Genomic DNA, 54,997 nt, shown 5'->3' on the forward strand with positions numbered 1-54,997 from the left:
GGACTGGGCCGAGGTGTCTTCCTCGCGGGTTCTCCCGTGCAGTCTATATGTCGGCCGAGGCCTCGATTTCTCAAGGTGGTAGCACTTTGATATGAGCTTGCCGGGCAGCTGTCAGAAAAGCAACGTCAATCCCCGGACGCATCCTGCATCACCGCCTATGAAGACGGGAAGTCATTGATTTAAATAAATTTCTACAAAGGGGTTGACGGCTTCTCAAGGCATCCATAGAATGCGCGCCACTTGCAGCGTAAAGCACACAGCGAAACGCGGCAGGGAGTGAATGTTGTAGCGTGTCCCCTTCGTCTAGTGGCCTAGGACACCGCCCTTTCACGGCGGTAACAGGGGTTCGAGTCCCCTAGGGGACGCCAATGCGGGAATAGCTCAGTTGGTAGAGCACGACCTTGCCAAGGTCGGGGTCGCGAGTTCGAGTCTCGTTTCCCGCTCCAGTTTCTCCGGCACTGCTTCGGCAGGGCAGGAAAAGAAAATCCAGGCTGAATCGCGAGGTTCATGATCTGGTGCGCTGAAAAGCGTTGGGTTTGTCCCCTTCGTCTAGTGGCCTAGGACACCGCCCTTTCACGGCGGTAACAGGGGTTCGAGTCCCCTAGGGGACGCCATTTGCGGGAATAGCTCAGTTGGTAGAGCACGACCTTGCCAAGGTCGGGGTCGCGAGTTCGAGTCTCGTTTCCCGCTCCAGTTTAAACGGCGTCGTTCTTGACGGTGCAGGTGGTGAAGGTCTAAATGGCGCTTCACGCCGAATGCGGTAAAGCTTCACCCTGCGGGAATAGCTCAGTTGGTAGAGCACGACCTTGCCAAGGTCGGGGTCGCGAGTTCGAGTCTCGTTTCCCGCTCCAAATCGAAAACGTCGCTCATTTGAGCGACGTTTTTTTTTTGCTCGCGATTTGGGTTATAAGACCTGTGTCGAGGGGGTGGCTGACTATTCATGTGGAAGGATTTTCATGAAAGATAATCAGGTCTTTAGGTATCTCGTAAGCCTGCTTAGTGGGGTCTATGCAGTCGCGGCGGCAATTTTCCATAAGCTCTGCAAATTTCTGGCAAGTGGCGTAGGCGCATTCCTTGTTGCCCTGAGTGGGGTTGCTGGAGCTGCATTGGTTTCGATCTATAGCAGTACCATCGTCAAACAGATTGATTATGTATTGTTTTCAGGGGAAGAAACTTCTTTAGATGAGCTGACTGTAGCGTCAGCAGTGTCATTAGCAGCCGTCATACTGATCATGTTGCGTGAATTTGGCTTGGCAGAGTCTGCTCGGCGGCGCGAGCGGCAATTGGATCTGCAGCATGCTCAGATGGGAGAGCAATTGACGAGCATGCCGCCAAAGTCGTTTTTGAGTTTATACGCTGAGGCAGTAAAAAATACAGGTTTGTTGCGAAGTATAAGTAAGGTTCAGCTTAAAGAAAGAAAAGCTGATGGAGAGGTTCTTATAAAGCGCATGCGGGTAATCATGAACACCATACTGAGCCTCGCTCGCTCATGGGATGGTGTATCCCGGGAGAATCAGGCAATTGTATATCGATCTAATTTTATGATCGCGCTCACCTCCTCTAGCCTGAAGAAGGGAGGGAGTGGAGAGGGTGGGATTCCAGATATTTTAAAAACTTCCAAGTTTTTTCTACATGATCAGAATTACTCATCCTTGATAGAGCGCTGTGATGGCGTGTTATTATTGGTTGATAACCAATTGTCCACTTCATCTCTGGTAGCGGATGATGGGCCGGATCAAGATATTCAGCCTATTTGCTTCCCTTATTCGCTACGCAGGCCAGGAGTTCGGGCGAGCATGGCTAATCACCCTAACATTCCTGGTGCTCCGGAGGCTGCTGCCAGCGGATCTGCACAATATTTGGGGCAAACGGGAAGAATAATACAGGGTTGGCTTGAGTCGGTCGATGATACCAATCCCCATATAACGCGAGATTACAAGGATCGTGTTGGCAGCTATTATCTCAATCGTGATGAGGCGCAATCTCTGCTCGCTATTCCAATTAAGTATGATGACCGCCTGTTGGGGGTTTTAAATATTTACAGAAATGACTCTCGAATACTGTTCAATGAGAATCGCAGTGATCAATTTGTAACATTGTTGGAGCCGATTTGCTATCAATTGGCAAAAATGCTAACGTTGATTGTATCGGAGTCCTCTGGTAAGGAGGAAGCTAAATGAAGCTTCATGAAATATTTGCCTACACGGCTGATGAAGTGGCTGAGCAGCTTGATAATGAATTTGTCAAGATTTCGCAGGTTGATGAATTGGCTCGAAAAATGTCAGATTTGTCATGGAAGACCTTGCAAGGCGAAGATGCAGGCATAGAGATTGTCCACGTCCAAGTCGTGGGTCGAGCGTTGCATCGAGATTGACACCTTAAAAAAAGCCGCTCGTGTGAGCGGCTTTTTTTTGCGCGGATTATTGCTCTGACGGTGTGCCGGGATTGCCAAGTGCTTGTTTTTCCATGTTCCAGTTGAACGGCTCACCATTCTGCTCTGCTTCATAGCGGCGCTCTTCCAGGCGCTGGTACAGGTCGAGCTCTTCGTCGGGCATGAAGTGCAGGCAGTCGCCGCCGAAGAACCACAGCAGGTCGCGTGGTACCAGGTGGGCGATCTGCGGATAGCGCTGGATTACCTGGCAGATCAGATCCTGGCCCAGGTACTGGCTTTCCAGCGGGTCCTGCGGCAGCAGGGTCAGCAGCTCGTCGAAGCGCTCGAGGAACAGGGCGTGGCTTTCCTCCGGCACCTGTTCGGCTTCACCCAGTGCGGCCAGGATGGTGCGCAGGTGGTTGAGCAGTTGCAGGTGGTATTCCAGGTGGGGGTTGGCCATGGGGCGCTCCTCGGTGTGGTTGAAACGGGCGCGGAGTATACGCCGGTTCAAGCGAGGGTGGGGCCTCTTGTAGGAGCCAGCTTGCTGGCGAACCGGCCCGTGCGCTTGGCTTGAGGGTGGTTCGCCAGCAAGGCTGGCTCCTACAGGGAGCGGTTATCGGATCGAGCCGGGTGTCGGGCGCAATTGCTCCTTGTCGAAGGCATCGACATCGATCACCGTCCGTCGGGCTTTTTCGGCGTCATGCAGGCGCTGTGCTTCGGAAGGCTGCAGGATCCCAGCTTCCAGGGCCGCATCGATCGGCGATTGACCCGGCGTTGGTCGCACCTTGCCTTCCTTGATGCCCTGGTGCAGCGTTTTGTGCAGTGGCGCGACTTCGGCCAGCAGGTCGCTGGCCTGTTGCAACGCTGCGACTGGATCTCCATCAGTTTCAGGCCTGTAGCAACCCGCCAGCAGCTCTTCCAGGGCCGGATCACCCTTGTGCCTGCCAATCAGCCCGGCCACCTCGGCATCCAACTCATCGCTTGGTCCCGTGTGGCGGCGACCGAAGGGGAATACCAGCACCCGCAAGGCGCAGCCGATGAAGCGGTTGGGGAAGTTGTCGAGCAGCGCGTCCAGCGCCTTCTCGGCCTGGCCGAGGCTTTCTTCAAGCGCCCAGCGCAGCAGTGGCCGCATGTGCTCGGGCGAGCCCAGGTCGTGGTAGCGCTTGAGCGCGGCGCTGGACAGGTAGAGGTAGCTCAGTACATCGCCCAGGCGCGCACTGAGGCGCTCGCGGCGCTTGAGTGCGCCGCCTAGCAGCATCATCGACAGGTCGGCCAGCAGGGCAAAGGCAGCCGCCTGGCGGTTGAGGGCGCGGAAGTAGCCCTGGCTCAAGGCATCGCCCGGGACTTTCTCGAAATGACCCAACCCCAGGCCCAGCACCAGGGTGCTGGCGGCGTTGCCGGCGGCGAAGAGGATGTGCTGCATCAGCAGGTCGTCGAACTCCTTCAGGGCCTGCTCGTGATCCTCGCGCCCGGCCAGGGACATTTCCCTGAGCACGAACGGGTGGCAGCGGATAGCACCCTGGCCGAAGATCATCAGGTTGCGCGACAGGATATTGGCCCCCTCGACGGTGATGAAGATCGGCGCCACCTGCCAGTTGCGGCCCAGGTAGTTGTTCGGGCCCATGATGATGCCCTTGCCGCCGTGCACGTCCATGGCGTGCTGGATGCACTCGCGGCCGCGCTCGGTGAGGTGGTACTTGAGGATTGCCGACAGCACCGAGGGCTTTTCGCCCAGGTCGACGGCCTTGGCGGTGAGCAGGCGGGCGCTGTCCATCAGCCAGGCGTTGCCGCCGATGCGCGCCAGGGATTCCTGGATGCCCTCGAACGCGGCCAGGGGCACGTTGAACTGTTCGCGGATGCTGGCGTACTGGCCGGTCACCAGGCTGGTGTACTTGGCCGCGCCCGTGCCGACGGCGGGCAGGGAGATCGAGCGGCCCACCGACAGGCAGTTCATCAGCATCATCCAGCCCTTGCCGAGCATCGGCTGGCCGCCGATCAGCGCGTCCAGCGGTACGAACACGTCCTTGCCGCTGTTGGGGCCGTTCATGAACGCGGCGCCCATGGGCAGGTGGCGCTTGCCGATCTCGACGCCTGGAGTGTCGGTGGGGATCAGTGCCAGGCTGATGCCCAGATCGACCTCTTCGCCGAGCAGATGGTCCGGGTCGTAGGCCTTGAAGGCCAGGCCCAGCAAGGTGGCCACGGGGCCCAGGGTGATGTAGCGCTTCTCCCAGTTCAGGCGCAGGCCGATGACTTCTTCACCCTGCCATTGGCCTTTGCAGACGATCCCTGTGTCGGGCATGGCGCCGGCGTCGGAACCGGCCAGGGGGCCGGTGAGGGCGAAGCAGGGGATTTCTTCGCCACGGGCCAGGCGCGGCAGGTAGTGGTTGCGCTGCGTGTCGGTGCCGTAGTGCAGCAGCAGTTCGGCCGGGCCCAGCGAGTTGGGCACCATTACCGTGGAAGCCAGGTCGCCGGAGCGGGTGGCCAGTTTCATGGCCACCTGCGAATGGGCGTAGGCGGAGAAGCCTTTGCCGCCGTACTCTTTCGGGATGATCAGGGCAAAGAAACCGTGCTGCTTGATGTGCTCCCAGGCTTGGGGTGGCAGGTCGAGGTCCTGGCCGATCTGCCAGTCGCTGACCATGGCACACAAGGCTTCGGTAGGGCCGTCGATGAAGGCCTGTTCCTCTTCGGTGAGCTTGGGTGCGGGGTAGTCGAGCAGGGTGTTCCAGTCCGGGCGGCCGCTGAACAGGTGGCCGTCCCACCACACGGTGCCGGCGTCGATGGCTTCGCGCTCGGTCTGCGACATGGGCGGCAGGGTGCGCTGGAACCAGTTGAACACCGGGGCGGTGAACACCTTGCGCCGCCACTCGGGCAGGGCGACGAAGGCGACCTTGATGGCGATGATCACCCAGATGAGGGTCAGCAGCCAGCCGGGGGCATGGCTGAAGAGCCCCATCAGCACTGTGTAGGCGGCCATCGCCGCGAGAATCTGCAACGGCGCCAGGCGCCGGTGCGTGAGGTACGCGGCGCCGAGCACCAGAACCAGCAACCACAACAGCAACATAATCCTTTCTCCTTGGACACGGGGCGTATGGCCGACCCACAGAGCTTAGACGCGCCGGGGCGGATGGCCTGCCTGGCAGATGACACGGCGGGGCGCTTGTAGGGGCGGATTCATCCGCGATGCATGCGCCGCGGTGCATGGCATCGGACGTGCCGGTGATCGCGGATGAATCCGCTCCTACAAGGGCCGTCTGCTGATCAGGCAGCTTTGTTCATCCCCAGTTCCATGTCATCGATCAACGCCTTGGCCATGGCGCTTAAAATCCGCGCCGAACTACCGGTGAACAGGTCTCAGGATAGAACCCCGCTTTCACTGGCACCGCCGAACGCTTGGGGTAGACTGTCCCCTCCCGCATTCATAAGGACGTTGCCATGCTGAAGATCTGGGGCCGCAAGAACTCGAGCAATGTGCGCAAGGCGCTGTGGATTGCCCATGAACTGGGCCTGGACTTCGAGTCCATCGACGCCGGCGGCGCCTTCGGGGTGGTCAACGAACCCCACTACCGCGCCCTCAACCCCAACGGCCTGGTGCCCATGCTCGAAGACGGCGACCTGGTGCTGTGGGAGTCCAACACCATCGTGCGCTACCTCTGCGCTGAATACGGCCAGCCGCAAGGCTGGTACCTCGACGACCCACGCCAGCGCGCCCTGGCCGACAAGTGGATGGACTGGACCACCTCATCCTTCGCCGGCCCGTTCCGCCCTCTGTTCTGGGGCCTGCTGCGCACCCCCGAGGAGCAGCGCGACTGGGTGGCGATCAACGCCGCGCACAAGCAGTGCGCCGAACTGTTGTCGATCGCCGACGAAACCTTGGCCAAGCAACCCTACCTCTCCGGCGAGCAGATCGGCATGGGCGACATCCCCCTGGGCAGTTTCGCCTACGCCTGGTTCGAAATGCCCATCGAGCGCCCGGCCATGTACCACCTTGAAGCCTGGTACGAGCGCCTGAAACAACGTCCGGCCTACCAGGCGGCGGTGATGACCGCGCTGACGTGAGGCCACTTCGATAGTCATTATCAATAGATGTGACTGTACTTGTGTGGCCAGCCCTTGCACCATGGCCGCACTCACTGCGCCAGTGACTTGACCTGGCGTGCCCTGAACCCTTTTCTCGGTACCTGACCCGCCATGAGTTCCGCCCTGTCCATTCGACAGCTGACCAAGACCTACGGCAACGGTTTCCAGGCCCTCAAGGGCATCGACCTGGACGTTTCCGAAGGCGACTTCTTCGCCTTGCTCGGCCCCAACGGCGCTGGCAAGTCCACCACCATCGGCATCCTCTCGACCCTGGTGAACAAGACCAGCGGCACGGTCAACGTGTTCGGCCACGACCTGGACCGCGAACCGTCCGCGCTCAAGCGCTGCCTGGGCGTGGTGCCCCAGGAGTTCAACTTCAACCAGTTCGAGAAGACCTTCGACATCGTCGTCACCCAGGCCGGCTACTACGGCATCCCGCCCAAGCTGGCCAAGGAGCGTGCCGAGCAATACCTGACGCAACTGGGGCTATGGGACAAGCGAGACGTGCAGTCGCGCTCGCTGTCCGGCGGCATGAAGCGCCGCTTGATGATCGCCCGGGCGCTGATCCACGAGCCGCGCCTGCTGATCCTCGACGAGCCGACCGCGGGGGTGGATATCGAACTGCGCCGTTCGATGTGGAGCTTCCTCACCGAGCTCAACCAGAAAGGCATCACCATCATCCTCACCACCCACTATCTGGAAGAGGCCGAGCAGCTGTGCCGCAACATCGGCATCATCGACCACGGCACCATCGTCGAGAACACCAGCATGCGCCAGCTGCTGGGCAAGCTGCATGTCGAGACCTTCGTGCTCGACCTCAAGCACGACCTGCCGGCGGCACCTGAGCTGCACGGCTACCCGTGCCGGCTGATCACCCCGCACACGCTTGAGGTGCAGGTGGAGAAGGATATCGGCATCACCGCGCTGTTCGGCCAGCTGGCCCTGAAGAACATCGAGGTGCAGAGCCTGCGCAACAAGACCAATCGACTCGAGGAGCTGTTCGTGTCCCTGGTGGAAAAGAACCTGTCGAAGGTGGCCGTATGAGTGTGGAACTGCGCACCAACTGGGTCGCCCTGAACACCATCGTTTACCGCGAAGTGCGGCGCTTCCTGCGTATCTGGCCACAGACCCTGCTGCCCCCGGCGATCACCATGGTCCTGTACTTCGTGATCTTCGGTAACCTGATCGGCCGGCAGATCGGCGACATGGGTGGCTTCACCTATATGGAGTACATCGTGCCGGGGCTGATCATGATGTCGGTGATCACCAACTCCTATGGCAACGTGGTGTCGAGCTTCTTCGGTAGCAAGTTCCAGCGCTCCATCGAGGAGCTGATGGTGTCGCCGGTGTCGCCGCACACCATCCTGGTCGGCTATGTGCTGGGCGGTGTGCTGCGCGGGTTGGCGGTGGGGGTGATCGTGACCATCCTGTCGCTGTTCTTCACCCACCTGCAGGTGCATCACCTGGGCGTGACCATCGTCGTGGTACTGCTGACCGCGACCATCTTCTCGCTGCTGGGCTTCGTCAACGCGGTGTTCGCGCGCAACTTCGACGATATCTCGATTATCCCGACCTTCGTGCTGACGCCGCTGACCTACCTCGGTGGGGTGTTCTACTCGATCAACCTGCTGCCGCCGTTCTGGCAGACCGTGTCGCTGGCCAACCCGGTGCTGCACATGGTCAACTCGTTCCGCTACGGCATCCTAGGGGTGTCGGATATCAGCATTGGTACGGCGATCAGCTTCATGCTGGTGGCCACCGCGCTGCTCTATGTGCTGTGCGTCCGCTTGCTGGTCAGCGGTCGCGGCATGCGTGCGTGAGCAGCGACACTGGCGCCGGCGCCACTGCCGGCCCACCCACCAGCGCCAGTAGCCCATGGTGGTGAAGTAGGCGAGCACGCCGAGCACCACCCCGCACACCACCGAGCCCAGCAGGAACGGTTGCCAGATCGTCGCCAGCTGGTCGGTCACCCAGTCGACGGTGATTTCCTCGGGCAACGTGCGTGGTGGTACCTGCATCAGCCAGGCACCGGTCATATAGGTGACGAAGAATACCGGGGGCATGGTCAGCGGGTTGGTCAGCCACACCAGGCTGACCGCGATCGGCAGGTTGCCGCGCACCGGGATCGCCAGGGCGGCGGCCAGCAGCATCTGCATGGGGATGGGGATCAACGCGGCAAACAGGCCGACGCCCATGGCCCGCGCCACCGAGTGGCGGTTCAGGTGCCAGAGGTTGGGGTCGTGCAGCAGTTTGCCGAAGAAGCGTAACGACTTGTGTTCCCGGATGCTGGTCGGGTCCGGCATGTAGCGTTTGAACAGACGGCGCGGCATGTGGGCTCCCGGCAGGGTTGAAGGGCGTCAGTATGCCTTTATTCAAGCGCAGCCTCGTTCAGAGTTTGTGACAATTGTTGAGCAAGCATTTCCCCCCGATCAGCTAAGCCTCAGAGGCCATTTCGCTTCTGGAGCTCTATCTCATGCGCACAGGGATGCTTGCGCTGGTGCTCGGGTTGTTGTGCCTGCGCTTTTTACCTGCTCTGCCATCGGTCGGATGGCTGCTGGTCCTGTTGATATTTGCCTTGGTCTGCCTGCCCACGCGCTAGTGGTTGCTGGGGTGTTTCGTGCTGGGCGCCTGTTATGCCGGCTGGTCGGCGCAGCGGGCGCTGGATGATCGCTTGCCCGTTGAATTGGATGGCCGGACGTTGTGGCTGGAAGGGAGGGTGGTGGGTTTACCCGCCCGTGGCCAACGCAGCGTGCGTTTCGAGCTGGAGCAGCCCAGGTCGCGTCGGGCGCAGTTACCGCAACGTGTGCAGTTGAGCTGGTTCGAAGGGCCGCAGCTGCTGGCGGGCGAGCGTTGGCGGCTGGCAGTCAACCTGCGCCAGCCCAGTGGGTTGCTCAACCCTCACGGACCGGATCGCGAGGCCATGCTGCTGGCGCGGCGGGTTGGCGCAACGGGTACCGTCAAGGCGGGCGAGCGGCTTGGCGAGGCGGTGGTCGACTGGCGCGATGGCCTGCGTCAACGCTTGCTGGCGGTGGAGGCGCACGGGCGCGAGGCGGCCCTCGCAGCCCTGGTGCTGGGCGATGGCGCGGGGCTGGCCCGGCAGGACTGGCAGGTTTTGCAGGCCACCGGCACGGTGCACCTGCTGGTGATTTCAGGGCAGCACATCGGGTTGCTGGCCGGGCTGGTGTATGGCCTGGTGGCGGGGCTGGCACGGCTGGGCTGGTGGCCACACCGGTGGCCATGGTTGCCTTGGGCGTGTGGCCTGGCCATGGCGGCGGCGTTGGCCTACGGCTGGCTGGCGGGGTTTGGCGTGCCGGTGCAGCGGGCCTGCCTGATGCTGGCGGTGGTGTTGCTGTGGCGCTTGCGCTTCCGCCATTTGGGCGTCGCCACGCCGCTGTTGCTGGCGCTACTCGGCGTGCTGCTGGTCGAACCGCTGGCCAGCCTATTGCCGGGTTTCTGGCTTTCGTTCGCCGCCGTCGCCGTGCTGGTGCTGTGTTTTTCCGCCCGGCTAGGTGCATGGCGCCCCTGGCAAGCCTGGACCCGTGCCCAGTGGGTGATTGCCGTCGGCCTGTTGCCGGTGCTGCTGGCGCTGGGGTTGCCGGTCAGCCTGACGGCGCCGCTGGCCAATCTGCTGGCGGTGCCGTGGATCAGCCTGGGGGTGCTGCCGCTGGCATTGCTGGGGACGGTGCTTTTACCGATGCCGGGTGTGGGGGAGGGGATGTTGTGGTTGGCGGGCCTGTCGCTGGACGGTTTGTTTGTATCGTTGGCGCTGGTTGCCGAGCAGCAGCCAGCCTGGATGCCTGAGCCCTTGCCCGTGTGGGCCTGGCTGCTGGTGTGCCTGGGGGCCGTTCTTGTGCTTTTGCCCCGCGGTGTGCCACTGCGCATGCCGGGCGCGGTCATGCTGCTGGCGATATGGGCGCCGCGAGAGCAGGTGCCCCACGGGCAGGTGGAAGTCTGGCAACTGGACGTCGGCCAGGGCCTGGCGGTGTTGCTGCGCACTCGCCATCACAGTTTGCTGTATGACGCGGGGCCCGCGCGGGGCGACAGCGACCTGGGCGAAAGCGTGGTGCTGCCTGCCTTGCGCAAGCTTGGGGTGAAAAAGCTCGATGTGATGCTGATCAGTCATGGTCATGCCGACCATGCCGGCGGCGCGGCGGCTGTTCGTCGCGGGTTGCCGGTGAGCCGGGTGCTGGCGGGGGAGGTCACCGGGCTGGATGAGGCGCAGCTCTGTGACAGTGGCGAGCGCTGGAACTGGGATGGCGTGGCCTTTTCGCTCTGGCACTGGCCGCAAGGCCAGTCCAGCAACGAGCGCTCTTGTGTGTTGCAGGTGGAGGCCAATGGCGAACGGTTGTTGCTGGCCGGCGATATGGAAAGTGGCGCGGAGCGGGCCTGGCTGGCAGCTCACGATGAGCATCGGATCGACTGGCTGCAGGCGCCGCACCATGGCAGCCGTACGTCGTCCACTGAGCTGTTCGTCAAGGCCACCGCGCCACGCGGGGTGCTGATTTCCCGTGGGCGGCACAATGGGTTTGGGCATCCCCATGCACAGGTGATCGAGCGGTATCGGCGGCATGGGGTGGTGGTGCATGACACGGCGGTCGAGGGGGCGTTGCGGGTGCGGCTGGGCAGCCATGGCGGGGTGGAGGGAGTGCGGGCGCAACGGCGGTTTTGGCGGGATTAGGAAAATTGTTGGGGAGAGGTGCATGTCATGAGATTTTCCTTGATGCGCAAATCGAGCGCCGCCCGCGCGGCGCTCGATATCCGCCACCCCGCATCTTCCGGGCCTGGTGATTTCCCTGACCTCCGGCAGATGAGCCCTCGGCTTGCCTATGGTAGAGTGGCGGCCTTTTTCCGAGGGGATGCTTACTGTGTGGGAATTGGTCAAGTCCGGTGGTTGGATGATGCTGCCGATCATCCTGAGTTCCATCGCCGCCATGGCGATCGTCGTCGAGCGCCTGTGGACCTTGCGCGCCAGCCGTGTCACCCCGCCGCACCTGCTGGGCCAGGTGTGGATGTGGATCAAGGACAAGCAACTCACCAGTGACAAGCTCAAGGCCCTGCGCGCCGACTCGCCGCTGGGTGAAATCCTGGCTGCGGGCCTGGCCAACTCGCGCCACGGCCGCGAGATCATGAAGGAGTGCATCGAGGAGGCCGCCTCGCGAGTCATCCACGAGCTGGAGCGTTACATCAGCACCCTCGGCACCATCGCCGCCATGGCGCCGCTGCTGGGCCTGCTGGGCACCGTGCTGGGCATGATCGACATCTTCAGCGCCTTCATGGGCTCGCAGATGACCGCCAACGCCGCAGTGCTGGCCGGTGGTATCTCCAAGGCCCTGGTCACCACTGCGGCTGGCCTGATGGTCGGTATCCCGGCAGTGTTCTTCCATCGCTTCCTGCTGCGCCGCATCGATGAGCTGGTGGTGGGCATGGAGCAGGAGGCGATCAAACTGGTCGAGGTGCTGCAGGGCGACCGCGAAGTGGAAGTGGCCGGAGGCAAGGCGTGAAGTTCCGGCGCAATCGCCAGCGCGAGAATGTCGACATCAACCTGGCGTCGTTGATCGATGTGGTGTTCGTGCTGCTGCTGTTCTTCGTGGTCACCACCACCTTCACCCGCGAGACGCAACTGCGCGTCGAGCTGCCTGAGGCCGCCAGCGCCGAACAGGCGCCGGCCGACCAGGGCAAGCTGGTGGAGATCACCATCAGCGCCGATGGCGTGTATTCGGTGAACAACCACCTGCTTCCGAAGAGCGACCTGGACACCCTGACCGAGGCCATCGAGAAGGAGTCCGGCGGTGACATCACCCTGCCGCTGGCCATCAGCGCCGACGGCAAGACCCCGCACCAGGCTGTGATCACCGCAATGGACGCGGCCGGCAAGCTCGGCTTCAGCAAGTTGCGCATGACCACCGTCGAGGCCACGCAGGGCAAGCCCTGATGGCCTTCGCCGACCGCCTGCTGGCCGCCTGGTACGCCGGGCATCCCGCGTTGGCCCTGCTGCGTCCGCTGGAGGCGTTGTACCGCCGCGTGGTGACGCGCAAGCGCGCGCGTTTTCTTAGCGGTGAAAGCGCCAGCTACCGTGCGCCGGTACCCGTGATCGTCGTCGGCAACATCACCGTCGGCGGCACCGGTAAGACCCCGATGATCCTCTGGCTGATCGAGCACTGTCGTCGGCAGGGGCTCAAGGTCGGCGTGGTTAGCCGAGGCTACGGCGCCAAGCCGCCGCAACACCCCTGGCATGTCCAGGCCGACCAACCTGCCGAACAGGCCGGTGACGAGCCCTTGCTGATCGTCCAGCGCACCGGCGTGCCACTGGTCATCGACCCCGACCGCTCCCGCGCCGTGCAGGCCTTGCTGGCCAGCGATGCCCCCGACCTGATCCTGTGCGACGACGGCATGCAGCACTATCGCCTGGCTCGTGACCTGGAGCTGGTGCTGATCGATGCCGTCCGTGGCCTGGGCAACCGTCGCTGCCTGCCGGCCGGCCCGCTGCGCGAGCCCGCCGAGCGGCTGGGTGAGGCCGACGCGGTGCTGTTCAACGGCGCCGAGGCTGATCGAGACGATGGTTTCTCGTTCCGCCTGCAGCCGTCCGCGCTGATCAACCTGCGCAGCGGCGAACGCCGCGCGCTCGACCTGTTTCCCGCTGGCCAGGCATTGCACGCCGTGGCCGGCATCGGTAACCCGCAACGTTTCTTCAACACCCTGCTGGGGCTAAACTGGCAGCCGGTGCCGCACCCCTTCGCCGATCATGCGCCCTACAGCCGCGAGGTGCTGTCGTTCAGCCCGCCGCTGCCGCTGGTGATGACCGAGAAGGACGCGGTGAAATGCCGGCCGTTCGCCGCCGACGACTGGTGGTACCTGGCGGTCGATGCCGTGCCTTCAGCAGCGTTCAGCGCCTGGTTCGACGGCCAGCTCGATCGCCTGCTGCCTGGCCGCCCCCGGCCCTGAGCCTTTTTCAATTTCCGTCTCAAGGAAGCTTCCATGGACACCAAACTGCTCGACATCCTGGCCTGCCCGATCACCAAGGGCCCGCTCAAGCTCAGCGCCGACAAGACCGAGCTGATCAGCAAGGGCGCGGGCCTGGCCTACCCGATCCGCGACGGCATCCCGGTGATGCTGGAAAGCGAGGCGCGCACCCTGACCGACGAAGAGCGCCTGGACAAATGAGCCTGGACTTCACCGTGGTGATTCCGGCCCGGCTGCGCTCCACGCGCCTGCCGGGCAAGCCGTTGCTGCCGATCGCCGGCAAGCCGATGGTCCAGCATGTGTGGGAGCAGGCGCGTAGAAGTGGTGCCAGCCGCGTGGTCATCGCCACGGATGACGCCAGCATCGTGGAAGCCTGCCGGGCGTTCGGCGCTGAAGTGCTGCTGACCCGCGCCGATCATGAGTCGGGTACTGATCGCCTGGCCGAGGTCGCCGCCCAGCTGGGGCTGGCGCCCGACGCCATCGTGGTCAACGTGCAGGGTGACGAGCCACTGATTCCGCCGGTGATCATCGATCAGGTGGCCGCCAACCTGGCGGACCATCCGGAAGCCGGCATTGCCACCCTGGCCGAGCCGATCCATGAGCCGGAAACCATTTTCAACCCCAACGCGGTGAAGGTAGTCAGCGACAAGCATGGCCTGGCGCTGACCTTCAGTCGCGCACCACTGCCCTGGGCCCGGGACGCCTTCGCCAAGGACCGCAGCCAGTTGCCTGTCGGTGTGCCGTATCGTCGCCATATCGGCATGTATGCCTACCGCGTGGGCTTCCTCCAGGACTTCGTGGCCTGGGGCCCGTGCTGGTTGGAGCAGACCGAGTCGCTGGAGCAATTGCGTGCCCTGTGGCACGGCGTGCGCATCCATGTCGCCGATGCCATCGAGGCGCCGGCCGTGGGTGTCGATACCCCTGAAGACCTGGAGCGCGTGCGGCGCTTGCTGGAGGCCTGATGCGCGTCCTGTTCGTCTGCCTCGGCAATATCTGCCGTTCGCCCACCGCCGAGGGCGTGTTGCGCCATCAACTGGAAGTTGCGGGGCTGGCTGATGTCGTCCAGGTGGCGTCCGCCGGCACTGGCGACTGGCATGTGGGCAAGGCCCCCGACAGCCGTACTCGCAAGGCCGCTCTTGCACGTGGCTATGACCTGTCGTGCCAGCGCGCCCAGCAGGTCAAGGCCGAGCACTTTGCGCAATTCGACTTGGTCCTGGCAATGGACAAGAGCAACCTGCGCAACCTGCAAGCATTGCGCCCGCACAACGCCAAGGGCGAGCTCGACCTGTTCCTGCGCCGCTATGGCGCGGCCCTGGACGAAGTACCGGACCCTTACTACGGCGGTGCCGAAGGCTTCGAGCAGGTCCTGGACCTGATCGAGGCGGCTTGTCGCGAGCTGGTCGTGGAAATCAAGGGGCGGTTATGACAGTGCACTGGCAAGAGCAGGTATCGCTCAAGCCCTACAACACCTTCGGTATCGATGTGCGAGCGCGTCACTTCACCCAGGCGCACGACGATGGCGAGGTTCGCCAGGCGCTGGCCCAGGCAACTGAACGTCAGGTGCCGGTGCTGGTGATCGGTGGCGGCAGCAATCTGCTGCTGACCCGAGATATCGATGCCCTTGTGCTGCACATGGCCAGCCGTGGCCGGCGCCTGCTCAGCGACGATGGCGAGCGGGTAGTGGTGGAGGCCGAGGCCGGCGAGCCCTGGCATCCGTTCGTGCAATGGAGCCTGGAGCAAGGCTTGTGTGGCCTGGAGAACCTCAGTCTGATTCCCGGCACCGTCGGCGCCGCGCCGATGCAGAACGTCGGGGCCTATGGCGTGGAGATCAAGGACGTGTTCGCCGGGCTGACCGCTCTGGATCGCGAGACGGGCGAATTGCGTGATTTCTCGCTGCAGGAGTGCGCATTCGGCTATCGCGACAGCGTGTTCAAGCGTAACCCGGGGCGTTGGCTGATCCTGCGTGTACGCTTTGCCTTGCGCCGTACGTTGCAGGCCCATCTGGACTATGGTCCGGTGCGTCAGCGTCTGGCGGAGCAGGGCGTTGAACAGCCGACAGCCCAGGCGATCAGCGACGCTATCTGCAGTATTCGTCGGGAGAAGCTGCCGGATCCGGCCGAGCTGGGGAACGCCGGTAGCTTCTTCAAGAACCCCGTGGTGCCGGCGGCATTGGTCGAGCGTATCCGCGCCGGGCATCCTGGCGTAGTGGCTTATCCACAGGCCGATGGCCAGGTGAAGCTGGCGGCAGGCTGGTTGATCGAGCAGGCGGGGTGGAAGGGGCATCGCGAGGGCGATGCAGGTGTGCACCGGCTGCAATCGCTGGTGCTGGTGAATTACGGTCAGGCGAGCGGGGCGCAGATGCATGCGCTGGCGCAGAAGATCCAGGCGGATATCCTCGAGCGGTTCGGGGTGGCGCTGGAGATGGAGCCGAACCTGTACTGACCCTATCGCCGGTATCGCATCGCCTGGTTTGCCGGCAAGGCCGGCTCCTACAGGGCTCGTGGCCTGCCCCGGTCGGCGAACCAGGCTGAAGATCTACGTAATGTCAGCGGCAAAGAAAAAGCCCCGCCAGTTCGCACTGGCGGGGCTTTTTCATTCAGCCGTTGCTATCAACCGTGATGAGGCTTGTGCTCGTCAGCGGTTTCCAGGGCTTCTGCCGGTGCGGCCTGGGCGGCAGCCAGGGCTGCAGCCGCCTCGGCTTCACGCTTGCGGCGGCGTACTTCACGCGGGTCGTTCGGCGCACGGCCGTTCGGCAGCATGATGGTGGACGGCTCGACCGGAGCGGCTGCCTCTTCGACCGGCGCCTGTTCGGCGACAACCGGCGCAGGCTCGGCTGCTGCGGCTTCGACCACTTCAGCTTGCACTTCGGCAGGCTTGGCCTCGACGTGCGGAGCAGGTTGCTCGGCAACCGGAGCCTCGACAGCTTCGACGACCGACGCTTTTTCGATTTCGCCAGCTTCCACTACCGGGGCTTGCTCGACCGGTGCCGATTCGACGGCCGCTTCAACGATGGCGACAGGCTGCTCGACGGCTGCCTCGACCACCGGCTGGGGTGCCACTTCAACCACGGGCTCGATGCTCGGCTCTACAACAACGGCCGGCTCGCTGACAGGCTGTTCCACCACGGGGGCGATGCTGACCTGCTCGGCGACGACCTCGGTGATTTCCACCTGGGTCTCGGCTACGGCGGCGTTGGCGCGTTCGGCCTGCTGGTTGGCTTCGGCTTCGGCGTCAGTGCTGATGTTGCTGGTGGCAACGGCGGCAGTGACGGCGATGCCGGCGGCCAGTTCGGCACCCAGCTCGCTGGCCTGGTGCTGCTGTGGCTGCTGCTCTTCGCTGCCGTCTTCGTCGCCTTCGATCAGCTCGCCATTGGCGTTGCGCTGACGTTCACGACGGTTGCTGCGGCGACGCTGGCCACGGGAGCGGCGGCGCGGACGCTCGCCATCGGCGCCTTCCTGCTCGTCCAGCAGCAGTTCTTCGTTCGGCAGTTGCTCTTCGGTCAGCTCGGCGGCCTGTTCGGCTACCTGCTCGTCAGGACGCAGTTGGCGCTCTTCACGTGGCGGACGAGGCTGACGCTCTTCACGAGGTGCGCGTTCTTCACGTGGGGCACGTTCTTCACGAGGCGCACGCTCTTCGCGTGGGGCGCGTTCTTCACGAGGTGCGCGCTCTTCGCGTGGAGCGCGTTCTTCACGCGGTGCGCGCTCTTCACGTGGAGCACGCTCTTCACGTGGTGTGCGTTCTTCGCGAGGCGCACGCTCTTCACGCGGTGCGCGTTCTTCACGTGGCTGACGCTCTTCACGGGCTACCGGTGCGGCATCCAGTGGCTCGCGCAGTTCGCGTACACGCTCTTCGCGGTTGCCGCGACGGTCTTCACGAGGCTGGCGTGGCTGGCGCTCTTCACGCGGCGCACGCTCTTCACGTGGGGCGCGTTCTTCGCGAGGTTGACGCTCTTCACGTGGGGCACGCTCGTTGCGCTCTTCACGCGGCTTGCGCTCTTCATCGCGACGACCGCCACGGTTGCGGCTCTGCTGGCGACCGTTGCGACGCTCCTCGTTGCGCGACGAGCGCTCGGTGGCCGGCTTCTCGGTGTTCACGGCCGGTGCGGCGGCAGGTTCTTCCTTGCCGGCGAACAGGCTGACCAGCGACTTGACCAGGCCCTTGAACAGGCTCGGCTCCGGGGCGCTCTGTACGGGCGCGGCCGGTGCGGCTGGCTCTTCAGCGACGGCTGGTGCCGGGGCGTTGGCGCGTGCCGGTGCGGTCTTGACCGCGGCTTCCTGGCGAACCAGGGTGCGGGTGGCGGTCGGCTGCGGGGCTTCTTCCGCTTCGGTCGAGGCGATCTCGTAGCTGGACTGGCTGCTCAGCACGTCCGGGTTGTCGTCGCGCAGGCGCTGGACTTCGAAGTGCGGGGTTTCCAGGTGATCGTTCGGCAGGATGATGATGCGCGCACGGGTGCGCAGTTCGATCTTGGTGATCGAGTTGCGCTTCTCGTTGAGCAGGAAGGCAGCCACCGGAATCGGTACCTGGGCACGCACTTCGGCGGTGCGGTCCTTCAGGGCTTCTTCTTCGATCAGGCGCAGGATGGCCAGGGACAGCGACTCGACGTCACGGATGATGCCGGTGCCGGAGCAGCGCGGGCAGACGATGCCACTGCTTTCACCCAGCGATGGGCGCAGGCGCTGGCGGGACATCTCCAGCAGGCCGAAGCGCGAAATGCGGCCAACTTGCACGCGGGCGCGGTCGGCTTCCAGGCATTCACGCACACGCTCTTCGACGGCGCGCTGGTTCTTGGCCGGGGTCATGTCGATGAAGTCGATGACGATCAGGCCGCCGATGTCGCGCAGGCGCAGCTGGCGGGCGATTTCCTCGGCCGCTTCCAGGTTGGTCTGCAGCGCGGTTTCCTCGATGTCGCTGCCTTTGGTGGCGCGCGCCGAGTTGATGTCGATGGAGACCAGGGCTTCGGTCGGGTCGATGACGATCGAGCCGCCAGACGGCAGGTCGACCACACGCTGGAAGGCGGTCTCGATCTGGCTTTCGATCTGGAAGCGGTTGAACAGCGGCACGCTGTCTTCGTACAGCTTGACCTTGCTGGCGTACTGCGGCATCACCTGGCGGATGAAGGTCAGGGCTTCTTCCTGGGCGTCGATGCTGTCGATCAGCACTTCGCCGATGTCCTGGCGCAGGTAGTCGCGGATGGCGCGGATGATGACGTTGCTTTCCTGGTAGATCAGGAACGGCGCGACGCGGTCTTGCGAGGCTTCCTTGATGGCGGTCCACAGCTGCAGCAGGTAGTCGAGGTCCCACTGCATTTCTTCGCTGCTGCGGCCAAGGCCCGCGGTGCGCACGATCAGGCCCATGTCGCCCGGAACGGTCAGGCCGTTCAGCGCTTCACGCAGTTCGTTGCGCTCTTCGCCTTCGATGCGGCGGGAGATGCCGCCGGCGCGCGGGTTGTTGGGCATCAGCACCAGGTAGCGGCCGGCCAGGCTGATGAAGGTGGTCAGGGCGGCGCCTTTGTTGCCGCGCTCTTCCTTCTCGACCTGGACGATGACTTCCTGGCCTTCGCTCAGTACTTCCTTGATGTTGACCCGGCCTTCGGGGGGCTTCTTGAAGTATTCGCGGGAGATTTCCTTCAGCGGCAGGAAGCCGTGACGTTCGGAGCCGAAGTCGACGAAGGCGGCTTCAAGGCTGGGCTCGATCCGGGTGATCTTGCCTTTGTAGATGTTGGCCTTCTTCTGCTCACGGGCGCCGGACTCGATGTCCAGGTCGTAGAGGCGTTGGCCGTCCACCAGGGCTACACGCAACTCTTCGGGTTGAGTCGCGTTAATCAGCATTCTTTTCATGTTGTACCGTCGGTTTCCGGGCTGCCGGAAACGGCGTTCGGCACACGCGATTTTTCATGATCGGTGCCAAGGTGCGCAAAGGGTGGCGGGCCACCCCCGTGTCTGGCGACGTTCGGCACCAGCCGGTTGCCCAGCCTGCCGTGGTCGCGACGACGCGTCCTGTTTTGCGGTGCCAAAAGACCTGTCGAGCTTTTCGAATGTCATCCGAATCAATCGAACGGGCCTGGTGCACTCAGTCAGGAGGAGGAATCAACCGATCGTCCGTGGACGCCGCAAGGGCGTCTGTTCAGGACCTTGTCCGTCCGTCGCCCGATCACTGGGGCGGTGGGGGACGCAGTGCCACACGGTCCGAGGGCTGTGCATCTCCACCCTGCACGTATCCCTGAAAATTCGGTGCTGCCGCGCGCTGAATCCGCAACGGGTTGCATTTTTCGCCAGCCCGGATGCCGGGCTGGCGCCATAACATATCCAAGGCAGGTATTTCCGAAGCATTCGCCCAAATGCGCGGAAACGACGGTGGCGGGCAGAGGTACGGCGAAAAAGAAGCGGGTAAGCAGGTGAAACACCGCACTTGTCGTTTTTTTTCGGTCTTCTCTACACAGCGCTGGTGGCGATTCCAGGCAATTCGTTAAACTGGCGAACGCGCCGTAGGACGGCCTCGCGTCCTCGGGAACTGCGATGGTCAGGGCCGGCGAAGAGCCTGGTGCCGCTGGCCTGCCGCTTTTGGCGGCGTTCGCGACTATAGCAGCAATGATTAAGTGCTTCAATTCCATAAAAAATTGTTATGATCCCGCCATGACGACCAATACCCCTCCGACTTCCGGCGTTCAGCTGATCGAAGTCGCGCCGGAGCTTGCCGGCCAACGCATCGACAATTTCCTCATCACGGCCCTCAAGGGCGTGCCCAAGACGCTGGTCTACCGCATCCTGCGCAAGGGTGAGGTTCGGGTCAACAAGGGCCGGATCAAGCCTGAGTACAAGCTCCAGGCGGGAGATATCGTGCGAGTGCCGCCCGTCCGCCTGCCCGAGCGCGACGAGCCGGCGCCGGTGGCCCAAGGGCTGCTGCAGCGCCTGGAAGCCGCGATTGTCTACGAGGACAAGGCGTTGATCGTGATGAACAAGCCGGCCGGCATCGCCGTGCACGGTGGCAGCGGCCTGAGCTTTGGTGTGATCGAGGCGCTGCGCCAGCTACGCCCGGACGCGAAAGAGCTGGAGCTGGTGCACCGCCTGGACCGCGACACCTCGGGCCTGCTGATGATCGCCAAGAAGCGCAGCATGTTGCGCCACCTGCATGCCGCGCTGCGTGGCGATGGTGTCGACAAGCGCTACATGGCGCTGGTGCGTGGGCACTGGCCAACCTCGAAGAAGCAAGTCAATGCGCCGTTGCAAAAGAGCAATCTGCGTTCTGGCGAGCGCATGGTCGAGGTGAATGACGAAGGCAAGGAGGCGCTGACGATGTTCCGTGTGCTGCGCCGCTTCGGTGAGTTCGCCACCATTGTCGAGGCGCGCCCGATCACCGGTCGCACCCACCAGATCCGTGTGCATACGTTGCATGCCGGGCACATGATTGCTGGCGACAGCAAGTATGGCGACGAAGACTTCAGTCGTGAAATCCGCGAGCTGGGTGGCAAGCGCCTGTTCCTGCACGCCTACCAGCTCACCGTGCCGCTGCCTGATGGCGGCGAGCTCAAGCTCGAGGCGCCGGTCGACGAGGTATGGGCCAAGACCGTGGAGCGCCTGAGCGCGACCTGACTCGGATGAAAAAACACTACGAACTGCTGATCTTCGATTGGGACGGTACCCTGGCCGACTCCATTGGGCGCATTGTCGAGGCCATGAACCTGGCCGCGGCGCGCGCCGGCGAAGCGCCGAGCAGTGACGAGGCGATCAAGGGCATCATAGGGTTGGCGTTGGCGGAGGCGATCTCCACGCTTTACCCGCATCTTGATTCGCGGCAGGTCGAAACCTTCCGCCAGCACTACGCCGATGTCTACATGGCGCTGGATCAGCAGCCTTCGCCGCTGTTCGATGGCGTCGTCGAGTCGCTGGAGGCCTTTCGTCGCGAGGGGTATCGTCTGGCGGTCGCCACTGGCAAGGCGCGCCGTGGGCTGGATCGAGTGCTCAAGGCCAATGGCTGGGAAGGCTACTTCGACATCACCCGCGCCGCCGACGAAACACGGGGTAAGCCGCATCCGCTGATGCTCGAGGAAATTCTCGCCCATTGCCGGGTCGAACCCGGGCAGGCATTGATGGTCGGAGATTCGGCATTCGATCTGCTGATGGCCAGCAACGCCGGCATGCACTCGGTGGCGGTCGGTTACGGGGCCATGCCCCTGCAGGCCCTGGCTGAGTTCGGGCCGCAAGTGTGCATCGAGCATTTTTCCCAGTTGCGTGAATGGCTGGCTGGCCGCGCGCATTCCAATTTCCAAGGTAGGTAAGCATGACGGACGAATGGAAGGCTCCTGAGCCTGAAGATGGCGAAGATCGTAAGAGTTGGAAGCTGCTGGAGAAGACGCTTTTGGCGGGTGTCCAGGAGCAGCGTCGGGCGCGGCGTTGGGGCATCTTTTTCAAGCTGCTGACCTTCGTCTATCTGTTTGGCATGCTGGCCTTGTTCACGCCGTTGATGGATGTGGACAAGGCCGCTTCGCGTAGTGGCAGCCACACGGCGTTGGTCGAGGTGCGTGGTGTGATCGCCGACCAGGAGCCGGCCAGCGCCGACAATATCGTCAAGAGCCTGCGCGAGGCGTTCAAGGACTCGAAGACCAAGGCTGTGGTGATGCGTATCAATAGCCCGGGTGGCAGTCCGGTGCAGGCGGGCTACGTCTATGACGAAATCCGTCGTCTGCGTGGCGAGTATCCGGCTATCAAGCTGTATGCGGTGATCACTGATCTCGGGGCGTCCGGTGCCTATTACATTGCCAGTGCTGCCGACGAGATCTATGCCGACAAGGCGAGCCTGGTCGGGTCTATCGGTGTGACCGCCGCCGGTTACGGCTTCGTCGGCGCCATGGGCAAGCTGGGTGTGGAGCGTCGCACCTACACCGCTGGCGAACACAAGGCTTTCCTCGACCCGTTCTCACCGCAAAAGCCTGAAGAGACAGCGTTCTGGCAGGGGGTGCTGGATACCACGCATCGCCAGTTCATCGCCGTGGTCAAGCAGGGGCGGGGAGAGCGCCTGAAGGACAAGGAGCACCCGGAGCTGTTCAGTGGCCTGATCTGGTCGGGCGAGCAGGCCAAGGAGCTTGGCCTGGTGGATGGGCTGGGTAGTGCCAGCTACGTTGCCCGCGAGATCGTGGGCGAGAAGGAGTTGGTCGACTTCACTGTTCAGGAGTCGCCTTTCGATCGATTCTCCAAGCGCTTGGGGGCCAGCGTTGCTGAGCGCCTGTCAATGTACATGGGCTTCCAGGGGCCTTCCCTGCGTTGATTGCTGTTCGCCGACAAGCCGGCTCCTGCCGGTAGGAGCCGGCTTGTCGGCGAACAAGTCTCAAGGTGCCTGCACACCTTCCTTGTGCAGCATGTCCACCAATCGAATCAGTGGCAGTCCGATCAGGCTCGTGGCATCGCAGCCATGGGTGCTCTGGAACAGGCTTACCCCCAATCCCTCTGCCTTGAAGCTCCCGGCACAGTCGAGCGGCTGTTCGGCTGTCACGTAGCGCTCCACTTGTTCCCTGCTCAATTCGCGCAATGTCACGGTAAACGGCACGCAATCGACCTGGCATTGCCCGGTGGCGGTGTTGAGCAGCGTCAGGCCGGTGAGAAAGGTGACGTGCTGTCCACTGGCAGCCAGTAGTTGTTCGCAGGCGCGTTCGAAGGTGTGTGGCTTGCCGAGGATCTGTTCGCCCAGGACCGCGACCTGGTCGGAACCGATGATCAGGTGGTCGGGGTGGCTGCCAGCCAGTGCCTCGGCTTTTTGTCGTGCCAGGCGCCGCACCAGCTCGACGGCGGGTTCGTCATCCTGGCGCCGTTCGTCTAGGTCGGGGCTTGCCCAGGTAAAAGGCAGGCGCAGGCGGGCGAGCAGTTCGCGGCGGTAGGGGGAGCTGGAAGCCAGTAACAAGGGAAGCATGGTAGACTCCTGGTCAATTACCCCGAATTCTAACATGTGTGATGTGCCGAATTTCCTTTGACAGGGAGGGGGTGCATCCCTAGAATGCTGCGCCTATGTTGAATGACCAGATTCCATCTCACGTTGACCCGCGCAAATTGGCTGATCGTGGTGTAACCCTCGAGGGTTCGCTGCAACTCGCTGATTTGGAAAGACTCTGCGACCCGCTTTCCGACACTGTCGGTACGGTGCAGGCGAAGTTCGATTTTGAGCGAGACGAGCAGCACGTTGTGGTTATCCACAGCGAGCTTGATGTCGCGGTCAAAATGGTTTGCCAGCGTTGTCTTGAGCTGGTCACCCTTCCCGTCCACAGCGAATGTACATACGCCGTGGTGAAGGAGGGTGCAAATACCCAGTCGTTGCCGAAAGGCTATGACGTGCTGGAACTGGGCGAAGATCCTTTGGATCTGCAGGCGCTGATCGAGGAAGAGCTGCTGCTCGCTCTCCCCATCGTACCTGCTCATCATCCGGAAGAATGCCAGCAGCCGGCGGGCGCAGATGAGCCCGAGCCGAGCAAGGACGAGGTATCGCGGTCCAACCCGTTCAGTGTTTTGGCGCAGTTAAAGCGTGACCCAAACGTTTAGGAGTTAATCAATTATGGCTGTTCAGCAGAACAAAAAATCCCGCTCTGCCCGTGACATGCGCCGTTCCCACGACGCCCTGTCGGAAAACGCGCTGTCGGTAGAAAAAACCACCGGTGAAGTACACCTGCGTCACCACGTTTCGCCAGAAGGCGTATACCGTGGTCGCAAAGTGATCGACAAGGGCGCTGACGAGTAATCCTTGTCCGCTCAGATCATCGCGATCGACGCAATGGGCGGGGACTTCGGTCCCCGCAACATTGTCCAGGCTAGCATTGCCTGCCTTTCGGCTACTCCCTCGCTGCACCTGACCCTCGTCGGTCAACCCTCCCTCCTTGAAGATCTTGTCAGTGGCCAATCGGCTGCGGATCGCGCGCGCCTGCAAATTGTTGCGGCCAGTGAGGTGATCGGCATGGATGAGCGGCCGTCGCAAGCGTTGCGGGGCAAGCCTGACTCGTCGATGCGCGTCGCCCTCGAGCTGGTCCGTGACGGCAAGGCCCAGGCTTGTGTGAGTGCTGGCAATACCGGCGCGCTCATGGCTCTTTCGCGCCTGGTGCTCAAGACCTTGCCGGGTATCGACCGGCCGGCGATGGTCGCGGCCATTCCCACTCAGGCGGGCTACTGCCAGTTGCTCGATCTTGGGGCTAATGTCGATTGCAGTGCCGAGAACCTCTACCAGTTTGCCGTGATGGGCTCGGTGGCCGCCCAGGCCTTGGGGGTCCATCGGCCGCGGGTGGCGCTGCTCAATATTGGCACCGAGGACATCAAGGGCAACCAGCAGGTCAAGCTCGCCGCCAGTCTTTTGCAGAATGCCCGGGGCCTCAACTACATCGGTTTCGTCGAGGGTGATGGCTTGTATCGGGGTGAGGCTGACGTGGTGGTCTGCGATGGCTTCGTCGGCAATATCCTGCTCAAGTCCAGTGAGGGCCTGGCTACCATGATCGGGGCGCGTATCGAGACGTTGTTCCGTGGTGGTCTGTTGGCGCGCGCCGCAGGCGCCATGGCTATGCCGCTGCTCAGGCGCCTGCAGGCCGACCTGGCGCCGGCGCGACATAATGGCGCAAGCTTCCTCGGCTTGCAGGGAATCGTCATCAAGAGTCATGGTTCGGCGGGTGTTCAAGGCTTGCAGAGTGCCATCCAGCGGGCCCTGATCGAGATTCAGGAGAACCTGCCGCAACGTTTGCACGGGCGGCTCGAAGACCTGCTGCCTTGACGCCTGTGGCGGCCTCATCGCGGATGAATCCGCTCCTACGGGGGCGTGTAGGAGCGGACTCATCCGCGATGAGGCCGGCAAGACCTTAGGCATATCGCCCGTGAAGTGCTTAAATGTGACCGCTTGGTCTGTCGCTCCATCCAAGCATTCAGATTGCGCGCCCGGCCCAAGGCCCGGCGCACCCCATTCGACGACAAGATCATAAGGGCTTGTTCAATGTCTGCATCCCTCGCATTCGTCTTTCCCGGTCAAGGTTCCCAGTCGCTGGGCATGCTCGCCGAGCTCGGCGCTGAAAAGCCGGTAATCGTCGAGACCTTCAAGGAGGCTTCCGAGGCTCTGGGCTACGACCTGTGGAAACTGGTCCAGGAAGGTCCGGAAGAACAACTCAACCAAACCGACAAGACCCAGCCGGCCATCCTCACTGCCTCCATCGCCCTGTGGCGCCTGTGGCTGGAAGAGGGTGGCGCACAGCCGGCCTTCGTCGCTGGTCACAGCCTGGGTGAATACAGCGCCTTGGTCGCCGCTGGCAGCCTGTCGCTCAAGGACGCCGTTCGCCTGGTCGAGCGTCGTGGTCAGCTGATGCAGGAAGCCGTGCCGGCCGGTCATGGCGCGATGGCTGCGATCCTGGGCCTGGACGACGCCGATGTGGTCGCCATTTGCGCTGAAGCTGCCGAAGACGCAGTGGTCAGCGCGGTGAACTTCAACTCGCCTGGCCAGGTGGTCATTGCCGGTAACAAGGCCGCGGTGGATCGCGCCATTGAACTGTGCAAGGCCAAGGGCGCCAAGCGCGCCCTGCCGCTGGCAGTCAGCGTGCCGTCGCACTGCGCCCTGATGAAGCCGGCCGCCGAGCGCTTCGCCGAGTTCGTCAGCGCCATCGACTGGAAGGCCCCGCAGATTCCGGTGGTGCAAAACGTTACCGCTGCCATCGCCGCCGACCTCGATGCGCTCAAGCAGGATCTGCTGGCGCAGCTGTACCAGCCGGTACGCTGGGTGGAATGCGTGCAGACCCTGGCCGCCAACGGTGCTGTCAACCTGGTCGAGTGTGGCCCAGGCAAGGTCCTGGCTGGCCTGAACAAGCGTTGCGCTGATGGCGTGACCACCTACAACCTCAATACCCCTGACGCCGTCGCCGCCACTCGCGCGGCGCTGGCCTGAATCTGGAGACGCTTGCATGAGCCTGCAAGGTAAAGTTGCACTGGTTACCGGCGCCAGCCGTGGCATCGGCCAGGCCATCGCCCTCGAACTCGGCCGCCAGGGCGCGACCGTGATCGGTACCGCCACTTCGGCGTCCGGCGCCGAGCGTATCGCCGCCACCTTGAAAGAGCACGGCATCACCGGTACCGGTATGGAGCTGAACGTGACTAGCGCCGAGTCCGTCGACGCCGTGCTGAGCGCCATCGGTGAGCAGTTCGGCGCGCCGGCCATCCTGGTCAATAACGCGGGTATCACTCGCGACAATCTCATGCTGCGCATGAAGGATGACGAGTGGTTCGACGTGATCGACACCAACCTCAACAGCCTCTACCGTCTGTCCAAGGGCGTGTTGCGCGGCATGACCAAGGCCCGTTGGGGTCGTATCATCAGCATCGGTTCGGTGGTGGGTGCCATGGGCAACGCCGGCCAGGCCAACTATGCCGCCGCCAAGGCCGGCCTGGAGGGCTTCAGCCGCGCCCTGGCCCGTGAAGTGGGTTCGCGCAATATCACCGTCAACTCGGTGACGCCGGGCTTCATCGACACCGACATGACCCGCGAGCTGCCAGAAGCGCAGCGCGAGGCCCTGCAAAAAGAAATTCCGCTGGGCCGTCTGGGCCAGGCCGAGGAAATCGCGAAGGTGGTATCCTTCCTGGCGTCCGAAGGCGCAGCCTACGTCACCGGCGCAACCGTGCCGGTGAATGGCGGGATGTACATGTAATATCCGCAACTCAATGTGACGGATTGCTTCAAAAAAGAGTCATACTCGAAGCCTAAAATCCGTTATAAAGCTGCAACCAGATTCCGGACAGCGGGCCGGGCGACTTGGTGGAAGGCGCGTCAAGCTTGAAAAGCAGGCGTCTTCCTATAAACTTGGTCACCGGCCAGCTGCCTGACATATGTCCATTAGGAGTGAAAACTAGGTATGAGCACCATCGAAGAACGCGTCAAGAAAATCGTCGCCGAGCAACTGGGCGTGAAGGAAGAGGAAGTCAAGAACGAATCTTCCTTCGTCGATGACCTGGGTGCCGACTCGCTTGACACCGTTGAGCTGGTGATGGCTCTGGAAGAGGAATTCGAGACCGAAATCCCTGACGAAGAAGCCGAGAAGATCACTACCGTTCAAGCTGCCATCGACTACGTCAACGCTCACCAGGGCTAAGACGCTGTAGTCGACGCATCTTGTCGAGAAAAACCGCACTGCCTTTGCTGGCGTGCGGTTTTTTCTTTGCGAGAATCGGGGTTTGCTGCCATTCCATTCGCCATGGCAAGTGCACTGGCAAGAGACTCTGTTATTTGAAAAGAGGAGAGTACTGTGTCGCGTAGACGCGTCGTGGTCACCGGTATGGGTATGCTGTCGCCACTGGGTACCGATGTACCAAGCACCTGGCAAGGCATTCTGGCTGGCCGCAGTGGCATCGGTCCGATCGAGCATACGGACCTGTCTGCCTACTCCACCCGTTTTGGCGGCTCGGTGAAAGGCTTCGAGGTCGAGCAATACCTGTCGGCCAAAGAGGCCCGCAAGCTCGATCTGTTCATTCAGTACGGCCTGGCGGCCGGTTTCCAGGCGGTACGCAATGCCGGCCTGGAAGTCACCGACGCCAACCGCGAGCGCATCGGCGTGGCCATGGGCTCGGGGATCGGCGGCCTGACGAACATCGAAGAGACCAGCCGTACCCTGCATGAGCAAGGTCCGCGGCGGATCTCGCCGTTCTTCGTACCGGGCTCGATCATCAACATGATCTCCGGTTTCCTGTCGATCCACCTGGGGTTGCAGGGGCCGAACTACGCCATCGCCACCGCGTGCACCACCGGCACCCACTGCATCGGCATGGCCGCGCGCAACATCGCCTACGGCGAAGCGGACGTGATGATCGCCGGTGGCGCCGAGATGGCTGCCTGCGGCCTGGGCATGGGCGGTTTCGGCGCATCCCGTGCGTTGTCGACCCGCAATGACGAACCGGCCCGCGCCAGCCGCCCGTGGGACAAGGGGCGTGACGGTTTCGTGCTGTCCGACGGTGCCGGTGCCCTGGTGCTCGAAGAGCTGGAGCACGCCAAGGCCCGTGGCGCGACCATCTATGCGGAACTGGTCGGTTTCGGCATGAGCGGTGATGCCTACCACATGACCTCGCCACCCGACTCCGGCGAAGGCGCCGCCCGCTGCATGGCCAACGCCTTGCGCGATGCCGGTATCAAGCCGGAGGAAGTCAGCTACATCAACGCCCACGGCACCTCGACGCCTGCAGGCGACGTGGCCGAAGTGGCGGCGATCAAGCGTGTGTTCGGCGAGCATGCCTACAAGCTGGCGGTCAGTTCGACCAAGTCGATGACCGGTCACCTGCTGGGTGCCGCCGGTGCGGTGGAGGCGATCTTCAGCGTACTGGCCATCAACAGCCAGATGGCGCCGCCCACCATCAACCTGGATGAACCGGACGAAGGTTGCGACCTGGACTTCGTGCCGCACCAGGCACGCAGCATGCCGATCGATGTGGTGCTGTCCAACTCCTTCGGCTTTGGCGGAACCAACGGTTCGCTGGTGTTCCGCCGGTTCGCCGACTGATGCACAGCTGGATCGACGGCCAGCCAGCGACTGCGGTCAACCTGCAGAACCGTGGGCTGGCCTACGGCGATGGTCTGTTCGAGACCATCGCCGTGCGCGGCGGTAGGCCCAGCCTGCTGGCGCAACACCTCGACCGCCTGGCGCTGGGTTGCCAGCGTCTGGCGATCGGCGTGGACCTGGCTGTGGTGCGTGACGAGCTGCTGCGCTACGCCGGTCAGCTGGGGGAGGGGGTGGCCAAGCTCATCCTGACCCGCGGCGACAGCCAGCGCGGCTATGCCCCGGCCGCCGGCGTGCCTGCCCGGCGCATACTTCAGGGCAGTCCCTTGCCCACTTATCCACAAGGCAACGCCGATTCAGGCATTTGCCTGTTCCCTTGCCAGACCCGTCTTGCGGAACAACCGCTGCTGGCCGGCCTCAAACACCTCAATCGCCTTGAGCAGGTCCTGGCCCGCGCCGAGTGGCAGGACAGCACCTATGCCGAAGGGTTGATGCGCGATGTTCAGGGGCGGCTGATCGAAGGCGTGTACAGCAACCTGTTCCTGGTGCGTGATGGCGTGCTGCTGACCGCTGACCTCGGTCGTTGCGGCGTGGCCGGGGTGATGCGTGCTGTGTTGCTTGAGCAAGCTGTGCTGCTGGGTATCCCGGTAGTCGTGCGCGACCTGGCCCTGGAAGACCTGCAGCAGGCCGACGAAGTGTTTGTCTGCAACAGCGTCTACGGTGTCTGGCCGGTGCGTGAATTCACAGCGCTGAACTGGCCGGCGGGGCCGCTCACCCTTAAACTGCAGGCCGTTGCCCGTACGTTACTGGATACCTGATTAGTGAGACGCAAATTCCTGCTGCTGCTGGAGATGAGCCTGATCCTCGCCGGCCTGGCCTTTGGCTGGGCCGCCTGGAAGGTTGGCTCGGTGCTGGAGCAGCCCCTGCAAGTGGAGCAGGAACGCCTGCTCGAAGTGCCCAGTGGCACCACACCCAACCGCATGTTCTATCGCATGCAGTCCGAAGGCCTGCTCGACGACGCGGTGTGGCTGCGCCTGTACTGGCGCTTCAATATGGCCGGCACGGCGTTGCATACGGGTGAATACCGGTTGAACCCCGGCATGACGGTGGGGCAGTTGTTCGATGCCTGGCAGCGTGGCGATGTGGTGCAGTACAACCTGACCCTGGTCGAAGGCTGGACCTTCCGCCAGGTGCGCGCCGCAGTGGCCAGGCACGAAAAAATCAAGCACACCCTGGACGGCCTGTCCGACGTCGAGGTGATGGACAAGCTGGGGCACACGGGAGTGTTCCCCGAAGGCCGGTTCTTCCCCGACACCTACCGCTTCGTGCGTGGCATGAGCGATGTCGAACTGCTGCAGCAGGCATACATGCGCCTGGACGAAGTGCTGGCCAAGGAGTGGGCTGAGCGCACCACCGACCTGCCGTACCGTGACCCCTACCAGGCGCTGATCATGGCCTCGCTGGTGGAGAAGGAGACCGGTATTCCCCAGGAGCGCGGGCAGATTGCCGGCGTGTTCGTGCGCCGCATGCGCCTGGGCATGATGCTGCAGACCGACCCGACGGTGATCTACGGCATGGGCGAACGCTACAACGGCAAGATCACCCGTGCCGACCTGCGCGAGCCGACCCCTTACAACACTTACACCATGACCGGGCTGCCTCCGACGCCGATCGCCATGGTCGGCCGCGAGGCCATCCATGCCGCACTGAACCCGAGCGACGGCAGCAGCCTGTATTTCGTCGCACGTGGCGACGGCAGTCATGTGTTCTCCGACGATCTGGATGACCACAACAGCGCGGTGCGCGAGTTCCAGCTCAAGCGCCGTGCCGATTACCGCTCCAGCCCGGCGCCGCAAGGGCAGCCGCCCGCCAGCGAGTCGACGGCGCCCGGCGATACCGAGCCAGAGGGCGTGGAGCCGGCGCCCGCGAGCGAACCCGCAGCCCCTGCCGATCAATCCGTGCCAGCCGATACGCCGGCACCCGACAAACAGTAAGGAACGCCCGTGAGCGGTTTGTTTATCACCCTGGAAGGCCCCGAAGGCGCGGGCAAGAGTACCAATCGCGAATACCTGGCGGCGCGCTTGCGCGAGCAGGGTGTTGATGTGGTCATGACTCGCGAGCCCGGGGGCACGCCGCTGGCCGAGCGTATCCGCGAACTGCTGCTGGCACCCAGCGAAGAAGCCATGGCGGTCGACACCGAACTGCTGTTGATGTTCGCGGCCCGCGCCCAGCACCTGGCGCAGGTCATACGCCCGGCCCTGGCGCGTGGCGCCGTGGTGCTGTGCGACCGCTTTACCGACGCCACCTACGCCTACCAGGGTGGGGGGCGTGGCTTGTCGGTGGAACGTATCGCCATCCTCGAATCCTTTGTCCAGGGCGAGTTGCGCCCGGACCTGACCCTGGTGTTCGACTTGCCAGTGGAAGTCGGCCTGGCTCGTGCCGCGGCCCGCGGTCGCCTCGACCGTTTCGAGCAGGAAGGCCAGGCCTTCTTCGAAGCGGTGCGCCAGGCCTACCTGCAGCGTGCCGGCCAACAGCCGCAACGCTACAGCCTGTTGGACGCCGCGCAGCCGCTGGCGGCTGTTCAGCGTGCCATCGACGCACTGCTGCCGGGTATCCTGGAGCGCTGCCGTGGTTGAAGCCTACCCCTGGCAGCAGGCGCTCTGGCAGCAGTTGGCCGGCCGTGCTCAGCACGCCCATGCCTACCTGCTGCATGGGCCCCAGGGCATCGGCAAGCGCGCCCTCGCTGAACGGCTGATGGCGCGTCTGTTGTGCCAGCAGCCACAAGGGCTGGATGCCTGTGGGCAATGCAAGGCGTGCCTGTTGCTCAAGGCGGGCAGCCACCCGGACAATTTCGTGCTGGAGCCCGAAGAGGCCGACAAGCCGATCAAGATCGACCAGGTGCGCGAGCTGGTTTCGTTCGTGGTCCAGACTGCCCAGCAAGGCGGGCGCAAGGTGGTGCTGATCGAGCCGGTCGAGGCGATGAACATCAACGCCTCCAACGCCTTGCTAAAGAGTCTTGAGGAGCCCTCGGGCGATACCGTGCTGCTGCTGGTCAGCCATCAACCCAGCCGGTTGCTGCCGACCATCAAGAGCCGCTGCCAGCAGGTTGCCTGCCCTCAACCCAGCCTGGCCCAGAGCCGCGCCTGGTTGGCCGGCACCCTGGCCGACAACGGCGAGGAGGAACGCGAGGAACTGCTCACCCTCGCCGCCGGCTCGCCGCTGATGGCGGTCAGCTTGCAGGCGCAAGGCGTGCGTGAACAGCGCGCACTGGTCACCGAGGGGGTGAAGAAGCTGCTCAAGCAGCAGCAATCCCCCAGCCAGTTGGCCGAGGCCTGGAATACAGTGCCCTTGCTGCTGCTGTTCGATTGGTTCTGCGACTGGTCGCACCTGATCCTGCGCTACCAATTGACCCAGGATGAAGAAGGATTAGGCTTGGCTGACATGCGCAAGGTGCTGCAATACCTGGCGCAGAAGAGCCGCCAGGCCAAGGTGCTGGAGATCCAGGCGTGGATCCTCGAGCAGCGCCAGAAAGTCCTGGGCAAGGCCAACCTCAACCGTGTACTGCTGCTCGAAGCCTTGCTCGCCCGCTGGGTGCAGCTGCCGGGCATGCGCTGACTCCAACGTTCAATTCATATGTGTCTGTTGCCATGCTCGTAGATTCCCATTGCCACCTCGACCGTCTTGACCTGAGCGCCCACCAGGGCTCCCTCGATGCCGCACTGCAAGCGGCGCGCGAGCGTGGGGTGGGGCATTTCCTGTGCATCGGCGTGAGCGCCGAGAACGCTGGCGCGGTGAAGGCGCTCAGTGAGCGCTATGCCGACGTGGACTGTTCGGTGGGCGTGCATCCGCTCGACCTGGCGCCGGGCGAGACGCCGGCCTTGGAGTGGCTGTTGCGCGAGCTCGCCCACCCGCATGTGGTGGCCATTGGCGAGACCGGGCTGGATTATCACTACGAGCCGGAGGCCGCCGAGTTGCAGCAGGCCTCGTTCCGCCTGCACCTGGAGGCCTCCCGCCAGACCGGCAAGCCGGTGATCGTGCACACCCGTGCGGCGCGCGCCGACACCCTGGCGCTGCTGCGCGAGGCGAACCTGCCCCAGGCCGGGGTACTGCACTGCTTCACCGAGGACTGGGACATGGCCAAGGCGGCGCTGGACCTGGGCTACTACATCTCGCTGTCGGGTATCGTCACCTTCCGCAATGCCGATGCATTGCGCGAGGTGGCCAGGCAGGTGCCGGTCGATCGCCTGCTGGTAGAGACCGACTCGCCGTACCTGGCGCCGATTCCGCACCGTGGCAAGCCGAACCTGCCGCAGTACGTGCGGGAAGTGGCCGAGTATGTGGCGTCGTTGCGCGGGGTGAGCTACGAACAGTTGGCCGAGCAGACCACCGGCAACTTCAAGCGCCTGTTCCCGTTGGCCCGAGTGGCTTGAGGTGGGGCGCTTGTGTATGGCTTGAAGCTGGAGTTGGTGTTGAGATCGAGCGCCGCCCGCGCGGCGCATCGCGGATGAATCCGCTCCTACACGTTTGTTTCGGGCCAGTTATGTTGGGCGCCGCCCCGCCGGGCTCATGCCATGCGCGAAGGCTGGCAACCATGGCCTCACAGGAGCGGCACGTTGCAACGAATGTAGGAGCGGATTTATCCGCGATGCGTCGCGCGGGCGGCGCTTGATCTGGAGCGCGCCAGAAAACGCTCGGCAAGCACCCGCGTCCCCTTCCCGGGCAAAAAAAACCCGGGTTCTGGGGGGGGAATCCGGGTTAAGACCATTAGGAGTAAAACAAAGGCACACGGTCCCTGGGCACCTTTATCAGCGCGCCACTTGGGGGGGATGCGCCGCGCCAACACTTCAAGTATTGGCCAGGATTGGCGCGCTGCCAGCGTGTGTTGATCGTTTTTTAAACAGATTTGGAATACGTCTTGATTCCATAACGCATTCATCGCATTGCAATATGGCGGACCTGACGCAATGCTTCGTCGATATGGTGTTGATCGGTGTAGAAGTGTGGGGAAAAACGCACGCCGGGGCCGCGTACCGCGCAGATCACCCCGTCAGCGCTCAGCGTTCGATAAATGTCGGCATTGGCGTGGCCTTCCAGGCTGAACGTTACGATGCCCGCCCGTCGTTCAGGGGCATTCGGGCTGTGCAGACGCACGCCGGGTAGGGTGGCCAGCCCCTGGTGCAATTGCTCCACCCTTAGCGCCAACTGTTCGGCGACCACACTCATGCCCACTTCCTCCAGCAGTGACAAGCTGGCCTCCAGTACACTGGCGCCTAGCATGTTCGGGCTGCCGGGTTCGAAGCGCCTGGCGCTGCGGGCCGGCTGCCAGTCGCGGCGCTCGAAATCGCCCAGGTGTTCGAGCATATGCCAGCCATAGGCGTTCAGCTTGAGCTGCTTGCGCAGTTCTCCTCGGCAGTAGAACACTGCCAGGCCCTCGGGGCCGAGCATCCACTTGTGGCCGTCGGCCATGGCGAAGTCGCACTGGTAGCGCTGCACATCGAAGGGCAGGGCACCGACTTGCTGGATAGCGTCCACGCAGAACAGCACGCCACGGCTGCGGCATCCCTCGCCGAGGCGCGCCAGGTCCAGGCGCAGGCCGCTGCCGAACTGCACGGCGCTGATTGCCAGCAAGCGTGCCTGGGGGCCGCAGGCGTTCAACAACGCGGCTTCGGGGTCTTCGCCGGCCAGGCTCACTTCCAGCACTTCGACGCCGCGCTCGGCCAGGGCCTGCCAGACCACGCGGTTGGAAGGAAACTCCTCGTCACTGATGATCACCTGGTCACCGGGCTGCCAATCCAGGCCGAAAGCAACCAGCGACAGGGCTTGGGAGGTGTTGCCAACCAGGGCGATGTCACCGGTGGTCGGGGCGTTGAGCAGGCGTGCCAGGCGCTCGCGCAAGCGCCGCTCGGTGGCGAGCCAGGCCGGATATTCACGGGCCCCCAGGTGTACGTTGTCGCGGGCGAAGCGTGCGACGGCCTCGCTGGCCCGGCGCGGCCACGGGGCGATGGCGGCGTGGTTCAGGTAACACAGGCCCGGTGCCTGGTCGAACTCATCAAGAAACATAGACATGGTTGGAAGATCCGTGCAATTTGCCGCCACTTAGGCATAATAAACCGCTTCGATTGTCATCCCAGTCCTTCCTATGCAGAAAGAACCTCGTAAGGTCCGTGAGTTTCGTCGTCGTGAGCAAGAGATCCTCGACACCGCGCTCAAGCTGTTTCTCGAACAAGGTGAAGACAGTGTCACCGTCGAGATGATCGCCGACGCCGTGGGCATCGGCAAAGGCACGATCTACAAGCACTTCAAGTCCAAGGCGGAGATCTACCTGCGCCTGATGCTCGACTACGAGCGCGATCTGAACGAGCTGTTGCATTCGGCTGATGTCGACCGCGACAAGGAAGCCCTGTCGCGTGCCTACTTCGAGTTCCGCATGCGCGATCCGCAGCGTTACCGGTTGTTCGACCGCCTGGAAGAGAAGGTGGTCAAGGGTAACCAGGTGCCGGAAATGGTCGAGCAGTTGCACAGCATCCGCGCCTCCAACTTCGATCGCCTGACGCAGTTGATCAAGGGCCGGATCAGCGAAGGCAAGCTCGAGGACGTACCGCCGTACTTCCACTATTGCGCTGCCTGGGCGTTGGTCCATGGCGCTGTCGCGCTGTACCACTCACCGTTCTGGAGCAATGTGCTCGAGGATCAGGAAGGTTTCTTCCAGTTCCTGATGGATATCGGCGTGCGTATGGGCAACAAGCGCAAGCGCGACCCGGAAGCCGCGAACTAAAGCCCTTCAAAGGGTGCCCACTGTTCATCGGTGGGCATCGCCTCTCCAAGGCTTCGCTTGGAAAGCTTGCAAAAACCTGATTTTTGAGTCAGGTTTTGACCGCCAGAATCTTCCATGCCGGAGTCATCCATGATCGTCGATCGTCAAGGCAGGCGCTTTCGCAACTTGCGCGTCAGCCTGACTGCTGCCTGCAACTATGCCTGCACGTATTGCGTGCCCGATGGCAAACGCCTGGTGGCGGCGCAGGACGAGCTCACGGCGGATGCCTTGGCCCGGGGCGTGGCCTACCTGGTCGAGGCGGCGGGTATCGAGCGTTTGCGCATCACCGGCGGCGAGCCGCTGATCAGCCCGCGGCTGGAAGCGTTTCTCAAGGCTGTGGCGGGTCTGGGCCTGGAGGACATCAGCCTCACCACCAATGGCCAGCTGTTGTCGCGCAAATTGCCCTTGCTGCGCGAGGCCGGTATTCGCCGGCTCAATGTCTCCCTCGACACCCTCGATCCAGGCGCTTTTCGCAGTATTGCCCGGGGTGGCGACCTGGCCAGCGTGTTGGCTGGCATGGAGCAGGCCAGTGCCGCAGGCATGGCGATCAAGGTCAACATGGTGCCCATGCGCGGGCAGAACCTTGACCAGGTAGTGCCGTTGCTCGACTACTGCCTGCAGCGCGGCTACGAGCTGCGTTTCATCGAGCTGATGCGCATGGGCCATCTGGCGCGTGACGGCAATGCCTTCCTGCAACAGTTCGTGGGTTTGGAACAGTTGTTGGCGTTGATCGGGCAATCCCATCGCTTCGAGCAGGCCCCCCGGCCGGTGGATGCGACGGCATTGCGTTATCACATTCCTGGGAAGGGGCACTTTGGTGTGATCGCCAACGAGAGCGTACCGTTCTGCCGTGCCTGTTCGCGGCTGCGCCTGTCGTCCACCGGTTGGTTGCATGGCTGCCTGTCGTCGAGTAGCCGTCACTTTGTCGGCGACCTGCTCGACAAGCCTCGTCACCAAGCGTTGCCAGCCCTGCAGCGTTTGCTGGTCAAGGCCCTGGCGGACAAGCAGGACATAGCGTTTTCCGGCGATGTGATGGTAATGAAGGTGATTGGCGGCTGACTCTGGCGCAGATTCTGCATCTGGCGGCTATTCGCCGGTTTTTCGTCACCGGCCTCTGGAGGAAAGATGCGTAGCCTGGTCTTGCTGCTGGCGCTGATGGCGTTGGGTGGCTGCATGAATGTCAGTGATATGGGCGAGGGTGTGCGGTATCACATGAGTGACGCTGGCCTGCTGGATCACAGTGACACCACCCGGACCCTGTCGATCCGCCTGCAGCCCGATTCGTTCATCTTCATCGGCCAGGGCGCGTTCGTGCCGCCGGGCAAAGGGCCGGTGCCACGCCAGAATGTGGTGGCCGAGGAAGCCTTCAAGAGCTTTGTCGAGTACTTCCCGCTGGTGCGCCGCGCCCAAGGGCCGTTGGGCCTGGAGGACGCGATTGCCGAGGCCCGCTCGGTCGGCGCCGACTATGTGCTTTATACCCGTTTCGCGCGTACCGACGACCGGATCGGTAACGGTGACGAGTGGTATGACGAACAGGCCGTCGATCGCCTGGGTTGGGACGACGGCGTGGTGCAGATGATGCTCATCGAGACCAGCACCCGTTACTTGATTGATACCGCCCGCATCAAGAGCCGTGGCGGTTTGTTGACGTTCCACGACAACACGCCGCAGGATTTGCTTGCAGCGCCAATGCGCGAGTACGCTCGTAGTCTCCTGGGCATGAGCCGCTGAGCGAGCGTGAAATGAACGATTCCGGCAAGGCCAACGACCTGTTGGCGCAGATTCCCGCGCACAAGGGGTTGCCCCCGGTGCATCTGTGGAACCCGGATTTCTGTGGCGATATCGACATGCGCATCGCCCGGGATGGCACCTGGTATTACTTGGGGACGCCGATCGGGCGCAAGCCGATGGTGCGGTTGTTCTCCACGATCATCCGTCGGGATGGGGAAGACTATTTCCTGGTCACGCCGGTGGAGAAGGTCGGGATTCGTGTCGATGACGCGCCCTTTGTCGCTGTACTGCTGGATGTGCAGGGTGCTGGTGAGCAGCAGGTGCTGCGGTTTACCAGCAATGTCGATGACCAGGTCGAGGCTGGCCCGGACAATCCGCTGCGCGTTGAACTCGATCCTGTCACCCTTGAGCCTTCACCCTATGTGCTGATGCGCACCAATCTCGAAGCGCTGATTCACCGCAATGTGTTCTATCAGTTGGTGGAGCTGGCGGTGCCGCGGGTGATTGATGGGGAAGAGTGGCTTGGGGTTTGGAGCCGGGGTGTGTTCTATCCGATTGGGCGCAGTGCCTGATACTTGTTTCTCGGGTTTGGCTGCCAGTTTATTCATAGCCTCTCGATAATCAATTTGTAACGCTGGCGCAAAGCCAAAGCCTATTTGGTCTCCATGGTTCTATGCATATCCATTTGCAATAGCGACTTGAAGTCACCTTTCCGCCCTTACGGCGGGTTACTTTTGGTCTTGGCCAAAAGTAACCAAAAGCCGCTCGCTCCATCATACGGCCCTCCGCTACGCTCCGGGTCCCTTCGCTCCGGCGCCTTCCAGGCCCGCGCGGCCTACGACTTGCTGCGCAAGTCTACATCTCGCGCCTTCGGCTAACGCCGAAGGGTGCTGCGCACCTGGCCCTCCAGACGCCTGCGCTCAGCCTCCTGAAGTCGCGAAGTTACGGGCGGCGCCTGGACTGGCGCAGCTGTCGCTAGCTGACGGTGCGGCTAACCTCCTGATCGCCAAAGCCAAAGCCACCTATGGGGCATGTTCCTGGGATCTGGCTATTTGGTTGGGTTGGCTAGCAGTACCATGGCGCGAGCAGCCAATCGGCCCCCCGCTTTTTCTCCAAATTGGCCATTTGTCCCTCGCTACCCTGGGCTTAACCTGCTGGCATACACACCACAGGAGAAGCACTCATGCGATCTATCCGCCTCCCCATTGCCCTGCTGGCACTAGGCCTGCTGGCACCGATCTCGACCACTTGGGCCCACGGTGACAAACCCGATCAGGTCAAGATCCTCCAGGAACAACTCCCCACCAACGCTCCGGGCAAGAAAGCCGTGATGCTGACGGTCAGCTACGCTCCTGGTCAGGCGTCGCCTGCCCATCAGCACCCGGGGGCGGTCATGGCCTACGTTCTGGAAGGGGCGGTGACATCGAAACTCAACGACGAGTCGGAGAAGACCTACAAGGCCGGAGAGTTCTGGTATGAGGCGCCCGGCACCGTGCACAGCGTTTCACGCAATGCCAGCAAGACCCAGCCAGCCAAGCTGCTGGTATGGAGCCTGGTGGACGAGGGGCGGCCAGTGACCGAGCCCCTGTCCCGTTAAGCGATCGCAGGCGTTACAGCAACTGCTTGGCAGCATTGATCAGGCCCTGGTCCAACACCTGGCTCGGTGCTACCTGCACGCTCTGGGTGTAGAAGGGCGGCAGCTGCTGCGCCAGTTGCGCCACCGCCTGGGGGGTGACGCCGTCGTACAGCAGCACGTATTGCAGATTGGACGGGAACGACTGGGGTACCGGCCCTTCCATGGTCGAGCCATAGGCACCGAAGGTCATCACCGCCTCGCTGGTGCTCGGGTCCGGGATGTACAGGAACACGAAGGTGCCGTACTTGGGGTGGGTCAGGTATTGCTCTGCCTCGGCGCGTACCTGCGGATCATTGTCGTTCATCAGGGTCCAGCGCATCAGGGCGTATTGGCGCGTCGTCTCCATGAACGCCGTGCGGATCGGTGACTGGTCCTCCTGGCCACCCAGGCAGGCCAGCAAGTTGCCGAATGGGTCGAGCAATGCCACGGCGTTGGTTCTGTCGGATGCCGCGGCGGTCTCGGTCAACGGCTTGGCCAACTCCACGCCTGGCATGCGTGGGTTGTCGCTTTTGACGGTCAGCGCCCATTTGCTGAGCTTGGTCAGCGCCTGACGGACCGCACTGGTGGCTGGCAGTGTCGCCGGGTTCTTCAGCTCGGAAGGCGGCAGGCCGCTGTTGTTGCTGGCTTCGCGTACCGTATTCACGCTGGCATCGAAGATCGAGCCGGTCAGGCTGAACACCCGGGCGTCGATTTTCTGGTTCGCGTAGACGGGGCCTTGCGAGCCCTGATAAGGGCGGTTGATAGGGGCGTCCACCGCGTAGTAACCCCAGGTCGCTTGCGCTTTCTGTCGCAAGGCGGGCGGGAAGGTGGGGAAGTTGAACTGGCTGTTGTAGTTGACCCCGGCATAGGTGTCGATGGCACTGACGGCCACATTGAAGCCTGCGGTCAGCAGCGAGCCTGCGCACATCGCGCACGGGTCCAGTGTGGTCACCACGGTCAGCTGGTTGGGCTCGGGCAGCTTCAGCTCGTGCCGGTTGTCGTAATACCATTGCACCAGTTGCCGTTCGCCGTGGGCCGTCGGGTCGTGGGGCAGGAAGGGCGGTTGCGCATTGCTGCCGGGGTAGGGCTGCAACACATTGTTGTGCATGCTTACCAATACTTTGCCGGTGGCGTTCTCGATGATGCAGCCGCCGACTGCGAACGTGCCTTGCTGGGCCGCCAGGATGGCCTGGTCGGCGACCTGCTCCACGGCTTCCTGGGCGTTGCGAGTGGTATCCATGATGACTCCCTGTCGTTGCTGCGCCGAATGCGCACGCTGACGATAGTCCAGGGGAGGGGGAACACAAGACGGCGGGGCACAAAAGAAAAAACCTCCAGTGCTTGCGCATCTGGAGGTTTTCAGTGTTTGGCTCCGCGACCTGGACTCGAACCAGGGACCCAATGATTAACAGTCATTTGCTCTACCGACTGAGCTATCGCGGAATCTGTGCGCATCTTACCGCTTGCCCAGGGGAAGTCAAGCTTCCCCTAGACAATCAAGCAGTTACAGCACTTCGACGATGGCCTTGGTGACCACGTGGATGTTGCTCTGGTTCAGCGCGGCGACCGCGATGCGGCCGGTGTCCAGTGCGTAGATGCCGAACTCGCTTTTCAGGCGGGTCACTTGCTCCACGGTCAGGCCCGAGTAGGAGAACATGCCGCACTGGCGGCCGACGAAGCTGAAGTCACGGTTGGCGCCGTATTCGGCCAGCAGCTGGACCATCTGCTTGCGCATGCCGTGGATGCGCTCGCGCATCTCGGCCAGCTCGGTTTCCCACATCTGGCACAGCTCGGGGCTGTTGAGCACGGCGGCGACGATGCTGGCGCCGTGGGTCGGTGGGTTGGAGTAGGTGGTGCGGATCACGCGCTTGACCTGCGACAGCACGCGGGTGCTTTCGTCTTTCGAGCCGGTGACGATCGACAGCGCGCCGACGCGCTCGCCATACAGCGAGAACGATTTGGAGAACGAGCTGGAGACGAAGAACTCCAGGCCCGACTCGGCGAACAGGCGCACGGCGAAGGCGTCTTCGGCAATGCCGGCGCCGAAGCCCTGGTAGGCCATGTCGAGGAAGGGCACATGGCCTTTGGCCTTGACCACTTCCAGCACGTTCTTCCAGTCGTCCAGCGACAGGTCGACGCCGGTCGGGTTGTGGCAGCAGGCGTGCAGGACGATGATCGAGCCGGACGGCAGCTTGTTCAGGTCCTCGAGCATGCCGGCACGGTTGACGTCGTGGCTGGCCGCATCGTAGTAACGGTAGGTCTGCACCGGGAAACCAGCGGTTTCGAACAGGGCGCGGTGGTTTTCCCAGCTCGGGTCGCTGATGGCGACCACGGCGCCTGGCTGCAGGCGCTTGAGGAAGTCGGCACCGATCTTCAGGGCGCCGGTACCGCCGACAGCCTGCACGGTGACCACGCGGCCTTCGGCCAGCAGCGGCGACGCTTTACCGAAGATCAGCTTCTGCACGGCCTGATCGTACTGGGCGATGCCGTCGATCGGCAGGTAGCCGCGGGAGGCGTGCTGGGCGGCACGGGCGGTTTCGGCTTCGATCACCGCGCGCAGCAGCGGGATACGGCCTTCCTCATTGCAGTAGACGCCTACGCCCAGGTTGACTTTGTCAGTGCGTGGGTCGGCGTTGAATGCTTCATTGAGGCCCAGGATAGGGTCGCGGGGTGCCAGCTCGACTGCGGAAAACAGGCTCATTGTTACCTTGGCTCTGATAGGAGAGTGATAGGGGTCGCCACGCTCCAGCCGAAATGCACTGAAGCGGTGCACAAACGGGGAGTCAGTATAGTGATACCGGTCGGTCACTGCGACAGTCTGGCGCAGCTTTTACGGCTGTTTGCGCAAATATTTTTCGACCATTGGTCGAATTGCCCGGTCCATTGTCATGAACGTTCACAGGTCGGGCTTGAATCCTGCGGTCGTGCGCCGTATTTGGGTATAGACTACTGGCTAAATTTACAGTTGCCGCGACATCCATGAGGTCCGTCATGTCCGAGTTTCAGCTCGTTACCCGATTCCAGCCGGCCGGCGACCAGCCCGAAGCCATCCGCCAGATGGTCGAGGGTATTGACGCCGGTCTGTCGCACCAGACCCTGCTCGGGGTGACAGGCTCGGGCAAGACCTTCAGCATCGCCAACGTCATCCAGCAGGTGCAGCGCCCGACCATGGTGCTGGCCCCCAACAAGACCCTGGCCGCCCAGTTGTATGGCGAGTTCAAGGCGTTCTTCCCGAACAACGCGGTCGAGTATTTCGTTTCGTACTACGACTACTATCAGCCCGAAGCCTACGTGCCGTCGTCGGACACCTTCATCGAGAAGGACGCCTCGATCAATGACCACATCGAGCAGATGCGCCTGTCGGCGACCAAGGCGCTGCTCGAGCGGCGCGACGCGATCATCGTCACCACCGTTTCGTGCATCTATGGCCTCGGTAGCCCCGAGACGTACCTGAAGATGGTCCTGCACGTCGATCGCGGCGACAAGCTCGACCAGCGTGCCCTGCTGCGCCGTCTGACCGACCTGCAGTACACCCGCAACGAGATGGACTTCGCCCGCGCCACCTTCCGCGTGCGCGGCGACGTGATCGACATTTTTCCGGCCGAATCGGACCTGGAGGCCATCCGCATCGAACTGTTCGACGACGAGGTGGAGAACATCGCCGCGTTCGACCCGCTGACCGGTGAGGTGATCCGCAAGCTGCCGCGCTTCACCTTCTATCCCAAGAGCCACTACGTCACCCCGCGGGAAACTTTGGTCGAGGCGGTGGAAGGGATCAAGGAGGAGCTCAAGGAGCGCCTCGAGTACCTCAACACGCACAACAAGCTGGTGGAAGCGCAGCGTCTGGAACAGCGCACCCGCTTCGATCTGGAAATGATCCTCGAACTGGGCTACTGCAACGGCATCGAGAACTACTCGCGCTACCTCTCCGGGCGCCCGGCCGGTGCGCCGCCACCTACGCTCTACGACTACCTGCCCGATGACGCGCTGCTGGTGATCGACGAGTCCCACGTCAGCGTTCCGCAGGTCGGCGCCATGTACAAGGGCGACCGTTCACGCAAGGAGACGCTGGTGGAGTACGGTTTCCGCCTGCCGTCGGCACTGGACAACCGGCCGATGCGTTTCGACGAATGGGAGGCGGTCAGCCCGCAGACCATCTTCGTTTCCGCAACGCCAGGCCCTTATGAAGCCGAACACGCCGGCCGCGTGGTCGAGCAGGTGGTGCGTCCGACCGGCCTGGTCGACCCACAGGTAGAGGTACGTCCGGCGCTCACCCAGGTCGACGACCTGCTCTCGGAAATTGGCAAGCGCGTCGCCCAGGGCGAGCGGGTGCTGGCCACCACGCTGACGAAGCGCATGGCCGAGGACCTCACCGACTATCTCGCCGACCATGATGTGCGGGTACGCTACCTGCATTCGGACATCGACACCGTCGAACGGGTGGAGATCATCCGCGACCTGCGCCTGGGCACCTTCGATGTGCTGGTGGGCATCAACCTGCTGCGCGAGGGCCTGGACATGCCCGAGGTATCGCTGGTGGCCATCCTCGATGCCGACAAGGAAGGCTTCCTGCGCTCCGAGCGCTCGCTGATCCAGACCATCGGCCGCGCCGCGCGCAACCTCAACGGCAAGGCGATCCTCTACGCCGACAACATCACCGGCTCCATGCAGCGCGCCATCGATGAGACCGAGCGGCGGCGCGAGAAGCAGATCGCATTCAATGCGGCCAACGGTATCGTGCCCAAGGGCGTGGTCAAGGACATCACCGACATCATGGAAGGCGCCACTGTGCCAGGTGCGCGCAGCAAGAAGCGCAAGGGCATGGCCAAGGCGGCGGAGGAGGCCGGGCGTTACGAGGTCGAACTGCAGACGCCGGCGCAGATCACCAAGCGCATCAAGCAACTGGAAGAGAAAATGTTCCAGTTCGCCCGCGACCTGGAGTTCGAGGCCGCAGCGCAGTTACGCGACGAGATCGGGCAGTTGCGTGAGCGCCTGATTACCAGTTGAACCATCCCTGGTTCGCCAACCGTATTCATTGATTTGGCGCCACCTCTGTAGGAGCGGCTTTAGCCGCGATCACCCGCAAAGCGGGTGCCAGGCACAGCGTTGCCTGCATCGCGGCTGAAGCCGCTCCTACAGCGAACCACCAAGGCAGAGTGCAAGCTAATGTGCTTCCCCTGCCTTCAACCCCTGCGGCAACTTCCTGGTCAGCAACACCGCCAGCATGCTCACCGCCAAGCCGATCCCGACAAAGTGGAAGGCATCGTTGTAGGCCATGATCAACGCTTGTTGGTGGGTAATCTCCGAGAGCTTGCCCAGCGCCGCCGTGTCACTCCCCAACCGCTCGCCCAGCTGTGCCAAGCGTTCTGCCACCTGCGGGTTGCTCGGCACCAGCGCCTCGCGCAAGTAGTCGAAGTACACCTTGGTCCGCGCATCCAGCAACGTCGCCAGTAGTGCGATGCCAATCGCGCCACCCAGGTTGCGCAAGATATTGAACAGGCTCGAGGCCGACCCTGCGTCCTGCGGTTGTATGAAGGCCGTGGCGATCAGCGAGATGGTCACCATGATCATGGGTTGGCCGATGGCACGGATCACCTGGATCTGGTTGAACTGTGGCCCGGCGAAATCCGGGTTGAGCACCCCCGAGCTGAAACTGGCCAGGCCGAACAGGCAAAAGCCCAGGGCACACAGCACTTTGGGCGGGATCACCTTCATCAGCAGCGGTACCAGCGGGATCAGAAACAGCTGCGGCACGCCCATCCACATGATCACCTCGCCGATCTGCAGGGCGTTGTAGCCCTGGATCTGTGCCAGGTACAACGGCAACAAGTAGATCGAGCCGTACAACCCGACCCCCATGCCCAGGCTGGCGATGCTCGACAGGCCGAAGTTTCGGTTACCGAGAATACGCAAGTTGATCAGCGGGTGAGGGCGGGAGAATTGCAGGATCACGAACAGGATCAGGCTGAGCAGGGCGGTGGTGCCCAGGCCCACGATCAGGCTCGATTCGAGCCAGTCCTTGCGATGGCCTTCCTCCAGGAAGACCTGAAGGCAGCCCAGGCCAACGCCCAGGCTGACGATGCCGGCGTAATCGGTGCTTTTGAGCAACTCCCAGTGGGCTTCTTTCTTTTCCAGCCCGTAGAGCAGGCCGGCGATCATGACTAACCCAGGCGGAACGTTGATGTAGAAGATGTACTCCCAGCCCCAGTTCTCGGTCAGCCAGCCACCCAGTGTCGGGCCGATGGAGGGCGCGAAGGTGGCCGTCATGGCGAACATGGCCATGCCCTTGGCGCGATGGTGTTCGGGCAGCTTGATCAAGGTCAGGGTAAAGGCCAGAGGAATCAGCGCGCCGCCGGTGAACCCCTGCAGGGCGCGGAACACGATCATGCTCTCCAGGTTCCAGGCCATCGAGCACAGCAGCGACGACAGCAGGAACCCCAGCGAAACCCATACCGCCAGGCGCCTGGTCGAAAGCAGCTGCACCAACCAGGCGGTCAGCGGGATCATGATGATCTCCGCCACCAGGTAGGAGGTGGAGATCCACGAGCCTTCCTCCAGGGTCGCCGACAGCGCGCCCTGGATGTCCTTGAGCGAGGAGTTGGTGATCTGGATGTCCAGCACCGCCATGAAGGCGCCCAGCATCACGCTCATCACCGCGATCCAGTCGCGCCGGGTCGGCTCGGCGGTGGGCCGCAGGAGCTGGTCACCGGCCATCCGCATCCCCATCGCGCAGGTCGACCGTGGCGGTGACCGACATGCCCGGGCGGATTCGGCCATGCAGCGGGTTGTCGGCGGCGAAGGTCAGCTTGACCGGAATGCGCTGCACCACCTTGGTGAAGTTGCCGGTGGCGTTGTCCGGTGGCAGCAGGCTGAACTGGGCGCCGGAGGCGGCGAACAGGCTGTTCACGCGGCCTTCGATCGGTGTGTCCGGGTAGCTGTCGAACACCAGTTCAGCGCGCTGCCCAGGATGCATCCTGCCGATCTGGGTTTCCTTGAAGTTGGCCTGCACCCAGATGGCCTCGTCGGGGACGATCGACAACAGGTAGGCGCCGGCCTGCACCACCTGGCCGTTGCGCGCGCTGCGCTGGCCGATGGTGCCGCTGATCGGCGCGTGGATCTCGCAGCGGGTCAGGTTCAGTTCGGCCTGTGCCAGGTCGGCGCGGGCATTGGCGATCTGTGCGTCCAGGCGCTTGAGTTCAGCGGTCAGGGCATCGACCTGCTGGCGCTGGCCCTTGAGGTCGGCCTGGGCCTTGTCGACCTGGGAACGGGCGACATGGCTGTCCGCCGACAGGGTGGTGACCCGCTCTTCAGAGATGAAACCGGGCTTGCGCAGGGCCTGGGCGCGGTTGAGGTCGAGCTGCGAGCGGTCGAGGGTGGCTTGGCTGGCGGCGACCTGGGCCTGGCCGGCGGCGATCAGGCTGCCTTGCTGGGCCAGGCGGCTCTGCGCCTGCACCCGTTCGGCCTCGCGGGTGGCCAGGGCCGCACGGGCGCGTTCGATCGCCAGTTCGAAATCGGCAACCTCCAGGCGCACCAGCAGGTCGCCTTTGTTGACATGCTGGTTGTCTTCCACCCGCACCTCATCGATACGCGCCCCCAGCTGGCTGGAAATGCGCGTGATCTCGCCCTGCACATAGGCGTTGTCGGTGCTTTCGTAGAAGCGCCCCTTGAAGTACCAGTGGGCGAGGAAGCCAAGGCCGACGAGCAGCACCAGGGTGATGAAGATCAGCAGGCGACGTTTGAGTTGGGCGGGCATGGGGACCAGGATTCCAAAAATGTAAGCAAATTTAACAGCGGTAGCCGGCGCCGTCACAAGTGACGATAGCGCCATTGCTGGAGCCCGGTGCCCGCTCCCTGCTAACATCCAGCCTTTGTTTCAATCTTCGTTCGAGACTCCCAATGACCACCGTTCGTACGCGTATCGCGCCATCGCCCACTGGCGACCCCCATGTCGGCACCGCCTACATCGCCCTGTTCAACTACTGCTTTGCCAAGCAGCATGGCGGTGAGTTCATCCTGCGGATCGAAGACACCGACCAGTTGCGCTCCACCCGCGAGTCGGAGCAGCAGATCTTCGACGCCCTGCGCTGGCTCGGCATCGAGTGGAACGAAGGCCCGGACGTCGGCGGCTCGCACGGCCCGTACCGGCAGAGCGAGCGTGGCGAGATCTATGCCAAGTACGCCAAGGAACTGGTCGACGCCGGCCACGCCTTCTACTGCTTCTGCACTGCAGAAGAGCTGGAGCAGATGCGCGCCGAGCAGATGGCACGTGGTGAAACCCCGCGCTATGACGGTCGCGCCCTGCTGCTGAGCGACGAGGAAGTGCAGCGTCGCCTGGCTGCTGGCGAGCCGCACGTGATCCGCATGAAGGTGCCGAGCGAAGGCATCTGCGTGGTGCCGGACATGCTCCGTGGCGACGTCGAAATCCCATGGGACCGCATGGACATGCAGGTGCTGATGAAGAACGACGGCCTGCCGACGTACTTCCTGGCCAACGTGGTCGACGACCACCTGATGGGCATCACCCACGTGCTGCGTGGTGAAGAGTGGCTGCCGTCGGCGCCCAAGCTGATCAAGCTGTACGAGTACTTCGGTTGGGAACAGCCCAAGCTGTGCTACATGCCGCTGCTGCGCAACCCCGACAAGAGCAAGCTGTCCAAGCGCAAGAACCCGACCTCGGTGACCTTCTACGAGCGCATGGGCTTCATGCCCGAAGCCATGCTCAACTACCTGGGCCGCATGGGCTGGTCGATGCCGGACGAGCGCGAGAAGTTCTCGCTGGCGGAAATGGTCGAGCACTTCGACCTGTCGCGCATCTCCCTGGGCGGCCCGATCTTCGACATCGAGAAGCTCTCCTGGCTGAACGGCCAGTGGCTGCGTGAGCTGCCGGTGGAAGAGTTCGCCGCGCGCGTGCAGAAGTGGGCCTTCAACAGCGACTACATGATGAAGATCGCCCCGCACGTACAGGGCCGGGTCGAGACTTTCAGCCAAGTCGCGCCGCTGGGTGGCTTCTTCTTCGAAGGCGCGCTCAAGCTCGATGCAAAACTGTTCGAGAGCAAGAAACTGTCGGCCGACCAGGTACGCCAGGTGATGCAACTGATCCTGTGGAAGCTGGAAAGCCTGCGCCAGTGGGAAAAGGACCGTATCACCGGCTGCATCCAGGCCGTGGTCGAGTCGCTGGAGCTCAAGTTGCGTGATGCCATGCCGCTGATGTTCGCCGCCATCACCGGCCAGGCCAGCTCGGTGTCGGTGCTCGACGCCATGGAGATCCTCGGCCCGGACCTGACCCGCTACCGCCTGCGCCAGGCCATCGACCTGCTCGGTGGTGTGTCGAAGAAAGAAAACAAGGAATGGGAAAAGCTGCTGGCGTCCATCGCCTGAGGCAATGCTGTTTGCCATTCTGTAGGAGCGGATTTATCCGCGAAGCAGGCGATGCGGTGGATGGCACCGGCTTCGCCGGTGTTCGCGGCTTAAGCCGCTCCTACACGTTTGCGCGAAGTGATCCAGAAGGGCAGGGCGGTAAGTGATTGTTATCTGTGAAAAAAATTTTGAATATTTTCAAAAATTCGTTTGACAGCCCTGCAATCCGATCTTAATATGCGCCCCGTCCACAGCGATGAACGAAAACGAAACGCCAGGCACCCAGCCAGCGCTTCGGTTCAAAGCGACATTGTGGGGCTATAGCTCAGCTGGGAGAGCGCCTGCATGGCATGCAGGAGGTCAGCGGTTCGATCCCGCTTAGCTCCACCAAATTCCGACTGGTAGCAAAAGCTGTCAGACAAGGCCGGTTCCAGTAAGCGGGTCTTGAAGGTAAGAAGGTTCGTCCCCTTCGTCTAGTGGCCTAGGACACCGCCCTTTCACGGCGGTAACAGGGGTTCGAGTCCCCTAGGGGACGCCAGTTTTGCACAAGCGATGTTTAGCATGTCGCTGGGCCGAGAGGCTAGAAATCCGGGGCTATAGCTCAGCTGGGAGAGCGCCTGCATGGCATGCAGGAGGTCAGCGGTTCGATCCCGCTTAGCTCCACCAATTTTGCCGCGGTTCGTGAAAACGGATCGGCACGAAGGTTACGTCCCCTTCGTCTAGTGGCCTAGGACACCGCCCTTTCACGGCGGTAACAGGGGTTCGAGTCCCCTAGGGGACGCCACTTTTACCCGCGTTTTGCGGGAGTTTAAAGGCTCATCATCAGATGGTTGAGCCTTTTGTTTTACTCGGGGCTATAGCTCAGCTGGGAGAGCGCCTGCATGGCATGCAGGAGGTCAGCGGTTCGATCCCGCTTAGCTCCACCATTTCCGCCACGGTTCGCGAAAGCGACCCGGCACGAAGGTCAAGTCCCCTTCGTCTAGTGGCCTAGGACACCGCCCTTTCACGGCGGTAACAGGGGTTCGAGTCCCCTAGGGGACGCCAATTTTTTACCCGCGTTTTGCGGGACTTATAAGGCTCATTCGCTTATTGAATGGGCCTTTTGTTTTTTCTGCCCTCCAAACATTTTTCTATCCCCCTCTGCTTGGATGCAAATAGCGCTTGCCATAAAATATTATAGGCATAATATGTCGATCATAATATTTGAGGTGAGCCATGAGCGACAAGAAGAGCAAGACCCGCGAGCGGATTCTCGAAGCCGCTCGCAGCGCCTTGATCCAGCACGGCCCGGCTGACCCGAGTGTCAGCCAGGTGATGGGCGCGGCGGGTTTGACGGTAGGGGGCTTCTACGCCCACTTCGACAGCAAGGACGAGCTCATGCTCGAGGCGTTCCGGCAATTGCTGGGCGAGCGTCGTGGTTTGCTGGCCAAGGTCGACCCGAGCCTGGATGGCGCCGAGCGACGGGCCCTGGCGGCTGCCTTCTACTTGTCGCGCAAGCATCGCGACGCCGAGGTGCAGGCCTGCCCGATCCCCAGTGCGATTGGTGAAATGCAACGCTTGCCGCCGGCATTCCGCGAGGTGCTGGCCGAACATATCGAGCTGATGACCGCGCAAATGGTCGACCGCCCCGAGGACATCGACAAGGCCCTGGCCGACTTCGCCCTGATGGTGGGTGGCCTGGCTGTTGCCCGGGCACTCGGGCCGGGCGAGCTGTCGGACCGTATCCTGCGTGCCGCCAAGTCGGCGGTGATCTGAACAACCTGCCCCCTGGAGCTAGGCGATGAGTACTCTGAGCTGGATTCGTGGTGTCAACGGCACCCTTGGCCACCTGGTCCCCGAGCATGTCGCCGGCAAGATGCGCCGGGCCTTCATGACCCCGCGCACGCTGCCGCCCAAGCCCTGGGAGCTGCCGTTGCTGGCCCGTGCCGAGCGCATTACCCTGCGTTTCGGGCTGTCGGCGCTACGTTGGGGGCAGGGGCCGACTGTGCTGTTGATGCACGGCTGGGAAGGGCGGCCGACTCAGTTCGCCGCCTTGATCGAAACACTGGTCGACGCCGGTTACACCGTGGTTTCCCTGGAGGGACCGGGCCATGGTCACTCGCCGGGCAACCAGGCCCATGTCGTGTTGTTTGCCCGCGCGTTGCTGGAAGCTGCCGCCGAACTGCCGCCCTTGCGCGCGGTGGTCGGCCATTCGATGGGCGGCGCCAGCCTGATGCTGGCCTTGCAATGGGGGTTGCGCACGGAAGCGGCGGTGAGCATTGCCGCGCCGGCCCAATTGCTAGGCGTGCTGCGAGGTTTTGCCCGGCATCTGGGGTTACCGGCGCGGGCGCGGGCGGCATTCATTCGCCAGGTGGAGCGGGATGTCGGCATCCAGGTGGCGCGCCTGGATGTCAGTGGTTACCAGCTGGACCTGCCGGGGCTGGTGGTACATGCCCAGGACGATACCCTGGTGTCGGCCAGCGAAGCGCCGCTCATCCACAAGGCCTGGTTCGACAGCCGCCTGCTGATGCTGGAGGCGGGTGGCCACCTGAGGGTGCTGGCCGACCCTCGCCTGGGCCAGGCGGTGCTGGAGCTGCTGGCGCGCACCCCTCGGCGCGTGCGGCAAAGCGCCTGAGCTTCCGTTACACTCTGCCCGTTTACCAAAACCCTGTGGGAGCGGGCATGAGCTGGGATCTGGCAGCACCATTCGTCATCGACCTGCGCGTCGGCAGCGAGGACATCGACGGCCTCGGCCACGCCAACAATGCCGTCTACGTCACCTGGCTGGAGCGCTGCGCCTGGCGCCATTCGCAGCGCCTGGGGCTGGACCTGGCCGAGTACCGGCGCCTTGACCGGGCCATGGCGGTGGTTCGCCACGAGATCGACTACCTGGCCGCGGCCTACGAGGACGACGAGCTGCAACTGGCTACCTGGATCATCGATTGGGACCAGCGCTTGCGCATGACCCGTCGCTTCCAGCTCAAGCGCCCGAGCGATGGCGTCACGCTGCTGCGCGCGCAAACCACCTTCGCCTGCATCGAGCTGTCCAGCGGCAAGCCCCGGCGCATGCCGGCAGAGTTCCTAGACGGTTATGGCTCGGCGCTGATCGGCAACTGAAGCGTGGCGGTTTTTTGCTAGACTGCCGCCCTTTTTCGCACCGAGACACTTCCATGCAAATTGCCCTGGCCCCGATGGAGGGGCTGGTCGACAACATCCTGCGCGACGTCCTGACCCGGGTGGGGGGCATCGACTGGTGCGTCACCGAGTTCATTCGCGTCTGCGACCGCCTGTTGCCGGAGTCTTCGTTCGACAAGCTCGCACCTGAACTGCGCCGGGGGGCGCGCACCGCGGCAGGCGTGCCGATGCGTGTGCAATTGCTCGGTTCGGACCCGGTATGCCTGGCCGAGAACGCTGTGCTGGCCTGCGAGCTGGGGGCGCCGGTGATCGACCTGAACTTCGGCTGCCCGGCCAAGACCGTGAACAAGTCCCGTGGCGGGGCGGTGTTGCTCAAGGAGCCTGAACTGCTGCACGCCATCGTGCGCGAGGTGCGCCGCCAGGTGCCAGCGCATATCCCGGTGACCGCCAAGATGCGCCTGGGCTTCGAAACCCCGGATGGCGCCCTGGATTGCGCCACGGCCCTGGCCGAGGGCGGTGCCGAGCATCTTGTGGTGCATGCCCGGACCAAGGTCGAAGGCTACAAGCCGCCGGCGCATTGGGAGTGGGTGGCGCGGGTGCAGGACGTGGTCAAGGTGCCGGTGTTCGCCAATGGCGAGATCTGGACCGTGGATGACTGGCGGCGCTGCCGCGAGGTCAGTGGTGCCACGGACATCATGCTGGGGCGCGGGTTGGTTTCTCGGCCGGACCTGGCGTTGCAGATCGCGGCGGCTCGTGATGGTGTGGAGTACCAGCCGATGGCGTGGGACGACTTGTTGCCGCTGTTGCGCGAGTTCTGGCGTCAGGCCCAGGACAAGCTGTCGCCGCGTTATGCACCGGGGCGGATGAAGCAGTGGCTGGCAATGCTCACCCGCAGCTACCCCGAGGCGGTGGTGCTGTTTGCCGAACTGCGCCGCGAGGATGATTGCCAGCGGATCAGCCGGTTGCTTGGGGCCGACATGCCGGTACTCGAGGAATGTGTCGCCTGAAGGGTTCGCCGGCAAGCCGGCTCCTACGGGATCGTGGTAGGAGCCGGCTTGCCGGCGAACCCGGCAGAAATTTTTCTGCCGCCCCTTGAAAGCCCGTGGCCCGGCCATATCTCTTGAGTACGCGATGCCGAAGTCGGGTCGCGTAGTGACTTAACTTGCTGAATCTCAGGAGTTCATGACCATGACTACCGCTTTCTCTCTTGCACCGCTTTTCCGCAGCTCCGTTGGCTTCGACCGTTTCAATGACCTGTTCGAAGCCGCCGCCCGTAACGAGGCCGGTAGCAGCTACCCACCCTACAACGTGGAAAAGCACGGTGAAGATCACTATCGCATCGTGGTTGCCGCAGCCGGCTTCCAGGAGCACGACCTCGACCTGCAGGTCGAGAAAGGCGTCCTGACCGTGACCGGTGGCAAGCGCGAAAACAATGGCGCGGCAGGAGTCACCTACCTGCACCAGGGCATCGCCCAGCGCGCCTTCAAGCTGTCGTTCCGCCTGGCCGACCATATCGAGGTCAAGGGCGCGGGCCTTGCCAACGGCCTGCTCAGCATCGAACTGCTGCGCGTGGTGCCGGAAGAGGCCAAGGCCAAGCGCATCCCGATCAATGGCGACAAGCCTGCGCTGAACTGAGTTCGGCGGGATGAAAGAAAGGGCACCTTCGGGTGCCCTTTTTTTGTATTTTTGCGACCCTACCGTCCTCTGTAGGAGCGGCTTCAGCCGCGATGCAGGCGCCCGCAGTCCTGGCACCCGCTTGCGCGGGTGATCGCGGCTGAAGCCGCTCCTACAAGGTGTTGCGCATTTCAGTAATCCGCTGGCGCCTCCATCAGCATCTGGCGAAACTCCGGCAGCGGCAGTGGCCGGCTGTGCAGGTAGCCCTGGTACAGGTGGCAACCCAGCCGTTCCAGGAACTCCAGCTGCTCGGTCAACTCCACCCCTTCGGCGATCACCGCCAGCTCCAGGCTGCGTGCCATGGCCACGATGGCGCGTACGATCTCGGCGTCGTTGGGGTCGACCGGCGCATCACGCACGAAGGTCTGGTCGATCTTCAGCGCATCCACCGGCAGGCGCTTGAGGTAGGTGAGCGACGAATAACCGGTACCAAAGTCATCCATGGCGAAACTCACACCATAACGCTTGAGTTCGCTCATCTTGCTGATGGTGTCCTCCAGGTTCTGGATGACGATGCCTTCGGTGATCTCCAGGGTGAGCATGCGCCGCGGCAGGCGGTAGTCGTCGAGGCTGCGCAATACCCGCTCGACGAAGTCGTTCTGGCGGAACTGCCGGGGGCTGATATTGACGCACAGGCTGAAATCGTCGGCGTCGATCAGGCCGTCTTCGAGCATGCGGGCACAGGCGTCGCAGGCCTCGTCGAGGATCCAGCTGCCCACTTCGAGGATCAGGCCGCTCTCCTCGAGCACCTGGATGAACTGCGCCGGCGGTTGCTGGCCCAGTTGCGGGTGGTGCCAGCGCAGCAGTACCTCGGCGCCGACGATGCGGTTGTCGCGGGCATCGACCTGGGGCTGGAAGTGCAGGGCCAGCTCGCCCCGGGCCAGGGCCAGGCGCAGGTCGTTCTCCATGCGCAGGCGTTCGCTGGCGGCCTTCTGCATGGTGCTGTGGAACAGTTGGGTGGTGTTGCGCCCGGAATCCTTGGCCCGGTACAGGGCGATATCGGCGCGCTTGAGCAGGTCGGCGGGGGTCGCGCCATGGTCGGGGATCAGCGCCACGCCGATGCTCGGGGTCACCTGCAGGCGCTGGCCGTCCAGTGACATGGGTTCGGCCAGCAGCTCGCGCAGGGTGTCGGCGAGTTCGCGCACCTTGCTTTCCACCAGCTCGCGGCTGCCTTCCAAACCGCTGAGCAGCACCACGAACTCGTCGCCGCCCAGGCGTGCCACGGTGTCCTCCAGGCGCACGCTGGCCTCCAGGCGGGCGGTGATGATCTTCAGCACGGTGTCGCCCACCGGGTGGCCGAGCGAGTCGTTGATGTGCTTGAAGTGGTCGAGGTCGAGGAACAGCAGGGCGCCGCGCAGGTTGTGACGCTTGAGCAGGGCGATCTGCTGGCTCAGGCGGTCCATCAGCAGTGCCCGGTTGGGCAGGTTGGTCAAGGGGTCGTGGTAGGCCAGGTGGCGGATCTGCGCCTGGGCGTTCTTCAGCAGGCTGACATCGCGGGCGGTGAGCAGCAGGCAGTCGGTCTCGTTGAGGCTGATCGGCTCCACCGACACCTCGACGGTGAGGATGTCACCGCGTTTGTTGCGCCCGAGCATTTCGCGGTGATGCACCCGGCCACGCTCGCGCAGCTCGTTGAGCAGGGCCGCGCGCTGCTTGTCGTCGGCCCAGATGCCGATGTCGTAGACGCTGCGCCCCACCACTTCGGTGGCGCTGTAGCCGGTCAGGCGGCAGAAGCCGTCGTTGACTTCCAGGTAACAGCCGCTCTGGCGCTCGGTGATGATGATGGCGTCGGGGCTGGAGTGGAAG

At 63.1% G+C, this 54,997-nt stretch carries 51 protein-coding genes, 12 tRNA genes and 2 pseudogenes (1 of these 65 only partly in view); 51 read left to right on the top strand and 14 right to left on the bottom strand.

The genetic code is table 11. The features are described 5' to 3' along the window. Positions 1 to 292: 292 nt before the first annotated feature. The 7 genes from PSEEN_RS07380 (at position 293) to PSEEN_RS07405 (ending at position 2,374) form a co-directional block, all read left to right on the top strand. Positions 293 to 368: transfer RNA gene (locus PSEEN_RS07380), tRNA-Glu, on the top strand. Positions 369 to 370: 2 nt separating this feature from the next. After that, positions 371 to 446 (top strand) — tRNA-Gly (locus PSEEN_RS07385). Positions 447 to 538: 92 nt separating this feature from the next. Continuing rightward, positions 539 to 614, top strand: a tRNA-Glu gene (locus tag PSEEN_RS07390). 3 nt (positions 615 to 617) lie between these two features. After that, positions 618 to 693 (top strand) — tRNA-Gly (locus PSEEN_RS07395). An 82-nt stretch (positions 694 to 775) separates the two neighbouring features. Then, positions 776 to 851: transfer RNA gene (locus tag PSEEN_RS07400), tRNA-Gly, on the top strand. A gap of 105 nt (positions 852 to 956) precedes the next feature. Continuing rightward, positions 957 to 2,180: a GAF domain-containing protein gene (locus PSEEN_RS26595; RefSeq protein WP_011532864.1), complete on the top strand. Its 1,224-nt coding sequence runs from the start codon at positions 957 to 959 to the stop codon at positions 2,178 to 2,180. Beyond that, positions 2,177 to 2,374: a hypothetical protein gene (locus PSEEN_RS07405; RefSeq protein WP_044487837.1), complete on the top strand. Its 198-nt coding sequence runs from the start codon at positions 2,177 to 2,179 to the stop codon at positions 2,372 to 2,374. Before PSEEN_RS26595 ends, PSEEN_RS07405 begins: the two co-directional genes overlap by 4 nt. Positions 2,375 to 2,420: 46 nt before the next feature. Here the strand turns inward: PSEEN_RS07405 and PSEEN_RS07410 are convergent, their stop codons facing one another. The 3 genes and pseudogenes from PSEEN_RS07410 to PSEEN_RS27485 form a co-directional block, all read right to left on the bottom strand. After that, entirely contained in the window at positions 2,421 to 2,831 is a 411-nt protein-coding gene (locus tag PSEEN_RS07410; protein WP_011532865.1) for a PA2817 family protein, read from the bottom strand. Between the two features lie 153 nt (positions 2,832 to 2,984). Beyond that, entirely contained in the window at positions 2,985 to 5,432 is a 2,448-nt protein-coding gene (locus tag PSEEN_RS07415) for an acyl-CoA dehydrogenase (protein WP_011532866.1), read from the bottom strand. A 197-nt stretch (positions 5,433 to 5,629) separates the two neighbouring features. Then, positions 5,630 to 5,722, bottom strand: a pseudogene (locus PSEEN_RS27485) (DUF3077 domain-containing protein); the annotation flags it as partial. An 81-nt stretch (positions 5,723 to 5,803) separates the two neighbouring features. Here PSEEN_RS27485 and PSEEN_RS07420 point away from each other — a divergent pair. The 3 genes from PSEEN_RS07420 to PSEEN_RS07430 all read left to right on the top strand — a co-directional run bounded on the left by PSEEN_RS07420 (position 5,804) and on the right by PSEEN_RS07430 (position 8,268). After that, positions 5,804 to 6,427, top strand: coding sequence for a glutathione S-transferase (locus PSEEN_RS07420; protein WP_011532867.1), 624 nt, complete (start codon positions 5,804 to 5,806; stop codon positions 6,425 to 6,427). 132 nt (positions 6,428 to 6,559) lie between these two features. Next, positions 6,560 to 7,492: an ABC transporter ATP-binding protein gene (locus PSEEN_RS07425; RefSeq protein WP_011532868.1), complete on the top strand. Its 933-nt coding sequence runs from the start codon at positions 6,560 to 6,562 to the stop codon at positions 7,490 to 7,492. Further along, on the top strand, positions 7,489 to 8,268 hold the full coding sequence (locus PSEEN_RS07430) for an ABC transporter permease (RefSeq protein WP_011532869.1): 780 nt from the start codon (positions 7,489 to 7,491) through the stop codon (positions 8,266 to 8,268). The genes PSEEN_RS07425 and PSEEN_RS07430 overlap by 4 nt, the downstream gene beginning before the upstream one ends. Here the strand turns inward: PSEEN_RS07430 and PSEEN_RS07435 are convergent. After that, positions 8,152 to 8,778, bottom strand: coding sequence for a DUF2062 domain-containing protein (locus PSEEN_RS07435; RefSeq protein WP_011532870.1), 627 nt, complete (start codon positions 8,776 to 8,778; stop codon positions 8,152 to 8,154). The genes PSEEN_RS07430 and PSEEN_RS07435 overlap by 117 nt on opposite strands. Before the next feature lie 143 nt (positions 8,779 to 8,921). Here PSEEN_RS07435 and PSEEN_RS07440 point away from each other — a divergent pair. From PSEEN_RS07440 to murB, 8 genes and pseudogenes are all read left to right on the top strand, one after another. After that, positions 8,922 to 11,126: pseudogene (locus tag PSEEN_RS07440) on the top strand (DNA internalization-related competence protein ComEC/Rec2). A 187-nt stretch (positions 11,127 to 11,313) separates the two neighbouring features. Then, complete coding sequence (locus PSEEN_RS07445; protein WP_028690976.1) at positions 11,314 to 11,949, top strand: MotA/TolQ/ExbB proton channel family protein; 636 nt, start codon at positions 11,314 to 11,316, stop codon at positions 11,947 to 11,949. Further along, complete coding sequence (locus PSEEN_RS07450) at positions 11,946 to 12,380, top strand: ExbD/TolR family protein (RefSeq protein WP_011532872.1); 435 nt, start codon at positions 11,946 to 11,948, stop codon at positions 12,378 to 12,380. Before PSEEN_RS07445 ends, PSEEN_RS07450 begins: the two co-directional genes overlap by 4 nt. Continuing rightward, entirely contained in the window at positions 12,380 to 13,390 is a 1,011-nt protein-coding gene (lpxK, locus tag PSEEN_RS07455) for a tetraacyldisaccharide 4'-kinase (RefSeq protein ID WP_011532873.1), read from the top strand. Before PSEEN_RS07450 ends, lpxK begins: the two co-directional genes overlap by 1 nt. A gap of 33 nt (positions 13,391 to 13,423) precedes the next feature. After that, positions 13,424 to 13,609, top strand: coding sequence for a Trm112 family protein (locus PSEEN_RS07460; protein WP_011532874.1), 186 nt, complete (start codon positions 13,424 to 13,426; stop codon positions 13,607 to 13,609). Next, positions 13,606 to 14,370: a 3-deoxy-manno-octulosonate cytidylyltransferase gene (kdsB, locus tag PSEEN_RS07465; RefSeq protein WP_011532875.1), complete on the top strand. Its 765-nt coding sequence runs from the start codon at positions 13,606 to 13,608 to the stop codon at positions 14,368 to 14,370. The genes PSEEN_RS07460 and kdsB overlap by 4 nt, the downstream gene beginning before the upstream one ends. Further along, positions 14,370 to 14,834 (top strand): low molecular weight protein-tyrosine-phosphatase, encoded by a 465-nt coding sequence (locus PSEEN_RS07470; protein WP_011532876.1) that lies wholly within the window; start codon positions 14,370 to 14,372, stop codon positions 14,832 to 14,834. The genes kdsB and PSEEN_RS07470 overlap by 1 nt, the downstream gene beginning before the upstream one ends. Further along, positions 14,831 to 15,850 carry a UDP-N-acetylmuramate dehydrogenase gene (murB, locus tag PSEEN_RS07475; RefSeq protein WP_011532877.1) on the top strand — a complete coding sequence of 340 codons (1,020 nt, stop codon included), beginning with the start codon at positions 14,831 to 14,833 and terminating at the stop codon, positions 15,848 to 15,850. Before PSEEN_RS07470 ends, murB begins: the two co-directional genes overlap by 4 nt. Before the next feature lie 167 nt (positions 15,851 to 16,017). Here the strand turns inward: murB and rne are convergent, their stop codons facing one another. After that, entirely contained in the window at positions 16,018 to 19,245 is a 3,228-nt protein-coding gene (gene rne / locus PSEEN_RS07480) for a ribonuclease E (protein ID WP_011532878.1), read from the bottom strand. Between the two features lie 795 nt (positions 19,246 to 20,040). On the opposite strand from rne, the gene rluC reads away from it, so the two are divergent. From rluC to PSEEN_RS07495, 3 genes are read left to right on the top strand one after another with little or no spacing between them, the layout of a single operon-like run. Beyond that, entirely contained in the window at positions 20,041 to 20,997 is a 957-nt protein-coding gene (gene rluC / locus PSEEN_RS07485) for a 23S rRNA pseudouridine(955/2504/2580) synthase RluC (protein WP_011532879.1), read from the top strand. Positions 20,998 to 21,002: 5 nt separating this feature from the next. Beyond that, a complete protein-coding gene (locus PSEEN_RS07490; RefSeq protein ID WP_011532880.1) occupies positions 21,003 to 21,683 on the top strand; it encodes an HAD family hydrolase in 681 nt (226 codons plus the stop codon). A gap of 2 nt (positions 21,684 to 21,685) precedes the next feature. Continuing rightward, positions 21,686 to 22,669 carry a S49 family peptidase gene (locus PSEEN_RS07495; protein WP_011532881.1) on the top strand — a complete coding sequence of 328 codons (984 nt, stop codon included), beginning with the start codon at positions 21,686 to 21,688 and terminating at the stop codon, positions 22,667 to 22,669. 60 nt (positions 22,670 to 22,729) lie between these two features. Here PSEEN_RS07495 and PSEEN_RS07500 read toward each other — a convergent pair whose 3' ends face one another. Further along, complete coding sequence (locus PSEEN_RS07500; RefSeq protein ID WP_011532882.1) at positions 22,730 to 23,308, bottom strand: Maf family protein; 579 nt, start codon at positions 23,306 to 23,308, stop codon at positions 22,730 to 22,732. A gap of 95 nt (positions 23,309 to 23,403) precedes the next feature. Between PSEEN_RS07500 and PSEEN_RS26000 the strand changes: the two genes are divergently transcribed. The 12 genes from PSEEN_RS26000 (at position 23,404) to PSEEN_RS07560 (ending at position 33,319) form a co-directional block, all read left to right on the top strand. Continuing rightward, positions 23,404 to 23,931, top strand: a complete 528-nt coding sequence (locus PSEEN_RS26000; protein WP_011532883.1) for a YceD family protein — start codon at positions 23,404 to 23,406, stop codon at positions 23,929 to 23,931. 13 nt (positions 23,932 to 23,944) lie between these two features. Continuing rightward, positions 23,945 to 24,127 carry a 50S ribosomal protein L32 gene (rpmF, locus tag PSEEN_RS07510; protein ID WP_010223221.1) on the top strand — a complete coding sequence of 61 codons (183 nt, stop codon included), beginning with the start codon at positions 23,945 to 23,947 and terminating at the stop codon, positions 24,125 to 24,127. Between the two features lie 3 nt (positions 24,128 to 24,130). After that, positions 24,131 to 25,141, top strand: coding sequence for a phosphate acyltransferase PlsX (plsX, locus tag PSEEN_RS07515; RefSeq protein WP_011532884.1), 1,011 nt, complete (start codon positions 24,131 to 24,133; stop codon positions 25,139 to 25,141). Positions 25,142 to 25,357: 216 nt separating this feature from the next. Continuing rightward, on the top strand, positions 25,358 to 26,296 hold the full coding sequence (gene fabD / locus PSEEN_RS07520; protein ID WP_011532885.1) for an ACP S-malonyltransferase: 939 nt from the start codon (positions 25,358 to 25,360) through the stop codon (positions 26,294 to 26,296). Positions 26,297 to 26,312: 16 nt separating this feature from the next. Next, entirely contained in the window at positions 26,313 to 27,053 is a 741-nt protein-coding gene (gene fabG / locus PSEEN_RS07525) for a 3-oxoacyl-ACP reductase FabG (protein WP_011532886.1), read from the top strand. 204 nt (positions 27,054 to 27,257) lie between these two features. Next, entirely contained in the window at positions 27,258 to 27,494 is a 237-nt protein-coding gene (acpP, locus tag PSEEN_RS07530; protein ID WP_011532887.1) for an acyl carrier protein, read from the top strand. A 153-nt stretch (positions 27,495 to 27,647) separates the two neighbouring features. After that, the gene (gene fabF / locus PSEEN_RS07535) at positions 27,648 to 28,892 is read left to right on the top strand and encodes a beta-ketoacyl-ACP synthase II (RefSeq protein WP_011532888.1); all 1,245 of its coding nucleotides are present in this window, start codon (positions 27,648 to 27,650) and stop codon (positions 28,890 to 28,892) included. After that, the gene (gene pabC / locus PSEEN_RS07540) at positions 28,892 to 29,707 is read left to right on the top strand and encodes an aminodeoxychorismate lyase (RefSeq protein WP_011532889.1); all 816 of its coding nucleotides are present in this window, start codon (positions 28,892 to 28,894) and stop codon (positions 29,705 to 29,707) included. The genes fabF and pabC overlap by 1 nt, the downstream gene beginning before the upstream one ends. 3 nt (positions 29,708 to 29,710) lie before the next feature. Next, on the top strand, positions 29,711 to 30,883 hold the full coding sequence (gene mltG / locus PSEEN_RS07545; protein ID WP_044487847.1) for an endolytic transglycosylase MltG: 1,173 nt from the start codon (positions 29,711 to 29,713) through the stop codon (positions 30,881 to 30,883). A gap of 9 nt (positions 30,884 to 30,892) precedes the next feature. Then, positions 30,893 to 31,525 (top strand): dTMP kinase, encoded by a 633-nt coding sequence (gene tmk / locus PSEEN_RS07550; RefSeq protein WP_011532891.1) that lies wholly within the window; start codon positions 30,893 to 30,895, stop codon positions 31,523 to 31,525. After that, the gene (locus PSEEN_RS07555) at positions 31,518 to 32,504 is read left to right on the top strand and encodes a DNA polymerase III subunit delta' (protein WP_011532892.1); all 987 of its coding nucleotides are present in this window, start codon (positions 31,518 to 31,520) and stop codon (positions 32,502 to 32,504) included. Before tmk ends, PSEEN_RS07555 begins: the two co-directional genes overlap by 8 nt. A 32-nt stretch (positions 32,505 to 32,536) precedes the next feature. Next, positions 32,537 to 33,319, top strand: a complete 783-nt coding sequence (locus tag PSEEN_RS07560) for a TatD family hydrolase (RefSeq protein ID WP_011532893.1) — start codon at positions 32,537 to 32,539, stop codon at positions 33,317 to 33,319. A gap of 502 nt (positions 33,320 to 33,821) precedes the next feature. On the opposite strand, the gene PSEEN_RS07565 is transcribed toward PSEEN_RS07560, so the two are convergent. Beyond that, the gene (locus PSEEN_RS07565) at positions 33,822 to 34,955 is read right to left on the bottom strand and encodes an aminotransferase class V-fold PLP-dependent enzyme (protein ID WP_011532894.1); all 1,134 of its coding nucleotides are present in this window, start codon (positions 34,953 to 34,955) and stop codon (positions 33,822 to 33,824) included. A 73-nt stretch (positions 34,956 to 35,028) separates the two neighbouring features. On the opposite strand from PSEEN_RS07565, the gene PSEEN_RS07570 reads away from it, so the two are divergent. Next, complete coding sequence (locus tag PSEEN_RS07570; RefSeq protein ID WP_011532895.1) at positions 35,029 to 35,664, top strand: TetR/AcrR family transcriptional regulator; 636 nt, start codon at positions 35,029 to 35,031, stop codon at positions 35,662 to 35,664. Here PSEEN_RS07570 and PSEEN_RS27090 read toward each other — a convergent pair. Continuing rightward, positions 35,661 to 35,795 (bottom strand): hypothetical protein, encoded by a 135-nt coding sequence (locus PSEEN_RS27090; protein WP_269446437.1) that lies wholly within the window; start codon positions 35,793 to 35,795, stop codon positions 35,661 to 35,663. The genes PSEEN_RS07570 and PSEEN_RS27090 overlap by 4 nt on opposite strands. Between PSEEN_RS27090 and PSEEN_RS07575 the strand changes: the two genes are divergently transcribed. The 4 genes from PSEEN_RS07575 to PSEEN_RS07590 all read left to right on the top strand — a co-directional run bounded on the left by PSEEN_RS07575 (position 35,794) and on the right by PSEEN_RS07590 (position 39,031). Beyond that, a complete protein-coding gene (locus PSEEN_RS07575; RefSeq protein ID WP_011532896.1) occupies positions 35,794 to 36,762 on the top strand; it encodes a GTP 3',8-cyclase MoaA in 969 nt (322 codons plus the stop codon). The genes PSEEN_RS27090 and PSEEN_RS07575 overlap by 2 nt on opposite strands. A 66-nt stretch (positions 36,763 to 36,828) precedes the next feature. Beyond that, the gene (locus PSEEN_RS07580; RefSeq protein WP_011532897.1) at positions 36,829 to 37,434 is read left to right on the top strand and encodes a DUF4823 domain-containing protein; all 606 of its coding nucleotides are present in this window, start codon (positions 36,829 to 36,831) and stop codon (positions 37,432 to 37,434) included. An 11-nt stretch (positions 37,435 to 37,445) separates the two neighbouring features. Further along, positions 37,446 to 38,006, top strand: a complete 561-nt coding sequence (locus PSEEN_RS07585) for a DUF1285 domain-containing protein (protein WP_011532898.1) — start codon at positions 37,446 to 37,448, stop codon at positions 38,004 to 38,006. A gap of 611 nt (positions 38,007 to 38,617) precedes the next feature. Next, complete coding sequence (locus tag PSEEN_RS07590; RefSeq protein ID WP_011532899.1) at positions 38,618 to 39,031, top strand: cupin domain-containing protein; 414 nt, start codon at positions 38,618 to 38,620, stop codon at positions 39,029 to 39,031. 13 nt (positions 39,032 to 39,044) lie between these two features. On the opposite strand, the gene PSEEN_RS07595 is transcribed toward PSEEN_RS07590, so the two are convergent. From PSEEN_RS07595 to PSEEN_RS07605, 3 genes are all read right to left on the bottom strand, one after another. Then, a complete protein-coding gene (locus PSEEN_RS07595; protein WP_044487849.1) occupies positions 39,045 to 40,289 on the bottom strand; it encodes a nucleoside deaminase in 1,245 nt (414 codons plus the stop codon). 127 nt (positions 40,290 to 40,416) lie between these two features. Beyond that, positions 40,417 to 40,492 (bottom strand) — tRNA-Asn (locus PSEEN_RS07600). A gap of 61 nt (positions 40,493 to 40,553) precedes the next feature. Next, positions 40,554 to 41,750: an amino acid aminotransferase gene (locus PSEEN_RS07605; protein WP_011532901.1), complete on the bottom strand. Its 1,197-nt coding sequence runs from the start codon at positions 41,748 to 41,750 to the stop codon at positions 40,554 to 40,556. A 290-nt stretch (positions 41,751 to 42,040) separates the two neighbouring features. Here PSEEN_RS07605 and uvrB point away from each other — a divergent pair, with 290 nt between their 5' ends. Further along, positions 42,041 to 44,056 carry an excinuclease ABC subunit UvrB gene (uvrB, locus tag PSEEN_RS07610; protein WP_011532902.1) on the top strand — a complete coding sequence of 672 codons (2,016 nt, stop codon included), beginning with the start codon at positions 42,041 to 42,043 and terminating at the stop codon, positions 44,054 to 44,056. Positions 44,057 to 44,212: 156 nt separating this feature from the next. Here uvrB and PSEEN_RS07615 read toward each other — a convergent pair whose 3' ends face one another. Together PSEEN_RS07615 and PSEEN_RS07620 are read right to left on the bottom strand one after the other, a co-directional pair. Beyond that, the gene (locus PSEEN_RS07615) at positions 44,213 to 45,763 is read right to left on the bottom strand and encodes an MDR family MFS transporter (protein WP_011532903.1); all 1,551 of its coding nucleotides are present in this window, start codon (positions 45,761 to 45,763) and stop codon (positions 44,213 to 44,215) included. Further along, positions 45,753 to 46,802 carry an HlyD family secretion protein gene (locus tag PSEEN_RS07620; protein ID WP_044487851.1) on the bottom strand — a complete coding sequence of 350 codons (1,050 nt, stop codon included), beginning with the start codon at positions 46,800 to 46,802 and terminating at the stop codon, positions 45,753 to 45,755. The genes PSEEN_RS07615 and PSEEN_RS07620 overlap by 11 nt, the downstream gene beginning before the upstream one ends. Positions 46,803 to 46,945: 143 nt before the next feature. Here PSEEN_RS07620 and gltX point away from each other — a divergent pair, with 143 nt between their 5' ends. The 12 genes from gltX (at position 46,946) to PSEEN_RS07680 (ending at position 53,155) form a co-directional block, all read left to right on the top strand. Next, positions 46,946 to 48,427: a glutamate--tRNA ligase gene (gene gltX, locus PSEEN_RS07625; RefSeq protein WP_011532905.1), complete on the top strand. Its 1,482-nt coding sequence runs from the start codon at positions 46,946 to 46,948 to the stop codon at positions 48,425 to 48,427. A 293-nt stretch (positions 48,428 to 48,720) separates the two neighbouring features. Continuing rightward, a tRNA-Ala gene (locus PSEEN_RS07630) sits at positions 48,721 to 48,796 on the top strand. 72 nt (positions 48,797 to 48,868) lie between these two features. Beyond that, positions 48,869 to 48,944 (top strand) — tRNA-Glu (locus PSEEN_RS07635). A gap of 52 nt (positions 48,945 to 48,996) precedes the next feature. After that, positions 48,997 to 49,072: transfer RNA gene (locus PSEEN_RS07640), tRNA-Ala, on the top strand. Positions 49,073 to 49,114: 42 nt separating this feature from the next. Continuing rightward, positions 49,115 to 49,190, top strand: a tRNA-Glu gene (locus tag PSEEN_RS07645). A gap of 66 nt (positions 49,191 to 49,256) precedes the next feature. Further along, positions 49,257 to 49,332, top strand: a tRNA-Ala gene (locus PSEEN_RS07650). A 42-nt stretch (positions 49,333 to 49,374) separates the two neighbouring features. Further along, positions 49,375 to 49,450, top strand: a tRNA-Glu gene (locus PSEEN_RS07655). A gap of 171 nt (positions 49,451 to 49,621) precedes the next feature. After that, on the top strand, positions 49,622 to 50,161 hold the full coding sequence (locus PSEEN_RS07660) for a TetR/AcrR family transcriptional regulator (protein WP_011532906.1): 540 nt from the start codon (positions 49,622 to 49,624) through the stop codon (positions 50,159 to 50,161). Positions 50,162 to 50,186: 25 nt separating this feature from the next. Next, on the top strand, positions 50,187 to 51,020 hold the full coding sequence (locus PSEEN_RS07665) for an alpha/beta fold hydrolase (protein ID WP_011532907.1): 834 nt from the start codon (positions 50,187 to 50,189) through the stop codon (positions 51,018 to 51,020). Between the two features lie 47 nt (positions 51,021 to 51,067). Then, entirely contained in the window at positions 51,068 to 51,502 is a 435-nt protein-coding gene (locus PSEEN_RS07670) for an acyl-CoA thioesterase (RefSeq protein ID WP_011532908.1), read from the top strand. A 53-nt stretch (positions 51,503 to 51,555) separates the two neighbouring features. Next, positions 51,556 to 52,527: a tRNA dihydrouridine synthase gene (locus PSEEN_RS07675; protein WP_011532909.1), complete on the top strand. Its 972-nt coding sequence runs from the start codon at positions 51,556 to 51,558 to the stop codon at positions 52,525 to 52,527. Between the two features lie 181 nt (positions 52,528 to 52,708). After that, entirely contained in the window at positions 52,709 to 53,155 is a 447-nt protein-coding gene (locus PSEEN_RS07680; RefSeq protein ID WP_011532910.1) for an Hsp20 family protein, read from the top strand. 170 nt (positions 53,156 to 53,325) lie between these two features. Here the strand turns inward: PSEEN_RS07680 and PSEEN_RS07685 are convergent, their stop codons facing one another. After that, a protein-coding gene (locus PSEEN_RS07685) for a PAS domain S-box protein (RefSeq protein ID WP_044487853.1) crosses the window boundary here: on the bottom strand, positions 53,326 to 54,997 show its 3' portion. It continues 1,625 nt past the right edge of the window; 1,672 of the gene's 3,297 nt are visible here — the last part of the coding sequence; its start codon lies beyond the right edge, outside the window — the gene reads right to left on this strand; it ends in the stop codon at positions 53,326 to 53,328.

The sequence above is a fragment of the Pseudomonas entomophila L48 genome, assembly GCF_000026105.1.
GTDB lineage: Bacteria > Pseudomonadota > Gammaproteobacteria > Pseudomonadales > Pseudomonadaceae > Aquipseudomonas > Aquipseudomonas entomophila.

Bases quoted from the DNA above. Each gene is read 5' to 3' on its own strand.
- PSEEN_RS26595 (WP_011532864.1), top strand. From the start codon at position 957: ATGAAAGATAATCAGGTCTTTAGGTATCTCGTAAGCCTGCTTAGTGGG.
- PSEEN_RS07420 (WP_011532867.1), top strand. From the start codon at position 5,804: ATGCTGAAGATCTGGGGCCGCAAGAACTCGAGCAATGTGCGCAAGGCG.
- fabG (WP_011532886.1), top strand. From the start codon at position 26,313: ATGAGCCTGCAAGGTAAAGTTGCACTGGTTACCGGCGCCAGCCGTGGC.
- PSEEN_RS07435 (WP_011532870.1), bottom strand. From the start codon at position 8,778: ATGCCGCGCCGTCTGTTCAAACGCTACATGCCGGACCCGACCAGCATC.
- rluC (WP_011532879.1), top strand. From the start codon at position 20,041: ATGACGACCAATACCCCTCCGACTTCCGGCGTTCAGCTGATCGAAGTC.
- PSEEN_RS07680 (WP_011532910.1), top strand. From the start codon at position 52,709: ATGACTACCGCTTTCTCTCTTGCACCGCTTTTCCGCAGCTCCGTTGGC.
- fabD (WP_011532885.1), top strand. From the start codon at position 25,358: ATGTCTGCATCCCTCGCATTCGTCTTTCCCGGTCAAGGTTCCCAGTCG.
- acpP (WP_011532887.1), top strand. From the start codon at position 27,258: ATGAGCACCATCGAAGAACGCGTCAAGAAAATCGTCGCCGAGCAACTG.
- PSEEN_RS07500 (WP_011532882.1), bottom strand. From the start codon at position 23,308: ATGCTTCCCTTGTTACTGGCTTCCAGCTCCCCCTACCGCCGCGAACTG.
- PSEEN_RS07460 (WP_011532874.1), top strand. From the start codon at position 13,424: ATGGACACCAAACTGCTCGACATCCTGGCCTGCCCGATCACCAAGGGC.
- PSEEN_RS07595 (WP_044487849.1), bottom strand. From the start codon at position 40,289: ATGGATACCACTCGCAACGCCCAGGAAGCCGTGGAGCAGGTCGCCGAC.
- PSEEN_RS07425 (WP_011532868.1), top strand. From the start codon at position 6,560: ATGAGTTCCGCCCTGTCCATTCGACAGCTGACCAAGACCTACGGCAAC.
- PSEEN_RS07575 (WP_011532896.1), top strand. From the start codon at position 35,794: ATGATCGTCGATCGTCAAGGCAGGCGCTTTCGCAACTTGCGCGTCAGC.
- PSEEN_RS07585 (WP_011532898.1), top strand. From the start codon at position 37,446: ATGAACGATTCCGGCAAGGCCAACGACCTGTTGGCGCAGATTCCCGCG.
- PSEEN_RS07605 (WP_011532901.1), bottom strand. From the start codon at position 41,750: ATGAGCCTGTTTTCCGCAGTCGAGCTGGCACCCCGCGACCCTATCCTG.
- PSEEN_RS07470 (WP_011532876.1), top strand. From the start codon at position 14,370: ATGCGCGTCCTGTTCGTCTGCCTCGGCAATATCTGCCGTTCGCCCACC.
- PSEEN_RS07660 (WP_011532906.1), top strand. From the start codon at position 49,622: ATGAGCGACAAGAAGAGCAAGACCCGCGAGCGGATTCTCGAAGCCGCT.
- PSEEN_RS07670 (WP_011532908.1), top strand. From the start codon at position 51,068: ATGAGCTGGGATCTGGCAGCACCATTCGTCATCGACCTGCGCGTCGGC.
- PSEEN_RS07665 (WP_011532907.1), top strand. From the start codon at position 50,187: ATGAGTACTCTGAGCTGGATTCGTGGTGTCAACGGCACCCTTGGCCAC.
- lpxK (WP_011532873.1), top strand. From the start codon at position 12,380: ATGGCCTTCGCCGACCGCCTGCTGGCCGCCTGGTACGCCGGGCATCCC.
- PSEEN_RS07415 (WP_011532866.1), bottom strand. From the start codon at position 5,432: ATGTTGCTGTTGTGGTTGCTGGTTCTGGTGCTCGGCGCCGCGTACCTC.
- PSEEN_RS07565 (WP_011532894.1), bottom strand. From the start codon at position 34,955: ATGTCTATGTTTCTTGATGAGTTCGACCAGGCACCGGGCCTGTGTTAC.
- PSEEN_RS26000 (WP_011532883.1), top strand. From the start codon at position 23,404: ATGTTGAATGACCAGATTCCATCTCACGTTGACCCGCGCAAATTGGCT.
- PSEEN_RS07430 (WP_011532869.1), top strand. From the start codon at position 7,489: ATGAGTGTGGAACTGCGCACCAACTGGGTCGCCCTGAACACCATCGTT.
- uvrB (WP_011532902.1), top strand. From the start codon at position 42,041: ATGTCCGAGTTTCAGCTCGTTACCCGATTCCAGCCGGCCGGCGACCAG.
- kdsB (WP_011532875.1), top strand. From the start codon at position 13,606: ATGAGCCTGGACTTCACCGTGGTGATTCCGGCCCGGCTGCGCTCCACG.
- PSEEN_RS07495 (WP_011532881.1), top strand. From the start codon at position 21,686: ATGACGGACGAATGGAAGGCTCCTGAGCCTGAAGATGGCGAAGATCGT.
- PSEEN_RS07405 (WP_044487837.1), top strand. From the start codon at position 2,177: ATGAAGCTTCATGAAATATTTGCCTACACGGCTGATGAAGTGGCTGAG.
- PSEEN_RS07410 (WP_011532865.1), bottom strand. From the start codon at position 2,831: ATGGCCAACCCCCACCTGGAATACCACCTGCAACTGCTCAACCACCTG.
- PSEEN_RS07590 (WP_011532899.1), top strand. From the start codon at position 38,618: ATGCGATCTATCCGCCTCCCCATTGCCCTGCTGGCACTAGGCCTGCTG.
- PSEEN_RS07490 (WP_011532880.1), top strand. From the start codon at position 21,003: ATGAAAAAACACTACGAACTGCTGATCTTCGATTGGGACGGTACCCTG.
- gltX (WP_011532905.1), top strand. From the start codon at position 46,946: ATGACCACCGTTCGTACGCGTATCGCGCCATCGCCCACTGGCGACCCC.
- rne (WP_011532878.1), bottom strand. From the start codon at position 19,245: ATGAAAAGAATGCTGATTAACGCGACTCAACCCGAAGAGTTGCGTGTA.
- PSEEN_RS07615 (WP_011532903.1), bottom strand. From the start codon at position 45,763: ATGGCCGGTGACCAGCTCCTGCGGCCCACCGCCGAGCCGACCCGGCGC.
- PSEEN_RS07570 (WP_011532895.1), top strand. From the start codon at position 35,029: ATGCAGAAAGAACCTCGTAAGGTCCGTGAGTTTCGTCGTCGTGAGCAA.
- PSEEN_RS07560 (WP_011532893.1), top strand. From the start codon at position 32,537: ATGCTCGTAGATTCCCATTGCCACCTCGACCGTCTTGACCTGAGCGCC.
- PSEEN_RS07675 (WP_011532909.1), top strand. From the start codon at position 51,556: ATGCAAATTGCCCTGGCCCCGATGGAGGGGCTGGTCGACAACATCCTG.
- PSEEN_RS07580 (WP_011532897.1), top strand. From the start codon at position 36,829: ATGCGTAGCCTGGTCTTGCTGCTGGCGCTGATGGCGTTGGGTGGCTGC.
- pabC (WP_011532889.1), top strand. From the start codon at position 28,892: ATGCACAGCTGGATCGACGGCCAGCCAGCGACTGCGGTCAACCTGCAG.
- PSEEN_RS07620 (WP_044487851.1), bottom strand. From the start codon at position 46,802: ATGCCCGCCCAACTCAAACGTCGCCTGCTGATCTTCATCACCCTGGTG.
- PSEEN_RS27090 (WP_269446437.1), bottom strand. From the start codon at position 35,795: ATGGATGACTCCGGCATGGAAGATTCTGGCGGTCAAAACCTGACTCAA.
- murB (WP_011532877.1), top strand. From the start codon at position 14,831: ATGACAGTGCACTGGCAAGAGCAGGTATCGCTCAAGCCCTACAACACC.
- rpmF (WP_010223221.1), top strand. From the start codon at position 23,945: ATGGCTGTTCAGCAGAACAAAAAATCCCGCTCTGCCCGTGACATGCGC.